A 45,160-nucleotide genomic window follows, 5' to 3' on the forward strand; every position below is an offset into this window, starting at 1 on the left:
AGCGGCGACCGGCGTCGACTTGATTTCGGTTGGTTCGCTGACCCACAGCGCTTCGATCCTGGACATCGGGATGGATGTGCCGGTCGATAGCAACTGCAGCAGGCGTCTGAACTGATGGCGCGGACATGAACCGGTTCTTCCCGGCAAACCCGGTCGCAACCCGGCCAGCGCCAAGCCTTCGAGGCGCATGCAAGCGACCGTACGCTGCGGGCGATGGGATGTGTTTGCGAGGGCGAAAGATGACAGATACTGAACGAACAGAAGGTCGTGACGAAGCACTTGGCTTTATCGTCTGCCGGCTCGATGAACTGCGCCAGGTGGCGGCTTCTCACAGGTTGGAATTTCTCGGTTATCTGCTGGACGTCGCCTTCACCGAATCCTGCGACGCGATCAGAAGAGAGCGTTCCTCCGCTCAAGGCAAAACAATGGATACGCCGGTCTGCGCCGATGACATGAGTTGAGCAGACGGGCGCAGCAGCTATAGCTGCTTGGTGAGCGGGAGAGCAGAAGCCCCCCATGTCGCGATCACCGCAGGGACGTACAAAACATCGACGCGAGTAGCCGAGTCGCGTGCTGTGGGAGGAAAAGATGCGCAAGATCATCGCGGGCAAGCTGCACGGCATCCACGTCACCGAGGCCAATCTCGACTACCACGGCTCGATCACGCTCGACCCCGAGCATTGCGAGGAGGCGGGCATCCTGCCGATGGAAGTCGTCGATATCTGGAATAAGAATTTCGGCGCAAGGATCTCGACCTACGTCATCCTCGGCGAACGCGGATCGCGCTACTGCATTCTCAATGGCGCCGCCGCCCGCACCTGCCAGCCAGGCGATCAGGTCATCATCTGCAATTCGGTCTATGTGCACGAGAGGGAGTTGACCGCGCTCAAGCCGCGTGTGCTGACGTTCGACAAGGACAATCGCGTCGTCGACCATCTGATCTATTCGGTCGAGCGCGATGCGGTCGGGGGATACAGCTTTTCGATACTCGACGTCGCTAATAAGCCGCTCTCTATACCCGCGCTTGTTGCCAAATCGAAATTTAGCCCGGCGGCCGATTTTCCGGATTGCCGACCGCCGAATACCCGCGAAGGGAAAGCGGAATGAACCCGCAGCTACATGTTGACTGGCGAGCCGATCAGCCCAGGCTGCCCGCAATGGAACCGGAAAGCGGAGCAGGCTATCTACGACCTGCCTTTCAGCGACCTGCTGTTCCGAGCCCAGGATCCATCGGCAGAATTTCGATCCCAACCGGGTGCAGTTGTCTCGCCTGCTCTCCATCAAGTGACATCGTCGTTGGCGACCAGGACGGCGTAGTTGCCTTCCCCCAAGCCATTGCTACCGAACTCCTTGCGACAGTTCGTGCCAGGAGAGTAGGAAGAAGATATCCTCCGCAGCATCCGCGAAGGAAGTTATAATGATGCTTATAGCAAGCCGGCCGTTTCCAGCCCTTGGGCTTTGGGGGCATTTATCATTTCAAACCAGCATCAGGGTTAGCGCGGCTTCAAACCAGCTGCGTAATAAACTGCGTAACACGCGGCGCGGAATTCAATGGAGTAGCCGCTAAATCGAAAGACGCTCTCTCCGCCATTTTCGGTTTGGAGCATCAAGCTCGGAGCCGCCAAATTCGAGAGCAGACAAGAGTTCTTCCCGTCGGAGGATCGGCGGTAGCGGACTTCGACTCGTCCCCCGAGGTCATGCCGCGATCGCCAAACGATCCTGTTTGTACGCCTAGGCCGTAATTCACCGCACTGTTCGACCCACCTCTCTTCCGGAGGTCGCCGTCACGATCTAGATCCTAATCGCTGCACAGAATTCCGGCCGCAAAGTCGCGGGCGCAGCAGGTGGGCGCGGTCATGAAAAGCGACTCCCTTTCCTACCCTCCTCGGGGTCTCTCACGCGAAGAAGCCGCCCGTTATATTGGCGTGGGCGTAACCAAGTTTGACCAAATGGTCGCCGACAGCCGCATGCCAAAGCCTAAGAAGGTTGACAGCCGTGTGATTTGGGATCGCCTGAAGCTCGAAGCTGCGTTTACCGAACTACCTGGAGACGATGAAGAGAATATCGTCGACTTCCTGTTGCAAGGGAATCATCGCAGGGAATAGATTCATTCTCCCATGACCGACAAATATCCCGGCCTTTCCTCCTACACCGATCGCCACGGAAAAATTCGCTGGCGCTATCGGACGAAGGAGCGTGTCGTTAGTCTGCCGGCCCCTAACCAACCCGGTTTCAAGGATGCCTACCAAGCAGCGGTCGAGGGCAGGAAAGTCCCCAAGGCCGCCGTCGTCCAAATGCCCGGAGCTGCCCTGCCCGGCACGTTTGGAGCCGCCTTTCAAAGGTTGAAGATCTCAGTCAAGTGGCTGGCGCTAGACGAGGCCAGCAAGCGCAAAAACTCGCGGCTGATCGAAGAATTTTTGGAACTGCGGGTGGTCCCGGATCACCCGCTTGTCTGGCGGAACGTACCGGTTAGGAACCTTCGACGCATCCATGTTGAAGAGCTTCTTGGCCGCTTCATCGCCACGCCTCACAAGGCCAAGCACCTGCTGGTGGGCATACGCAAGCTGGTCTATGTCGCGCTGCGGCAAGACTGGATTGAAATCGACCCCACAGCGGCCGTCGAATGGCGGCCCGCCTATGCCGGCTGGAAAGCATGGTCGCGTGAGGCCATGGCGCAATTCGAAAAGCGTTGGCAGCTCGGCACCGCAGCGCGCACCTGCTACGGATTGGCGCTTTGGCTCGGCAACCGCCGCGGCGACGTCGCGGGCCTGCGCTGGGATCAGAGAGTCACTCGTCGTGTGTTCATCGATGGCGTCGAGCGTCACTTCGATGGGTTTGATATCGTTCAGGCCAAGAACAAGGGACGAACTGGTGGCAAACGGCTTTTTGTGCCGATCACACCGATGCTGTCTGAGATCCTGGATGCGGCCCGCGGGCGCGGCGAGACCGTTCTGGTCAACGGCTACGGCGAGCCGTTCTCCGCCAAGTCGCTGACGGGAATGATGGCGCATTGGTGCAAGCTTGCCGGCCTGCCGAAGGGCCTGACCTTGCACGGGCTGAGGAAGTCGCTCGGCGTCTATCTCGCGGAGGCAGAGGCCTCGACCCGGCAGCTCATGGACGTGCTCGGCCACGATGACATCGACCATGCGGAGCTTTACTCACGCGAGGCATCGCAGGTTCGGCTGGCGGTGCAGGGGATGGACCGAGTCGTTCGCCTAGTAACCCGCAAGCCGATGCTTGGCGAACCTATTGGCGAACCTCGTGGCGAACCGCCCTATAAAGCATTGATAAATAACGATAATGGTGGGCCCGGAGGGACTCGAACCCCCAACCAAGCGGTTATGAGCCGCCGGCTCTAACCATTGAGCTACAGGCCCCACGCGGGCTGGCTTAGTGTTTTTCGCCGCCCGGCACAAGGCTTTCGAAAGCGCTGGCGGCAAATGCCAAAATCAGCTCATATTCGCTCCGTAAAGCGGCGTGCGCGCCCATCAAGCGCGTGAACTGGTCCGGGCTGCCCGCAACGCCGGGAATCGATGCCTTTTTCGAGCCGGGCAGAGGTGGTGGGATACCGGATCGCAGATTTCGAGGAGTTTTCATGACCAGATATCTTTTGCCTGTCGCGCTCGCTGCCGCGATCGCGTTTCCGGCGCTGGCAAGCGCCGCCGACACGCAGCCGCCTCCGCGCATTGTCGTCTCGGGCGAAGGCGAAGCGACTGTCGCGCCGGACATGGCGATCCTGACGCTCAGCGTCATGCGTGAGGCAAAGACCGCGCGCGCCGCGCTCGATGCCAACAATGATGCCATGGCGGCCGTGATCGCGGCGATGAAATCGGCCGGCATTGCCGATCGCGACCTGCAGACAGCCGGCATCCAGATCAATCCGCGCTACAATTACACCAACAAGGCGGACGGCAGCCAGGAAGCCGAGCTCGTTGCCTACCAGGTGACGAACACACTGTCGGTGCGCGTGCGCGACGTCGACAAGACCGGCGACATCCTCGACAAGGCGGTGTCGCTCGGGGTCAACCAGGGCGGCGGCATCGCCTTCACCAACGATGATCCGAAGGCCACCATCACCGAGGCGCGCAAGAAGGCGGTTGCCGACGCGCTCGCCAAGGCCAAGACGCTCGCCGCGGCCGCCGGCGTCAACCTTGGCAAGGTGATCGAGATCACCGACCAGAACGTCGCGCCGGCGCCGATGCCGCTAAACGCCAAGGCTTTCGATGCCGCCCGCGCCGCCGTGCCGGTGCAGGCCGGCGAGAATTCCTACACCGTCCAGGTGACCGTCACGTTCGAGCTGAAATAGCCCGCCCGCTTCTGCTAATCGGACAAAACTAAACCCCGGAGGACGACCCTCCGGGGTTTATCTGAGCCGCGCTTCAGCACTGGCCGAAGGGGCTCCACTACTCACAGGTGACCCTCAGCGAGTCCCTTCTACCAGCCTCGCAGAAGGTCAGCTGGTCCTGCAGAGGATCATGCCAAGCCGGTCCTCGCAGGCTCCAGAAAAGCCTCAGCGATAGATGATCGGGCAGCCACGCTCGTTGGCGAAGACCACCACCACGCGGTCGCCATACTGACGGCCGGCCACCTTCACCGTTCGGCGGCTGATGTCGACGATGCGAACGCGGTGCAGGCCCATACGCTCGGCCTTGTCGAGCGCGCGGTCCGGCGAGCAGCCGCGGCGGCGCCAGTCGCGATCGCGGCGGTAATAGCCATCATCGCCGGTGTAGACGCCGAAGCGCGGATCGTGATTGTTGCCGAAGCCGAGATAGAGGCTGTCCGCATGCGCCGCCGGGATGGCGCCGAGCGTGCCAAGCCCGACAAGGGCCGAAAGGGCTGCCGTCTTGATCTGGTTGAACATTGTCTCTCTCCTTGTTGTGGGCCTCTCGCCCTTGAACGGATGATTGGCGAACCAATGATTACAAAATGCCTTTTTGTGTCTGAACTTTGTGCGAACCGGCCGTTCATGTCCGGTTCATGTGGAAGAAACGCAAAACCCTCACCCGAATGCACTTCCAAATCTGACGCGGGGAACGCGTCACCGAGGCCCCAGTTCCCTCGAGTTTCAAGATGCGAAGCCGCCAGGCTTCGTCATCAAGATGCGAACCCGTCAGGGTTCGTCATCAAGTTGCGGACCCGTCAGGGTTCCTCATCAAGATGCGAACCCGTCAGGGTTCGTCATCAAGCACATAATCAAAATAGTCGTCCGGCTCGGCGAGATCCGTTTCCTTGGCCTTCACCCGGCCGCGGATCGAGATCCCGGCCTCATGCACGGTCTCCGCGCTTCCCGAAACCAGTTTGTGCCACCAGTAGAGGTCGTGTCCCTCGGCGATGAGCCGGTAGGCGCATGTCTTGGGCAGCCAGGTGATGGTGCGCACATTCTGCGGTGTCAGTCCGACGCAATCGGGCACGCGCGCCAGCCGGTTCGCATAATCCGAGCAAAGGCATTTTTCGGCGTCGAACAGCCGGCAGCCGACGCTCGTCCAATAGATTTCGCCGGTATCCTCGTCCTCGAGCTTGGACAGGCAGCATTTGCCGCAGCCGTCACAGAGTGATTCCCATTCGGCCGGCGTCATGGCCTCGAGCGTCTTGGTTTTCCAAAATGGCGCATTCATGCGGCTGGATTTGGCCCTCCGGGACCTGTCGGTCAAGCACTGCTGTCACAGTGACCCATTATCAACATTAGAAAAACACGAAATTGCCTTCAAAAGGCCGGCCGGGCATCCTTGGCTGACAACAATGCCCGGCGGAACCAATTGATGCTGTTGAAAGTTTGGGCAGGGATGGGACCCCAGTAGGAGAAAATCGATATGAAACGCCAACCACGGATTCTGGCAGGTACGGCAATCGGCCTGCTAATGGCATCCGCGCCGTTGGGCGCGTATCCGCTGCAGGCCGATCTCGGCCCTTCGCGGGGGACGCCGTTTATCCTAGCGCAGTCGAACTGCGCCGAAGGCCAATCGGCTGAGGAATGTGCGCAAGGCCAGCAGGGGCAAGCCGAGCAGCCGAGGAAAAAGAAGCGCGAGCAGCAGACGGAATCGGCGCCGGCCGAACAGTCCGCCGAGCCCGAGCAGAAGCCGCGCCGGAAGCGGCAGGACCAGCAGCAGTCCGGCCAGGCGGAAGAGGCGGCCCCGGCGGAGCAACAGCTCAAACCGCGCAAGAAACGCGATCAACAGCAGCAGATTGAGGCAGCCCCTGCCGATCAGGGCGGACCGGCTGCGACCGACGAGCAGCAACCGCGCAAGAAGAAGCGCCAGCAGCAGACCGAAACCGCTCCGGCCGAGCAGCCGGCCGAACAGGCCGCGCCGGCGAGCGACGAACAGCAGCCGCGCAGGAAGAAGCGCCAGCAGCAGCAAACCGAAACGGCGCCGGCAGAGCAGCCCGCCGAACAGGCGGCGCCGGCGAGCGACGAACAGCAGCCGCTCAGGAAGAAGCGCCAGCAGCAGCAAACCGAGACCGCACCGGCCGAGCAGCCTGCCGAACAGGCGGCGCCGGCCAACGACAACACGCCGCAGGACAAGCTGCGCAGGAAGAAGCGGGATCAGCAGCAAACCGAGACCGCCCCGGCCGAGCAGGCGCCGAAGACCGAAGCCCCTGCCGGCGAAGCGCAGCAGGCCGAGCCGATGCAGAACAAGCAGCAAGCAGCACCGGCAGAAGGCGAACAGCCTCTGGACAAGACCAAGCGTAGAAAGACGGTCGGCGAGCAGCCCGGCACCGGTCAGGCGGTGACGGGAGAGCAACCTTCGACCAAGCAGCCCTCCAGCGAAGGCCAGGCAACCACCCAGCCCGCTACCGGTGAGCAGCCGGCTGAAGGCGGCGCGAACGCTGGCGCCGCACAGGGCGAAGCCCCTGCCAACGCGAACGAGGCTCCCATTCTCGACAGCCAGAAGGATGTCGTTCGCAAGCGCAAGGGCCGCCAGCCGGCCGGCCAGAACGAGAATGGCCAGGCCGGTGTCGAGCAAGGCGGCAACCAGGCTGGACAGCAGGGCGGCAATCAGGCCGAGCAGCGGCCTGCCGCGGTCGATCAGGGGCCGCCGCCCACCGACGACAAGGCGGCCCAGCAGGCGATCAAGCCTGAGAAGCTTGTTCCGGTCACCGAGGAAAAGGGCAAGCGGATCGAGCTTACGCCCGAGCAGGTGGTCCGCGAGCGCCGCCGGCCCCAGGGCGCGGATGTGGTGAAGCAGTTCGGCGACCGCGTGATCCTCCAGTTCAACAACCAGACTTTCGTGGAAAGCAACGAGGCTCCTCGCATCACCCGTGGCGCCAGGGACGTCTATTACGAGGATCTGCCGCGCGGCCGCACCCGCGAGACCGTCGAGCGCGAGAATGGCGTCAAGATCGTCACCATCCGCAACCGCAATGGCGACATTGTCCAGCGTTCGCGCATCACGCCTGACGGGCGCGAATATGTGCTGAGCTATGTCGACGAGCGCTATTACCAGGATGTCGACGACTGGCGCGATCCAGGCGACGACCTGCCGCCGATGCGTCTCGACATATCGCGTCGGGACTACATCCTGGATTCGGAAGAAGTCGAGGATCCGGACGAGTATTACACCTTCCTCGAGCAGCCGCCGGTGGAGAGGGTGCAGCGTCTCTACTCGATCGACGAGGTCAAGCGCTCGGCCCGCGTGCGCGACATCGCCCGGCGTATCGACCTCGACACGCTCAACTTCGATTTCGGCTCGGCGACTCTTTCCGACACCGAAGTGCAGAAGCTCGAAGGCGTGGCCACCGCCATGGACAAACTTCTCAAGAAGAACCCGGCCGAGACCTTCCTGATCGAGGGCCACACCGACGCCGTCGGTACGCCTGACGCGAACCTCGCACTGTCGGATCGGCGCGCCGAGGCGGTCGCCGAAGCGTTGACCAACGCTTTCGGCGTCCCGGCCGAGAACCTCACGACACAGGGCTATGGCGAGGAATATCTCAAGGTGAATACGTCTAGCCCGAACCGCGAGAACCGTCGTGTCGCCATCCGCCGCATCACCTCGCTGGTGGCGCCTGTGGCGAGCAACGAGCAATGACTTCAAGGTCCTGAGCCGATTTTCGGAATCAGCGCGACAAGATTGGGCCCGTCCGGATCCGGACGGGCCTTTCTCTTGAAATTCAAGAAGAATTGTCCCGCTCATCCCGGCGTGCTCATTGAATCGCCGCATTGCGGCACCCAGATTCCAGTCAGGGCGTTCCCTGCCCTGTCCCGACTCCAGCGGGACACATGAGCCCCGCCGGCGCCCCTCTCCGGCGGGGCTTTATTAAGTCCACCTGCCCGAAATACGGCGGAACCCCACAGAGCAATTCCAGGAGAATGCGCAGCGGTTTTCGGAATTGCGTAGATCAGGGCGAAACCGCCCCGGAACATCTCAGGAAGCGTCTCGAACTCGCGTCGAATCCGTCGAAAGGCAGGAAGGGCGCCGCGGAATGAGGCGGCCGCGGGCTGTCAGTAGATCCTTCTGACCTTCGTCGGCGAGTTGGCGAACACTTCGTCCGGCACGAAGAAATCGCCGGCAAGCTGATCCGCCGCGCCTGGCGCATAGACCGAAAAGTCCGTGACGCCCTCGGCCCGCAGCACCTCTTCGTCGATGTAGAAATTGCCGGTCGCCTCGCGCGCCGGCCGCAGGAAGATCGCGCGCGCGGCATCGGCCATGATGTCGGGCGAGCGGCTCATCGCAGCCACCGTGGCGCCACCCAGGAGATTGCGCACGGCGGCCGTGTCGATGGTCGAGATCGGCCATAGCGAATTGACGGCGATGCCGTCTTTGGCGAACTCGGCGCTCATGCCGAGCGTGCACATCGACATGCCGAACTTGGCCATCGTGTAGGCGACGTGGTTCTTGAACCACTTGGCCTTCATGTCGAGCGGCGGCGCCAGATTCAGGATGTGAGGATTGTTTGCCAACTTCAGGTGTGGAATGCACATTTTGGACACCAGGAACGTGCCGCGCGTGTTGATCTGTTGCATCAGATCGTAGCGCCTCATGTCGGTCTCCAGCGTGCCGGTAAGCTGGATGGCGCTGGCATTGTTGACGCAGATGTCGATGCCGCCGAACCGCTCGACGGTCTTTGCCACCGCCTCGCCGACCTGAGCCTCGTCGCGGATGTCGCAAAGCACCGGCAGCGCCTTGCCGCCGGCCTGCTCGATTTCTTCGGCCGCGCTGTAGATCGTGCCCGGCAGCTTCGGATGCGGCTCGGCGGTTTTGGCTGCAATCGTCACATTGGCGCCGTCGCGCGCCGCACGCAACGCGATCGCCAACCCAATCCCGCGCGATCCGCCCGAGATGAACAGCGTCTTTCCCTTGAGCGACATGTCTCGGCTCCCTCTGCAACAGGGAGGCAACTTGCGCGGCGGGCAGCCGTGGCGCAAGGCCAAAGGCACCGGACCGAGGTTACGCAGCGTCGTGCTGAAAGGGTCTAGACCAGCACCAGCCCTTGCCGCATCGCGATGGCGATCGCATCGGTGCGGTTGGCGGCGCCGAGCTTGATCAGGATCGCGGCGACGTGGAATTTCGCCGTGTGGACGGAGATGTTGAGCCGCCGGGCGATTACCTTGTTGGGCGCGCCTTCCGCCAGCAGCGCCAGCACTTCAGCTTCGCGCGGCGACAACGCCGCGCGGGGCTGGTTGTCGTCGGGCGTCTCGTCCTCGGACACCCCCGCGTGGAACTCGCCATGTGCACCAAGATCTGACGGTCCTGCGCGGCTGATGCGATAGCCGGACGCCGCCAAGCGCAAGGCGGCGGCAATCAGCAGGCCGTCGGCGGACGCCGGCAGCGTCGCAAACACATTGCCGCCCGGCCTTTCATGGCTGGCGCGGCGCGAGAGCAGCACACATGGCGTTGCCGGGCTCACGGCCCGGCTTTCCGAAGCAGCCTCATCGACCAAGGCGACATCCGCCGTTTGACCCATGCCGCTCCCGGCGAGGATCGGCAGCAGGTCCTCGCTCGCCGCAAGCGCATCGACCAGTTGCTCGGCTCGCGCCGCGTCGCCGAGCGCGATCAGCACCGTCAGCCGGTTGCTTGCCGGCTCCGGTCGAGCAATCGTTTGTATCGCGCTGCTTGCCATCGGCCCTCTCAGCTCAGCGGCTTTTCGCCGATGGTGATCGAAACATCGCGCTCAGCGCCGCCACTCAAGATACCGAGCGTCACGGTGGTGCCGGCGCTGTCCGGCCCGAGCTTGCGGATCAGCTCGCGCGGCCCATGCACGGCCTCGCCATTCCAGGCGACGATGATGTCGCCGACATGCAGGCCGGCGGCTTTCGCCGGGCCGCTGTCGTCGAGGCTCATCACCATGGCGCCGTGGGTGGTGTCGCCGTAGCGGATCGGGTGCAGCCCGGCGCCGAGATAGCCGCGCGCGACATGTCCCTTCTGGCGCAGCGTCGCGACCGCCCGCTCGATCGTCTCGTAAGGCATGACCAGCGCCCGCCGGCGCGGCCCGAACAAGAGCATGCCGATCAGGCCGCCCTTGGCATCGAGCACCGGACCGCCCTCGAAGCGGCCGCCGGCGTTGATGGCCAGATTGATGCGCCGTTCGATCGCGCCGCCGCGCATCGAGCGCCAGGCGGACCCGACCTCGCCGACCGTGCCAAAGACCGCAAGTGCTGCCCCTTCGCTACTGCCGACGGCGATCGCCACATTGCCGGGGCGCACGGCAGCGGCCTCAGCCAGTTGCGGCAGACCGGCGGCGGCGGAAGCCGGCTTCAGCAGGGCAACGCCCGTCGAAGGATCGCGGCCGGCAAGCTCGGCCTTCACAGTTTCGCCCGAGGCCAGCGTCAGCTCGATCTCCTCTCCGGCTTCGACCACTTCCTCCGCGGTAACAAAGAAGCCGTCGCGCCAGTGGAAGGCGCTGGCGGTGCCGTGGTGATGCGTAGCGAAGCTTGCCAGCGCCGGCGCGGCGGCCGCCGCGACATCGGCAACGGCATCGGAAAAGGCACTGAGGTTGAAGTTGCTCATATCGATGATCTCCTGGGTTCTGTGACCCAGATATCGCTCCATGGCGCTGCCGCGGATACTCGCCTGACGGCTAGTCGAGTGCCTGACTGGCCATGTGGTCAGGTCGCGGCAATTGCTGCCGCTCCGCACATATAGGCATCGTTTGCGCCAGATCACACGGGAGCCCACCCATGGCCTTCGCCGTCGAAAAACTCCAATCCGATGACGCCTTGCTCGACGCCTACTCGGCGACGGTCGCTGACGCCGTCGATCGAATCGGACCGGCCGTGTGCCGCATCGAGCGCATTGGTGCCGGCGGCCATGGCTCGGGCTTCGTGATCGCTCAGGACGGGCTGGTCGTCACCAATTTCCACGTCGTCGGCGACGCCCGCGACGTTCGCGTCACGATGCCGGATGGCGCTTCGCGCGAGGGGCGCGTGCTTGGCCGCGACCCCGACACCGACATTGCGCTGGTGCGCGCCGACGGCAGCTTTGCCGACATCGCCCCGCTCGGCGATTCCAAGCGCCTCAGGCGCGGCCAGATCGCGATCGCCATCGGCAATCCGCTCGGCTTCGAATGGACCGTCACCGCCGGCGTCGTCTCGGCGCTCGGCCGCTCGATGCGCGCCTCGACCGGCAGGCTGATCGACGACGTCATTCAGACCGATGCCGCGCTCAACCCCGGCAATTCCGGCGGACCGCTGGTGTCGTCGGCCGGCGAAGTCATCGGCGTCAACACCGCCATGATCCACGGCGCGCAAGGCATTGCCTTCGCGGTCGCCTCCAACACCGCCAATTTCGTCATTTCCGAGATCATCCGCTTCGGCCGCGTGCGCCGCGCCTTCATCGGCGTCTCTGCCGATACGACCAACCTGCCGCGCCGTGCCGCACTTCTCTCGCAGGTCACGACCAACACGGCCGTGCGCCTGCGCAGTGTCGAGAAGAACGGCCCCGCCGCGAGGGCTGGCCTGAAGGAAGGCGACATCATCGCCGCTATCGACGGCCGACCGGTCACCGGCGTCGATGATCTCGTGCGCATGCTCGACGCCGAACGTATCGGTCGCGAGACGCTCTGCACCGTCGTGCGCCGCACCGGCGTCAGCCAGGTCGCCGTGACGCCGGTGGCGCGGACGAACTGAGACCCGCTGACTGGCCTAGCTCCCGGCCGCGCCATTGGCGTATTGCGCCAGGAATTCTTCGCTCGGCGCAATAGGCTTGATCACGTCGATCAGTACGCCGTTGGGATCCTTGGTGATGAAATGGCGCTGGCCGAAGGGCTCGTCGCGCAAGGTACGCAGGATCGGCAGGCCTGCGGCGACGATGCGCTCATAGACGGCGTCGGGATCGCGGACCTCGAAATTAATCAGCAGGCCGGACGTGCGTCCCCGGCCCTCCTCAGGGATCGTCTCATGGTCCCCGTCGACGATGCCGAGATTGACGCGGCGATCCTCGGCCGACTGCAGATGGACGTACCAGTCGCTGTCGAACAGCGCCTTGAAGCGGAAATGCTCGACATAAAAGGCGGCCGTGGCGGCGACGTCGCTGGTCATCAGCACCGGATAATAGCTGGTCGTCTTCATCTTTCTTTCTCCTGCCATCCGACATACAGTCTGTATGTAAATGCAAATAACATACAGGCTGTATGTATGCAACAAGAGTCTGGACACCGCTCCAACCGCGACCGCACCGAGGCGACGCGCGCCGATCTGATCCGCGCGGCGCGCAAACTGTTCACGGAAAAATCCTATGCGGAGACGGGCACGCCGGAGATCGTGGCCGCCGCCGGCGTGACGCGTGGGGCGCTCTATCATCATTTTGCCGACAAGCAGGCGTTGTTCGCCGCGGTCGTCGATCAGGAGGCAGCGACCGTCGCAGCGGAGATCGACCGCGCCTCCCCCGCCTCGCTCTCGGCCCGCGATGCCTTGATCGCCGGCTCCGACGCCTATCTCGCGGCGATGCGCGCGCCCGGCCGCACTCGGCTTTTGCTGCTCGATGGACCGGCCGTGCTTGGCCGCGCGGCGATGGACGAGATCGACAACCGCCACGGCAACCGCTCGCTGCGCGAAGGCCTGGCTGCAGCCATGCGCGCGCGCTCGATGGTCAAGCTGCCGGCCGAGGCGCTGACCGCCCTGCTGGCCGCCGCCTTCGATCGTGCGGCTTTGGCCATCGAGGCCGGCGCATCGGTCGAGGATTATCGCGCCGTGATGATCGCGCTCATGGACGGCTTGTCTCCGGCTCCTCCTCCGTCCAAACGCCCGGTTCCAGCTCGTTGAAGCAGCCGAGCTGCCGCTTGAACTCGTCGATGAGCCACGAAGCCGCCGGCTTGGGGCTGCGGTCGTTGCGGTGCATCGCGTACATCGGCGCACGCACCTCGCGATAAGGCTCGAGATCGAGCTCGACCAGCCGCCCGCTGGCGATGTCGTCGGCAATCAGCCAGCGCGGCAGCCCGCCCCAGCCGAGACCCTCACGCATCAGGGCGTGCTTGGTGCGCACATCGGTCAGCCGCCAGGTGCGATAGGCAAACACGCCATAGTCGCGGCCCCGCGTCCGCTCCGACTGGTCGGAGACGACAAGCTGGATGTGGTCGCGCAGATCTTCGATCGCAATTGGCGTCGGCAGTTTCGCCAGCGGATGGTCGGGTGCGGCAGCCGGCACCAGCGAGATGAAGCCGATGCGCAGCAGATTGACGTCCGCATCGCCTTGCAGGCCGCCAAAGCCGAGGTCCGACTGGCCGTTGACGACCTGATCGACGATCAGGCCGAGCGAACCGATATAGAGGCGCAGCATCACCGCCTGGAACTGGGCCTCGAAAGCCTTGAGCACCCGCACGAGCGCCGGCGAAGGCAGCGCCACGTCGACCGACAGGCTCACTTCCGCCTCCAGCCCTTGCCTATAGCCGTCGGCGCGCGAGCGGATGCGCTGCAGCACACCGATCATGCGCCGCGCGTCCTCCAGCATGGCCTTTCCGACATCGGTCAGCTGCGGCTCGCGCAGGCCTTCGCGCTCGAACAGTTTCAGGCCCAGTTGCGCTTCCAGGTTGGCGATGCCGTAGCTCACCACCGACTGCGCCCTGTTTAGTTTGCGCCCCGCGGCCGAGAAGCTGCCGGTGTCGGCCACCGCCACCAGGATCTGCAATTGGTCGAGCGTCGGATTTGGCTGCATGATCAATCCACATTCTCGATGGATACTATGCAAATAATACCAGTTTTCCGGATAGAGCGGCAACCCCATATTGGACGGGAAAGTCAATCCAACCCAAAGGGGACACCGCCATGTCCATACTGCTTGTTACCTCCAGCCCGCGCGGCGCCGCCTCGCACTCGACCCGCGTCGCCACCGATCTTGCTCAGAAGCTGGTCGCCGCCGATCCGTCCAACACACTTGTCGTGCGCGACTTGGTCGCCGATCCGCTGCCGCATATCGATCCTGACTATGCCACCGGCATCTACACCCCGGCCGAGGCACGCAGCCCGCGTCAGGCCGAGGTGGTCGGCGTATCCGATGCGGTGCTCGACGAGCTGTTCGCGGCTGACACGATTATCCTCGCCACCGGTTTCATCAACTTCAACATTTCCTCGACGTTGAAGTCGTGGATCGACCACGTCGCACGCTCGGGCAGGACTTTTGCTTATGGTGAGAATGGCCCGAAGGGCCTGGTCGCCGGCAAGAAGGTCTATATCGTGCTTGCTTCGGGCGGCATCTATTCCGAGGGTGCCGCGGTGCAGATGGATCACGCCATCCCCTACCTGCGCGGCGTGCTTGCCTTCCTGGGCATGACGGACGTCGAAGTGATCCGCGTCGAAGGCGTCGGCATGGGCGCCGACGCGGTTACCGCCGCGCTTGCCAAGGCGACCGCCAAGGTGGATGCGATCGCTGCCGCGGCTGCTAACGCGGACGGGATCGCCGTGGCCGCGTAATCATTGCCCTGAGAATGAAGATACCCTGAGAATGACAAGGCGGGCGCCGATTGGCGCCTGCCTTTCTTGCATGTTCGTCAAGCCGTCCCGATCTGGAACGACTGTTTCTTCCCGCTGGTGCTGATCACCTTCGACAATTTGAGGAAACTGCCCCAGGGCCTGACGGTGTTCGTCGGATTCACCGCCGACTAGCTGTTCACCGGGCTGACACTGGCGGCGCTGCCGATTACCCTGTTCTATGTCGTGCTGTCGAAGCGGTTCATTGCCGGCATCACCCAAGCGGTCGAACAGGACGCGGTCGAACAGGGCGCGGCCGAATAGCGAAGAGATCAGATCAGGGCATCAAAAAGTGGCAAGCCAGAACAAGATCATCATCACCTGCGCGGTCACAGGCTCGATCCACACGCCGTCAATGTCGCCGCACTTGCCGGTGACGGCCGAGGAGATCGCGACCGCCGCTATCGAGGCGGCCGAGGCGGGTGCCGCGATCGTCCACCTTCATGCCCGCAATCCGGTCGACGGACGCCCCGACCAGTCGACCGAGGCGTTCGCCCCTTTCCTGCAGGTCATCAAGCAGCGCTCCAACTGCGTCGTCAACATCACCACCGGTGGTGCGGCGACGATGAGCGTGGAGGAACGCGTCAGGCCCGCGAAAGTCTTCGCGCCCGAGGTCGCCTCGCTCAACATGGGCTCGATGAACTTCGCGCTGTTTCCGATGCTGGAGCGCTTCAAGACGTTCGAGCACGAGTGGGAACGGCCCTATCTCGAATCCTCGCGCGACCGGATCTTCCGCAACACTTTCGGCGATATCGAGCACATATTGCGCACCTGCGCCGACAACGGCACGCGCTTCGAGATCGAGTGCTACGACATCGGCCATCTGTATACCCTGGCGCATTTCGTCGAGCGCGGGCTGGCGAAGGCGCCGTTCTTCGTCCAGAGCGTGTTCGGCATCCTCGGCGGCATCGGCACGCATCCGGAGGACGTCGCCCATATGAAGCGCACGGCCGACCGGCTGTTCGGCAACGACTATCACTGGTCGGTGCTGGGCGCCGGCCGCCACCAACTGCCGATCGCCACGCAGGCGATCGCGCTGGGCGGCAATGTGCGGGTTGGCCTGGAGGACTCGTTATGGATCGGCAAGGGCAAGCTTGCCCGCTCGAGCGCCGAACAAGTAACGAAGGTCCGCCAGATCATCGAGGGCCTCGGCGCCTCCATCGCCACGCCCGACGAGGCGCGGCAGATCTTGCAGCTGAAGGGCGGCGACAAAGTCGCGTTCTGATCCCGACAAAAACGGACCCCGCGGCAACGCCTATCCAAACATCCGCTCGCCCTGCTCGTCGACGAGCTGGATGCCCTTCTTGATCGAGATGTCGACCGCATCGTCCAGCCCGGCGAAACGGTCGGCGCGGATGAAGCGGTGCTCCTTCATCACGCCGTCCACTTCCTTGGAGACGACGCCGCAGGTCTGGTACTGGCCGTCCGCCTTGTAGGGCGTGGCGCTGATCAGGAATCCCTTGTGCTCGACCTGCTTTGCCGGCTTCGCGGCTCCGGTGTCCGTCGCCTCATCACCGCCGCCGCCGAAAAGACGTTTCAGAAAAGACATAGCGCATCCTCCAACGGCAAATCGTCCTGCATCACATAGCGTGCCGCAGGACGATTTTCACTACAGCATGATCCCGAAAACTGTGCAGCGGTTTTCAGGCAGATCATGCTCACACAAAGATAAACGGGATGACTTTTGGAAGTCATCCCGTTTTGACGGTCATCGATCGAGCCAGCAATAGCTCCTTCATTGCCGGGGCGGCTCAGCGACGCGAGAGGGCTTCGAGCGCTGTGGCGGCGTCTTCCAGAATGCTGATCGCCTCGGCCTGCTTGTCCTCCGGCGCATCGACGATATCGCTGAGCGCGGCGCGCAACCGGTGGCGCAGCGCACGGAACCGGTCCCGCTTTTCGTGACGGCCGCGCCGGCCGCCGTCCTCGCCCTCGTCGTTCCAGCCGAACCAGTCGCGAGCCTTGGCCATCTTGCGGCCGAACCGCTCGAGATGGTCGAGCACGTGATCGATCATCTCGCGATTTTGCTCGAGATGCGCCCTGCCCGCCTCGGTGATCGAGAACACCTTCTTGTTGCCTTCGCTTGACGAGACGGCATAGCCGGCCTCTTCGAGAAAGGTCAGCGTCGGATAGACCACGCCCGGGCTCGGGCTGTAGATGCCGCTGGTGCGTTCCTCCAGCGCCTTGATGATGTCGTAGCCGTGCCGCGGCGCCTCGGCCAGAAGCGACAGCGTGATCAGCTTGAGATCGCCGTCGGCCAGCATGCGGCCGGCGCGGAACATGTCGCCCGGACCGCCGCGGCCGCCGCCGCGCATGCCCTGCCCGAAGGGACCAAAGCCGCCGCCGCGACCGCCGAAACGACCGGCCATGTGCATGAACATGCGCTGACCGAAATGGTTGTACCCGAAGGGACTATGCTTGTGCATGGATCGCTCCTTGAGTTCTATCTTACGATATATCTTAAGTAGGCGGCGGCCGTTAAGTCAAGATATATATCTTACGATGTATCTTCGTTGACGCCAAGCGAACCGCCAGGCGTCCGAAATGCGACGCCACGCGCTGCGAAAACCGGCTACCAGCGGCCTGTGCGGCGGTTCCAGGCGTAGAGAAGATCGGCCAAGCGATCATAGACAAAGCGCGTCAGCCGCAGCACGGCCGGATTGCCGAACAGGGTGGCCAGCCATCCCTCGCCAGGCGTGAGCCGCCAGACCGCGATCGCCACATCGGCACCGACCAGCAGCTTGCCCTCGGCATCGGTCGCATGCAGCCGACGGCGGACATCCTCGAGCGAGGCGCCGAAGGCTGAAAGCGCTTGCGGTTCGAAATTGATGTCGCGGAATTCGACGCGGCCGGACTTGACCGCTTCAATCAGCCGCCGTTTCTGGCGCTTGATGCCGGCATCGCAGACCGGGCAGCGCGTGTTGTACCAGACAGTCAGCAACGGTTCAGGCATCGCGCGACTATCGGCGACCGAGCGCGGCACCGCAACAGCATCGAGCCGGGCTGTTTCCGGCGCTCTACCCCAGCGAACTGATGATCTCGCGGTAGGCGAATTCCGGAAACGCCTTCATCGTCCGCGTCCTGACATTGCCGCCCGACGACAACATCAGCGCGAAGCGGGCAAGCACGGCATCGTCCGGCGCTTCGACAATGGCGACCATATCGCATTCGCCCATGGTCAGATAGAATGCCTTGAACGATCCGCCCATTTCACCGAGCAGCTTCTTGGCGGCATCGAGCCGCTTCGGCGACTCCCGTACGTTCTTGGCGCCCAATTCGGTCCAGTTGATAAGCACGATGTAGGTTGTCATGGCACACCTCCCACCGGGAGCCACGGAGCGCGACGCCTGGCAGTTGCGACCGGCGTCCGGGGCGGGCATCCGGCTTGTCGCCCACAAAATGCATCCGACCCTGAAATTATCCTCCTGTTGAGCAAGCCCGGCAAGGCGGCATAACAAATGACAGGAAATGAAAAAGGACGCCGAGGCGCCCTTTTTCGTATGTTGCGTTTCCGCTCAGCTGTCCAGGAAGCTTCTCAGCTTCCGCGAGCGGCTCGGGTGCTTGAGCTTGCGCAGCGCCTTGGCCTCGATCTGACGGATACGCTCGCGTGTCACCGAGAACTGCTGGCCGACCTCTTCCAGCGTGTGGTCGGTGTTCATTCCGATGCCGAAGCGCATGCGCAGAACACGCTCCTCGCGCGGGGTGAGCGAAGCCAGCACGCGCGTGGTCGTCTCGCGCAGATTGGCCTGGATCGCCGCGTCGATCGGCAGGATCGCCATCTTGTCCTCGATGAAGTCGCCGAGATGCGAATCCTCCTCGTCGCCGACCGGGGTTTCGAGCGAGATCGGCTCCTTGGCGATTTTCAGCACCTTGCGCACTTTTTCGAGCGGCATTGCGAGCTTCTCTGCCAGCTCTTCCGGCGTCGGCTCGCGGCCGATCTCATGCAGCATCTGGCGCGAGGTACGGACGATCTTGTTGATCGTCTCGATCATGTGCACCGGAATACGAATGGTGCGCGCCTGATCGGCGATCGAGCGGGTGATCGCCTGCCGGATCCACCATGTCGCGTAGGTCGAGAACTTGTAGCCGCGGCGATACTCGAATTTGTCGACTGCCTTCATCAGGCCGATATTGCCTTCCTGGATCAGGTCCAGGAACTGCAGGCCGCGATTGGTGTATTTCTTGGCGATGGAGATGACGAGCCGAAGGTTCGCTTCCACCATTTCCTTCTTGGCGATCGCGGCCTCGCGCTCGCCCTTCTGCACCTGGTTGACGATCCTGCGGAATTCCAGAATCGAGATCGCCGTCTCGGTGGCGAGGTTCTGGATCTCGGCGCGCAGTTCCTTGATCGCGTCCTTCTCGTTCTTGGTGAATTCCTTCCAGCCGCGCGAGGTGAGATTCGCAATCGAGCGGGTCCAGTTCGGATCGAGCTCCGAGCCCTGATACTCCTTGAGGAACTCCTCGCGGCGCACGCCGTAGCTTTCGGCGAGCCGAAGCAGCTTGCCCTCGTTCTGCACCAGGCGCTTGTTGATGTCGTAGAGCTGCTCGACCAGCGCCTCGATGCGCGCGGTATTGAGCGACAGCGACTTCACCGCCTTGATGAGCTGCTCCTTGAGCTCCTTCAGCCGGCGATCCTGGCTGGGCGAAAGCGTGCCGGCAGCCGCCAGCCGGTTCTCGACCTGCTGGTCCTGCAGCTTGCGAAGCTTCTTGTAAGTATCGGCGATGACGTCGAGCGTCTCCATCACCTGCGGGCGCAATTCCGCTTCCATCGCGGCCAGCGACAGGCTTGCCTCGTCCTCGTCGTCTTCCTCTTCTTCCAGCCCGCGCGTGTCGCCGCCGACATTGGTGATGTCGTCTTCTTCCTCGCGCGCCGCCGAGCGGCCGCGCGGCTTCTCTTCGGCCTTGGGCGCTTCCTCGACGCGTTCGACGACCGGCGCCTGCTTGGCCTCGGGGCCGGCATAGGTCGCCTCGAGGTCGATGATCTCGCGCAGCAGGATCTTCGATTCGTTTAGCTCGTCGCGCCAGATGATGATCGCCTGGAAGGTGAGCGGGCTCTCGCATAGGCCCGCGATCATCGTCTCGCGGCCGGCCTCGATGCGCTTGGCGATCGCGATTTCGCCCTCGCGCGACAGGAGCTCGACCGAGCCCATCTCGCGCAGATACATGCGCACCGGATCGTCGGTGCGGTCGGTCGGCTCTTTCTTGGTGGTCGTGGTGGCAACGGCGGTGCCGGTCTGCTCGGCAAGCTCGTTAGCGTCTTCCTCGGAGTCGGCGCCCGCGTCGCCGCCTTCCGCCTCCTCGCCCTGCTCGTCGTCCTCGACGACGTTGATGCCCATGTCGGACAGCATGGCCATCGTGTCCTCGATCTGCTCGGATGTCACTTCCTCCGAGGGCAGCACCGAGTTCAGTTCGTCCATGGTCACATAGCCGCGCTTCTTGGCGGCCTTGATCATCTTCTTGACAGCATCATCGGAAAGGTCGAGCAGCGGGCCATCGGTGGCGCCTTCACGTTCGGTCTCGACCTCTTCCTTTTCCTTTGTCGCCATTCTTTGTCGTCTCCAAGCGGCCGTAATCGAAGCCGCGTAAACTGCCGGACCGGTCAAACCGGATGCGCTCGCCCCAGAACGCTTCTTACCGGGCCAGTGACCGCATCATCTCTTTTGTTTGCTGCCTGTCGTTGCCCCAAAACCGGTTCCACTTTTGGGCGACATGCATTAAGTCCAGATTAACCCTGGTATCTGTGGCAGGCCTTTTGCCTGTCCAGTCGCCAGAACCTTACATCGCTCAAAATTTCCCACCGACGCCGGGCACGGTTAACGTTTCGAATCGTCCTGATTCCGCCAATCTGCCAGAAGGTCAAGCGCCTCTGGCATGATTCGCATGAAAAAAGCGAATCAATTGCCCGACTTAGAGGCGTCGAATCGACGCGCCTTGAGCATTTCCACTTCATTTCGGGCCGACCTGGGCCTAAGCGCGCCCAGCCCTGCCCGACGAAACGCCGAACCCTTCGATCAGCGCTTCCGTTGCCTGTACATCGTTGAATTGCGCTTGAATCTCGACGAGATGCCGGAAGTTTTCGTCCGACGGGTCTGCATCGAGCGCCGCCTGCGCCTGTTTCAGCTCCCTATGTAAGGTGCGCGCGCTACGCTGCAAGTGCAGCGCTTGGTTGAAGGCGTCCCGGGCATCGTCAAGTCCCGCGGTTTCGAGCGCCGGCCACTGCCGCGCCCGCTTGATCAACGCCACCGCGCGTTCCCAGATGTCGCCGCATCCGGCGCGCTCGATGGTGGCGATGACTGCGTCGCGGTCGTCGGCCGCGTCATGCGCCATCGCGTCGAGGATGGCTGCATGCAGCCGCCTGAGATCCGAATTGGCAAGATCGAGGAATTCGACATGCGCGAAATTCTCGTCGATCAGCGGCGGATGGTTGACCAGCGCCACGATGATCGTCGCCTCGCGTACCGACATGGCCTCGCCCGTGCGCTTGACCAGCGCCGAGCGGCCGAGGCTTTCGGTGATGGCGGTGCGCGCGCCCGCAGCGCTCCGGCCAAACGCCCCGCCAGGCGCCGAACCTCTGCCGCGCTCGCCTGGCCGGCCGTCCTGGCGTCCCCCGTGTAGGCCTTGCCGCGCGCCGCGCTGCGAGCCGAAGAAGCTTAGGACGCGCTCGCGCATCTCCTGCTGATAGTGGTAGCGCAGGCTTTCGTCGCGGATGCGGCCGGTAAGCTCGCGCAGCGTCTTCTCGAGCTCCGCCCGCCGCTCCGGCGTATCGAACACGCCGCCGGCCGTCTCGCGCATCCACAGAAGATCGGCGAGCGGCCGCGCTTCCGAAAGCACCGCGCGGAACGCGTCCGGCCCATCCGCTTTGACCAGATCGTCGGGGTCCTTGCCTTCGGGCAGCAGCGCGAAGCGTGCCGAGCGCCCGGGCTGGATCGCCGGCAGGGCGAGGTCGGCGGCGCGCCAGGCGGCCTTCAGCCCGGCCTGGTCGCCGTCGAAGCAAAGCACCGGCTCGCCGGCCATGCGCCACAAAAGCTCGAGCTGGTTTTCGGTAAGCGCCGTGCCGAGAGGCGCCACGGCATTCTCGAAGCCGGCCTGTGCCAGCGCGATCACGTCCATATAGCCTTCGACGGCGATCACCGTGCCGCCCTTGGCCACCGCTTTGCGGGCGCGGGCGAAATTGTAGAGCACGTTGCCCTTGTGGAAGAGCTCGGTCTCCGGCGAGTTCATGTATTTCGCCAAAGCGTCCGGCGCCAGCGCCCGACCGCCGAAGGCGATGATCCTGCCGCGCGAATCCGGGATCGGGAACATGATGCGGTCGCGGAACCAGTCATAGGAGACCGGGATGTCGTCGCCATGCCGGACCAGTCCGCAGGCTTCGATATCGGCCTTCGGCACCCCCTTGGCGGCGAGGTATTCCTTGAGCGCGTTGCGGCTGTCCGGCGCATAGCCGAGCCGGAAGGACTGCTGCGTCGCCGGCGTCAGACCGCGGTCGCGCAGATAGGCGCGGGCCTTGGCGCCTTCCGGTCCCTGCAGGCGCTCCTGGAAGAAGACCGTCGCCATCTCCATGACGTCGGTCAGGCTGGCGCGTTCCTTCTCGCGCTTTTCTTCTTGGGCGTCGCGCACCGGCACCGGCACGCCGGCCATCTCTGCGATCCTTTCGACCGCTTCGGGAAAGCTCATGCCGTCGAGCTCGGTCAGGAACTTGAAATGATCACCCGAGACCGAACAGCCGAAACAGTGATAGCGCCCCTTCTTGTCCTCGCAGTGGAACGACGGGCTCTTTTCGCCGTGAAACGGGCAGCACGCCCAATAATCGCCGCGCGATGCGTTGGACTTCTTCCTATCCCAGGAAACGCGTTGACCGATCACCGAAGAAATCGGCACGCGGTCGCGTATCTCGTCGAGGAAGGCGGGTGGAAAGCGCATCGGGAAAGGCTCGTTTACCCTCCATATAATCAAGCCGCTTGGGCGCGACGACTCGATAAGCCCGATCGTACCCGCTTTTCACAGACAAAAAGAAGGCGGCCGCGCGGCCGCCTTCCCGCCTTTCGGACCATTCCCCGCTCAGTGCGCGGCGATCGCGCCGAAGATGATACCGGAGACGATGCTGACCAAAAGGTAGTCGTTGCCGACGCGAATCCACTCCTGGCCGGGGCCGGGACGGCGCAGCCCATAACGGTGCCAGTCGCGAACCGCCTGATGGCGCTTCCAGCTGGAATACTTCTGCCCATTGCGCCAATGGCTGCGCTTCACCACGACCTTCTTCTTCACGACGCGCTTCTCGACATGCCGGCCCGGCTTCTGCCAGTCGACCTGTGTGTAGGTCGATTGCGTCTCGCTCGGCTGAACGAGCGGCGCCGCCTGGCCCGAAAAGGCCGAAGCGGTCAGCATCGCGGCGGTCACGGTGGAAAGTATGAGACGCTTCATGGTCAGTGCTCCTTGGTTGTCGATAGGCAGGGAGATATTCCGGCTGGCATGAACCGAAACTGAACACCCTGGTTACAATTCCGTAATGAATTCCGTTGGTTACGCAAGCAGCTTCACCAATTTACAGAAACCGGTTCAAGCCCAGGCTTCGCGTCGACGCGACATTTGCCGCCTGTCCGACCGCGATCTGCAACCAAAGCACCTTCTATCCATTTCCGACACAGGCCGTCGTGTGCCGAATGTCGGCCGAATCGGGTAAAATTTATTATCCGGCTAATGTAAACTGCTTTAGTCTCGACCTTCGAAATGCTTGCGATTCGCACCTTTTTCCGCTTCCTGGCCGCCTCGTTGCGAGGCTCGGCATGAGCGGATCCGTTGTCCTTCTGCACCTTGCCGGCGCAGTGGCGCTGATGCTGTTCGCCACCCGCATGGTAAAAACCGGTGTCGAGCGCGCCTATGGCGATGTGCTGCGTCACAGGCTGCGCGCCACCATGCGCAAGCCGCTGATGGCGGTGCTGGCCGGCTGTGGCCTCGCGATCGCGCTGCAGAGTTCAACCGCCGTCACGCTGCTGGTCGGCTCCTTCGCCGGCGCCGGCATCGTGTCGGGCGCCGCCGGGCAGCTTGCCGTGCGCGGCGCCGAGATCGGCTCGGCCTTGGTCGCGAAGCTTCTTACCTTTGATCTGTCGCTCGTGGTGCCGTTGTGCCTGGTCGCAGGAACCATCATGTTCATGGCCACCGAGCGCCGCGATTGGCGTCAGACCGGCCGCATCCTTGTCGGCATCGGCCTTCTGATCCTGTCGCTGGAGATGATCGGCCAAGCTTCCGAGCCGTTGCGCGACAGCCAGCTCATGCCGGTCATCATCGACTACTTCTCCGGCGATGCGATCAGCTCCTACCTGCTGGCGGCACTGATCACCTGGCTGTTCCAGTCGAGCATCGCGGCGGTCCTGCTCATGGCCACGCTCGCCGGCCGGGGTTTGATCACTCCGGAGCTCGGCGTCGTCCTGATCCTGGGCGTCAATCTCGGTTCCTCGATCATCGCGCCGATGCTCACCCGCTCGGCAGCGGCGGAAGTCCGCATCGTGCCGATCGGCAATCTTCTGATGCGCGGGCTTGGCTCGCTCGTGATGCTGATCCTGTTCATGATTTTCAGGCCGCACTTCTCCTTCCTCGGCACGACGGCCTCCGGCCAGATCGTCAACGCCCATATCCTGTTCAACGTGATCATCCTGCTTGCCGGGCTGCCGCTCGCCGGCCTCGTCTATCGCGCTTCGCAGAAGATCGTGGCGCTCGGTACTAAGCCCGAACCGGCGGCAGCGCTCGACGTGGTCGAACTGTCGGCGCTGAACGAGAGCGCGCTCGACACGCCAAGCCAGGCCTTGGCCAACGCCACGCGCGAGGTGGTCCGGGTCTGCGAGACGGTCGAGATCATGCTGAAGCGGATCATCGAGCTCTATGAAAGCGCCGACGCCGGCAAGATCAAGGCGCTGGCCGCGCTCGACGACCGGGTCGACCAGAAGCACGCCGCGATCAAGCTCTATCTGGCCAAGGTCACCAAGAACCCCCTGAGCGAGGACGAGGCGCTGCGCTGCCAGGAACTGATCGGCGCCTGCGTTAAGCTGGAGCAGGTCGGCGACATCATCGTGCGCAACATGCTTGTGCATGTCAGGAAGAAGCTGGAGCGCGGGCTGGAATTCACGCCCGAGGGCTGGCGCGAGCTTTGCGCTTTCCATGCCTCGGTTCTGGCCAATGCGCGGCTTGCCTTCAACGTGCTGGTCTCGCGCGACCCGGAAACCGCCCGCCAGTTGGTGCTCGAGAAGGACCTGCTGCGCGAGCGCGAGAAAGAGACCAGCGCCAGCCACTTCGTGCGGCTGCGCGACGGGACAGCGAAAAGCGTCGAGACCAGTTCGATCCATCTCGACACCATCCGCGACCTCAAGCAGATCAATTCGCTGCTCGCCTCCATGGCCTACCCGGTGCTGGAGGAGCGCGGGCTGCTCGGCGGCTCGCGGCTGAAGGCGAGCTAGCATCGCTGAAGGCGAGCTAGCATCGACCGACCGGCCCGCACACAATTAGCCTTCGTTCAATCCTCGCATCCGTCGGCTAGGTGACGGTGAGATTGATGACGGCTCCGACTGAGCGCCCGTACGGCACGAAGAGGGCCAGTCGAGACCACTGCCCAACCCGGTCAAGAAAACCTAAAGCGGCATCGACAATTTCTGCATTGCCCGTAGCGTCCATCCGTGATTTGAGGCCAGCTCATTCAGGATCACTGTCCGCGCCATGCTGCCCCTCATTGCCCTGTTCATTGCCGCCTTCGCTTTCGGCACGACTGAATTCGTCATCGCCGGCGTGCTGCCGGAGGTAGCGCAGGGTCTGAGTGTTTCCGTGCCCACCGCCGGCTATCTCGTCTCCGGCTATGCCTGCGGCATCGCCGTTGGTGGTCCGCTCCTGGCGCTCGCAACCAGCAGGGTCTCGCGAAAGTCGCTGCTCATCGCCCTGACCATTGCCTTCACTCTTGGCCAGGCCGCTTGCGCGCTGGCGCCCGATTTCACCTCGATGCTTCTCCTGCGCATTGCCACTGCAGTGGCGCATGGCTGCTATTTCGGCGTCGCCATGGTGGTCGCGGTCGGCCTGGTGCGCGAGGACCAGCGCGGCCGGGCGGTCGCGGTCATCCTCTCTGGATTGACCGTCTCCAACGTTATCGGCGTTCCGGCCGGCACCGCGATCGGCGGTCTCTGGGGCTGGCGGGCGACCTTCTGGGTGATGTGCGCGCTGGGCGTCGTGGCGATCGTTGCCATGCTTGCGCTGCTGCCCCGCACGGCAGGCGCCGCCAACCGGCCCGCCGGCCTCGCGCGCGAGGTGCGCGTGTTGGGGCGCCAGCAGGTCTGGACCTCGCTCATCCTGATGCTGATGTTGATGATCGGCCAGTTCGGCCTCTTCACCTACATCACGCCGACGCTGCTCGAAGTCACCGGCCTCCACGAAAGCCTGATCCCGCTTGTGCTGCTGCTCAACGGCGTCGGCGCGACGATCGGCGTTCTCTTGGGCGGCAAGCTTGCCGACTGGAAGCTGATGCCGTCGCTGATCGCCATGCTTTTCCTGCAGGCGGTAATGCTTGGCGTCATCTATGCGGTCGGTCCCTACCCGGTGCCGATGATCGTCGCGATCGTCATATGGGGCGGCCTCAACTTCGCCATCGGCGCGCCGATCCAGACCCGGATCCTGGCCTGGACGGCAGACGCCTCGAACCTTGCCTCGTCGCTGATTCCCTCGGGCTTCAATGTCGGCATCGCGCTCGCTGCCTCGCTGGGCGCTGCGATGCTCAATGCCGGTCTTGGCTATCGCAGCCTGCCGGTCGCCGGCGCGCTTGCCATGCTGGTGGCCCTGGCGGTCGCGCTTGCCTCGCAGGCTTGGGAATGGCGCAGCCGGGCGACGCCGCCGTTGCCGGCTGCGGCGGAATAGAGCCTTGGCGTGCCGCTCTGCCGCCTCAGACGTGAGGACGCAAGGAGCCAGAGCCGCCCGACAGGATCGACACCAAACTGTGAAGCCCCTCCTCCAGCCTTTCGTGGCTGGATGCGGCACCCAACGCCAGCCGCAAGCCATCAGCGGCACTGGGCACGACGGAGAACTCTTCCGCCGGGCTGAGGGCCAATCCGCGACGGCGTGCGATCTCGGCGATATCCGATGAACGCAATCGCGCATCCAGCGGATACCAAAGATGCAGGCTTGATTCCGTCGAGGCGAAACCGGCCGGCAGGATCTTGCGCGCGATCGTCTGCCTGGCCTCTGCTTCGGCACGCACCGCGGCGGTGATCTCGCCGGCCAGGCCGCTTCGCACCCACTCGCAGGCGAGCCCCGTCATCAGCGGCGGCGCCATCATGGTGGTGCCCCGGATTGTCGCCGCGATCCGCTCGACGGATTTCACGTCAGGCGCCGCCAGGAACGCCGTGCGCAGAAATGGCGAGATGCATTTCGCCAATGTAGCCACATGGAATGTCCGCTCCGGCGCCAGGCTGAGGAAGGCTGGCGGTGAAGTGGTCTGCAGTGGACTGTAGGGATCGTCCTCGACGATCACCAGGCCAAGCCTGCCCGCCATCCGAACCAGGTCCCGGCGCCGGCCCGCCGGCATGGTGAGCGTGGTCGGATTGTGAAGTGTCGCGTTGAGATAGAGAACGCGGGCGCCGTATCGTCGCGCCGCTTCCTCCAGATAGTCGGGGCGCATGCCGTCATCGTCGCGGCCCGCCCCAGCCAGCTTTCGCCCCGTGGCCTGCGCCAGCTCGATCAGGCCGGGATAGGTCAGCGCGTCCGTGAGGATCGTATCGCCCTCGCGGGTTTGCGACAGAAGGACGGCGGCGAGCAGCGCCTGCGCCCCCGAACCAACAGCAACGCGCTCGACAGGCAACCTGTCGCCGGCTGTGGCAAGCCAAAACGAGCCAGCGGCGCGTTCGGCGGGAGAACCCGGGCCGGGATGGTAGGAAAGCAGTGCTTCGGCGCTGGAACGTTTGAGCAGTCCCTCGATGCCACTCCGGATCAATGCCGGCAGGCTGAGGCCCGAAGGCGCCGGCGGAATGTTCATGCTCAGATCGAGGATCGGCTCTTCCGGCTCGCCGGGGGTGACGAAGGTGCCGCGACCGGTCGTTGCATCGATCAGGTTCCTGCGGCGGGCTTCGGTGAACGCCCGGGTGACCGTGGTCAGATCCACGCCAAGGAAGCGGGCAAGCTCTCGCTGCGGCGGCAGCCTGTCCCCCGGTTGCAGCCGCCCGATCGAGCGGGCAGCCGCAAGCGCCTCGACGATCTTGAGATAGAGCGGTCGTGAGTCTTCCGCCAAGGGAGAAAGCCAGCTGAGGTCCCCTTCACTGTTCATGCCACCGGTATCCATACATTTTGTCGCATTGTATGCATACAATAATCATATTAGTATGTATGCGTGACCTCAAGGCCGATCGAATGCATGCGAGGTCCTGGAGTGATGACCATGCACGACGCGCACTATCCCCACCTCGAACCCTGGCGGGTCGGCATCCGCGGGCGATGCCCGCGTTGCGGAGAGGGCCGGCTGTTCGACGGATTTCTGAAGCTGGCGCCGAAATGCGAAGTCTGCGGGCTCAACTATTCTTTTGCCGATCCGGCCGACGGACCCGCCTTCTTCGTCATCTGCTTTGCCTGCGTGCCCTCCGTCCTGTTCGCCGTCTGGGCGCAGGTGACGTTCGAGCCATCCATGTGGTTCCACGCCTTCGTTTCGGTGCCGATCATCCTTGCGACCTGCATTCCGCCGCTCAGGCCGCTGAAAGGCTGGCTTGTCGCGAGCCAGTTCTACTACAAGGCCGCAGAAGGAAGACTGGCCAGGCCCGGCGAATAAGGTTCTCAAGTTCGCTTGCCTTGAGACCTAAAGGTCGATCCGGTACTTGAGGCTCTCCGCGCCACCATAGGCGGCGACTTTGGCGAACCGCCCGACGAGAATGCCGCCATTGGCGAGCACCACCTTCTGGGATGCAAGATTGTCGAGATCCGTGGTGATCTCGACATAGTCGAGACCGACCGCCCTTGCCTCGTGAAGCATCAGCCGCAGCGCTTCGGTGGCATAGCCGCGCCCCTTCTTCCATGGCATCACGGCATAGCCGATGTGGCCGAGCACGTGCGGCGGCAGCGCCGACGTGCCCTTCTGCCAGCGAAGCCCGATCGAGCCGGCGGCCTCGCCGTCCCAGATCCAGCGCCGGAAGCCCGGCAGACGCGGCACTGTCGTGCCGTCCGGCAGCGCAATCGGCGACCCTTTCGCCTCGGGGTCGTCCAGGTCGGCGAGAAATGCCACCGGATCTTCTTCAATGGCCTCGAGCTGCTCGCGCGTAGCCTCCAGCAGCCGCACATTGTCCGGCGACCAGCCGCGCTCCAGCGCCGCCTTGTAGGATGGCAGATGCTCGAGCGCTGGTTTGACGAGTTCGACCATGAAGCCGTGTCCTTTGCGAGATCGGCAGGCATAGCCCCGGTCAGGATCGCCCTCAAGCTGACTGAAAGCGGATTTCGCCCTTGTTGAGGAAGCACATCTTGTCGAAGAGCGATAAATCGAGTGGGTTCGGCAGCCGGACATCGTCAAGGTCGGGAAAAGGCTTCCTGGACGCATCGTATGACCGGTCGACCTGGGAGATGAAGACCAGCACCAGCCCGCGTTCCCGGGCAAATGATCTTAAGGCGCGTATCTGGACCATGAGCTCGGGATCTTCGCGCTTCTGGTCGAGCAGTTGCAGATAGTCGATCACCGCCAGCGTGCCGCGCGGCGCCGACCCCAACGCCTCGATGATGTAGGCGGCGCTGATGGCGTCGGAATTGTCGAACTCGAACAGATGGTCGAAAACGGCAGGGTCGACGCCGATGTCGCGGAACCGGTCGAGGATATCGGCATGCATGTATTCCAGGGTGAAGAATACGGCGCGACTGCCCTGCTTCATGGCCGCCACGGCGAGTTCGAGGCTCATCAGCGTCTTGCCCTGACCCGGCCGGGCCGCAACGAGGACCATGTCGCCGGGTATCAGTTGCGCCAGCAGCCTCCCGGCGGGTGCGGCCTCGGCGGCTTTCGCCGCAAGCAGGCTCCAGCTGCCAAAGCCTTCCTTGAAGGCCATGCGGTCAAGCGCCTCATGAAGGGGAACATTTTCCTTGCGCGACAGCAACCTCGCCTGGCGCTTCAGATGATAGACGGGTGCGGAAAGCCGCATCAAAAAACCTCCTATTGCGAGCAGTCTTCGCAATCCCTCCTTATGCCGATGCTCGAACAGTCGGTTTAGCGATCGAATGCCCTGCATGAACAATGCTTTCCCAACGGAGGGAGGAGGCGTGGGCGCGCCGGAATCAGATAGTAGCCAACTTCTTGCCTGTCGAAAATCGCAGATGCGCCAGCTTCGGCAGATCGCACTAGACACAAGAAGTGTTTCGCCCATCGGCGCTATGCTCTTATGATTGGCGCAGGTGATTCACCACAAGCGATACCAGTTCGAGGGGGGATTAATCCGGTGCGGTTGATATCTGTTCCGCTTGGTGCCGCCGTCCTCTTCGTCCTCGCCGCTCTGACGGCATCGGTCGGCTCGTTCGCGGCGTTGCGCCCATCGAACATTCCGGACTGGCTGCAGCGCCATGTCGGCGACAACGAAGGTCAGATCTCGCAGGTCGTGCTGGAGCGGGCGCGCGCCCTTTACCAGAAGAAGGTCAGTGAAGGTTCGGTCAGCAACCCCTGCTACTTCGCCATGGATGCAACGCGGCCCGGCGACCTGGGCAACAGTGTGCTTGGCCAACGCTACTATATCATCTGCGAGGCCAAGCAGCTCTTTCGAGCGGTTTCTTCGGGCCATGGCGGCGGTCGCAATCTCAAAGGCGTTGCCGATTTCTCCAATGGCAGGCGTTGCGCGAAAAACTTCGGCAACGCGGTGGACTCGGAGCTGACGGCAGGCGGAGCCTACATGACCGCCGAGACCAAGACGTCCTTCAAGGGCTATTATCGCGTCGGTGCGCAGAACGCGGTGTTCATGCGTACCTTCATCCAGTTCGATGGCGAAGGCGAAGCGGCGAACGCCAGGCAGCGCGTGATCGGCGGCCATCCGGCAGCCTTGCTCAGGGGCATGTGCCTGCGGAAAGATCCGAACAGCTCCTACGCCGACCATGACGGCTTCGTCCCGTTCGGCAAGCTGGTGAATTATGCCGGCGGCCGCAGCAATGGCTGCACCAGCTGGTCGCCGGCCGATGCCGAGCAGATCATCCCGTTGGTGAAGAACAACCCGACCACGCTCTACATCTATCCTGAATCGCGCGACATCGCCGCTGTGGCGCGCGCAAAGGCCGCCGGCCAAGCGCTGTCGGCTGCGGGCGTCTATTGGAACGCATCCTGCCTGAAGGAAATCGGCTCTCCGAAGTTCTGGCCGAAGAAGACCCTCGAGCCGATAATCGCGCTGTACAAGAAAGACCATCCGGCACCGCCGCCGCAGCCGGTGCCGATCTGCAAGAACTGAGCCGGTCTTCTACTGGAGCAGCCCCTTGATTATGGCGCTCGCCTTGGCGAAATCCATCTGGCCGGCATATTTCTGCTTCAGCGCGCCGATCACCTTGCCCATGTCCTTCTGGCTGGCGGCACCCGTCGCCGCGATCGCCTCGCGCGCCGCCGCCGTGATCGCCACATCGTCGAGCTGTGCCGGCAGGAACTCGCGGATGATCTCCATCTCGCCGCGCTCCTGCGCCGCCAGTTCCGGCCGCTTGCCGTCCTCGAAGGCTTTGGCCGATTCTTCGCGCTGCTTCACCATCTTGGAAAGGATCTGCAGGATCTCTTCCTCGCTCGCCGCCGGCTTGCCCGCGCCGCGATTGGCGATGTCGCGGTCGTGGATGGCGGCCTGGATCAGCCTGAGCGTCGGCAGCCGATGCTTGTCCTGCGCCTTCATCGCGCTCTTCATGGATTCGGCGATTTTCTCGCGCATGATGCTTCTCCTTCGATCGCGGCGGACAATAGCTTCGCCGGACGCTCAAGGCAAATCGCCGCAAACCATTGATTTTGCTCGGCTAAACAAATCGATTCCGCTCGGAGGAAGCGTCATTGACCGCTTTGGCGCTATCCCCTATGTACTGAGCCTCGCATGAACTGAAACTTTGGTTGCGCGCAGGCTCGCGAATTCGCCGCCGCGCGTCGTTTGCTGCGCGGATCGTCCCTCCAACGGAATGGTCCGGAAGCAGCCTCTAGGAGTGCCGCCATGGCCACGACCGCCCCTTGGGCCACCGAAAAGCCGACCGCCCTTCTGGTGCTCGCCGACGGCACGGTGATCGAAGGCCGCGGCCTCGGCGCCACCGGATCGGCGGTCGCCGAAGTCTGCTTCAACACCGCCCTGACCGGGTACGAGGAGATCCTTACCGACCCCTCCTATGCCGGCCAGATCGTCACCTTCACCTTCCCGCATATCGGCAATGTCGGCACCAACAGCGAGGATATCGAGGATTTGCATCCGGCTGCCCGCGCGGGCGCCGTCGGCGCGATCTTCAAGGCCAATGTCACCGACCCCTCCAATTACCGGGCAGCCGGGCATCTCGATCAATGGCTGAAGAGGCGCGGCATCGTCGCGCTTTCGGGGATCGACACTCGCGCTCTCACCGTGCTGATCCGCGAGAAAGGCATGCCCAATGCCGTCATCGCCCATGCACCGGATGGCGTTTTCGACCTCGACGACCTGAAGCGGCGCGCCGCCGCCTGGTCGGGCCTTATCGGGCTGGACCTCGCCAAGGAGGTCACCTCGGGTCAATCCTCGGTCTGGCGCGAGACGCCCTGGGCCTGGAACAAAGGCTTCGGCGAGCAGGACGAGCCGTCGCTGCATGTCGTGGCCATCGACTATGGCGTCAAGCGAAACATCCTGCGCCTGCTCGCGGGCCTCGGCGCCAAGGTCACCGTCGTGCCGGCCAAGACCGGCGCGGAAGAGATCCTAGCCATACAGCCGGACGGCATCTTCCTGTCCAATGGCCCCGGCGATCCGGAAGCGACGGGCGAATATGCCGTGCCGGTCATCCAGAACCTGCTGAAAACCGATCTCCCGGTGTTCGGCATCTGTCTCGGCCACCAGATGCTGGCGCTGGCGCTCGGCGGCAAGACCGAGAAGATGCATCAGGGCCATCACGGCGCCAACCATCCGGTCAAGGACCACACAACCGGCAAGGTCGAGATCGTCTCGATGAACCATGGCTTCGCCGTCGACGCCGACTCGCTGCCCGAAGGCGTCGAGGAAACCCATGTCTCGCTGTTCGACGGCTCGAATTGCGGCATCGCGCTGACCGGCCGGCCGGTGTTCTCGGTCCAGCACCATCCCGAGGCCTCGCCCGGCCCGCAGGATTCGCACTATCTCTTCCGCCGCTTCGTCAATCTCATCCGCGAGCGGCGCGGCGAGGAAGCGCTGGCAGAACGTTGACACGCCCTGTGTGTTAGCTATAATATCGCCGAAATAAAAATAAGAGCGGCGATATCCGGTGAAGACTATCATCCTCTCGGCGGCCGCGGCTCGTGATCTCGACAATCTACCCGCTGACGTTCGGAACCAAGTATCCGAGGGCTTGGTAGATTACGCGATAAGCGGTCGAGGAGATGTAAAGCGCTTGGCTGGCAGAGATGGCTACAGGCTGCGGATCGGTCGCTACCGAGTTATATTCGACGAGGATCGCGCTACTATCCTAGCTATCTACATAGGAAAACGCGAGACAACAACCTACAGCAGGTCATAACGGGACAAGTGTCATGAATGCCCCGCAAATCATCAAAACCTCAACCGGCGAGGAATTGGTCGTGATCCCCAAGGCGGATTACGAGGCGTTGCTGCATGCCGCCGAGGAGGCTCTCGAAGATGCTGCGGATGTCGCCATCTATGACGAGCGAAAAGCCGACCTCAAAACCGAAAGGACGCTACCGGCGGACGTGACCATGGATGTCTTGCGCGGCTCCAGTCGACTAAAGGCGCTGCGCAACTGGCGAAAGCTCACCCAAGCCGAACTGGCTGCGGCGATCGGTGTCAGCCAGGGTTTCCTATCGGACCTCGAATCCAATCGCCGTAAGCCGTCTGAGCAGACCAGCGCAATGCTGGCGAAGGCGCTCGATATCCCCGGAGAATGGATCGAGCCTTAGTCGTTCTCAGGCCGCGTCGGTCGCCGCTTCCTGCGCGTGCATGCGCTCGACCTCCTTCGGTGTCGGCTTGGCCACCTTCGTCACGAAGACGATCACCGCCAATGTGAGGAAAACCGCGCCGAGCACATAGGGCGCGCCGCCGAACTCAACCGGCGCGCTTGGGCCGGTGAACCAGGAAAAGATCGCCGTATAAAGCAGCGGCGTGATGATCGAGGTGATCGAGAAGATCGAGGTCATCGCGCCCTGCAATTCGCCTTGCGCCGAAGGCGGCACCTTGGCGGCCGCAAGGCTCCTCAATGGCGGGTCGGCGAGCGCTTCCAGGCAGCCGGCGACGATCACCGCGTAGATCATCCAGCCCTGCGTCGCAAACGCGTAGCCGAAGGCGCTGAGCGCGGTGAAGGTAAGGCCGATCGCCGCCGTCCTCCACTCGCCGAGCTTCGGGATGACACGCGGCAGCACCGTCGCCATGACGATCGCGCCGCATAGGCCGAAGGCGCCGAGCGAGAAGCCGATCTGCTGCTCATTCCAGCCATAACGGTAGCTTGAAACGAAGGACCAGACCGCCGGATACATCATGTGGCCGAGCGTCATCAGGAAGAAGACCAGCCCGATCCAGCCAATGCCGGGATAGTTGCGCATCTGGATCAGCGTGCCGACCGGATTGGCGCGTTTCCATTCGAAGCGGCGTCGATGCTGCTCGTCCAGCGTCTCCGGCAGCAAGAACATCGCGATGAGGAAGTTCAGGAAGGCGAGCCCGGCGGCGAAGTAGAACGGCACGCGCGGCCCGAATGTGCCGAGCAGTCCGCCGAGCACCGGGCCGATGACGAATCCGACGCCGAAGGCAATGCCGAGCAGGCCGAAATTCTTGGCCCTGTTCTCGTCGTTCGAGATGTCGGCGATGAAGGCCGACGTCGTCGAATAGCTGGCGCCCGAAATGCCGGCGAGCACGCGTCCGATGAACAGCATCGGATAGGACCAGGCGATGGCGCAGATCAGATTGTCGATGGAGAAGGTGAGCACCGAGGCAAGCAGGATCGGCCGCCGCCCGAAACGGTCGCTTAAGCCGCCGATGACAGGCGCGAAGAAGAACTGCATCGCCGCATAGACGAAGAACAGCCAGCCGCCCTCGATAGCCGCCTCGCTTACGCCGGCGCCGGTCAGCTCCTGCAGATAGGCCGGCAGCACCGGCATGATGATGCCGAAGCCGATGACGTCGAGCAGCAGCGTCGTGAAAACGAGCGCAAGGCCCCGCTTGGCGGTCTTGGGGTCGATCATGGTGACAAGCTCCTCGGCCGCCTTGGACGGGAGGCTCTTATAGGCGAGCCAGCCGGCCGGAACAATAAGCGAACGACCGCAACTGCCTCATCCTGACATCAGTTCCCGGCAGCCCGCCGCGGTGCCGCAGCCCTGCGTCGCTGTTCAGACCGGATTGTTGAACGTATCGCAGTCCGAAAGCTTGCCGCTCTTGTAGCCGCGCGCCAGCCAGGTCTGCCGCTGCGCCGACGTGCCGTGGTTGAAGCTTTCCGGAACCACATAGCCTTGCATTTTTTTCTGCAGCGTGTCGTCGCCGATCTGCTTGGCGGCATTCAGCGCGCTTTCCATGTCGCCCTGCTCCAGAATGCCCTTCTGCGCGGTATAGTGCGCCCAGACACCGGCGAAGCAGTCTGCCTGAAGCTCGACCCGGACCGACATCTGATTGGCCTCAGCCTCGCCCATGCCCTGCCGCATCTGGTTGAATTTCGACATGATGCCGGTGAGGTTCTGCACGTGATGGCCGACCTCATGCGCGATCACGTAGGCGCGGGCGAATTCACCCGAGGCGCCGAACTGCTGGTCGAGCTGCTGGAAGAAGGTCATGTCGAGATAGACCTTGTGATCGCCCGGGCAATAGAACGGTCCCGCCGCCGAAGAGGCAAAGCCGCAAGCCGACCGGATCTGGCTGCTGAACAGCACCAGTTTCGGGTCCTCGTAGGTGAGGCCATTGGCCTTGAAGATACCGCTCCATGTGTCCTCGGTCTCGGCGAGCACGGTCGCCACGAACTGTTTCATCTCGTCCGAGGCGGGCGCGCCGCTGTCCGGCGAACTGCTGTCTTCGGTAATCTGGCCGCCGCCGCCCGGCACAAGGCCACCACCTTCACCCAGGATCTGCGATGGATCGAAGCCGAAATACCATCCGGCGAGAACCACCAGAATGACGAAGATGATGCTGCCGCCGCCGCCCGCTCGCCCCCCGATCGGAACGCGGAACTGCCGCGGACCGCCACCGCCGAACCCGCCGCCGCTGTCGCTGCGCTCGTCCTCGATATTGTCGCTCTGACGGCGGCCTCTCCAAAGCATGGCAACTTCCTCGCAATGCAGATGTTCTGGAAGGTCCGGCCTAAGACCGCCCCCTTCAGACAATTATCGCAACGGTCACGCCGAGTCACAGCATTTTTGCTGACCAAAAGACCGCGCGTCCGGCTCCAGATGGGAGGAGAATTCAGAGCTTTTGTTTCGACCGGTTTCGGCCTCGGTCTTTGCGCTCGTCACGAGCCGCCGCCTGTCTCAACCCGTTGGCCGCTTGCTAGCCCTTCGTGGTCCGTGCCTGTTCAACGCCCGTCGCTTCCTCCCTTCCACGCGATCATCGCGCAACGTCAGGAGCAACGTGCGTACCGTTCGGCGGTTCCAGCGACTCGTCGGTCGGGAAGTTTAACGCTGGCGGGGCTCAGCGTGTCGTCATCGCCCTGCGAAATGCATCCAGCGTCTCGGCGCTGACATGGTGCTCGATGCCCTCGGCATCGATCCGTGCCGTCTCGGCGCTGACACCGAGCGAGCGCAGGAAGGCTTCGACAGTCTCGTGACGGATGCGGCTCTCCTGCGCCACCTTGCGACCGGCGTCCGTGAGAAACACCCCGCGATAGGGTTTCCTGGACACCAGCCCATCGGCGCAGAGCCGTGTCAGCATTTTTGCCACGGTGGGTTGCGCGACGCCAAGCCTGGCCGCGATATCGACCTGACGGGCCTCGTTTCCGTCCTCGATCAGATCGGCGATCAGCTCGACATAGTCCTCGACAAGCGCGCTGCGGCGCGCTTCGCGGGTCTGCCTGAACCCTTCCGAATGGATTTCGGCATCAGGAAGCGGCTTTTCGCGTCGAACTGGTCTGTTCCTCAGAGCCAATACGCGCTCCTTCATGGCTGAATCGGCTCCGCACTCATAGCACGGACCGTAGTGCTCTGGCCGTTTATTTGCATTCCCGGGTCGGCGCAACCCGGCGTTTGCTGCTGCACGCGGCGCCTGTCGGCTTGCATCACAAGAGCTTGAACAATGAAGTATAGCCTGTTGCATAATGTTCAGCCTTAGCATACATAGTGGCGATCCTCGATACCCTTCCAGCGGACCCCCCGATGTCAGAAGCAGTGTCCCGTCCCTCGTGGCAATTTGCCCGCTCCGATGAGACTGAGCAGCCCAGTCTGCGCGAGGTCAATGCCTCGATCAGGGTGCCCGACACCGGTCTCTGGTTCCGCCGCCTGTTCGCCTTCATGGGTCCCGGCTATATGGTCTCGGTCGGCTATATGGACCCGGGCAACTGGGCGACAGACCTCGCCGGCGGCGCCCAGTTCGGCTACACGCTGCTTTTCATCATCATGCTGTCGAACCTGATGGCGATCCTGTTGCAGGCCCTGGCCGCCCGCCTCGGCATCGCCACCGGCCGCGACCTCGCGCAGGCCTGCCGCGCCTATTATCCGCGTCCGGTAAATTTCCTGCTCTGGATCGCCTGCGAACTGGCGATCATCGCCTGCGACCTCGCCGAGGTGATCGGCACGGCGATTGCGCTGCAGCTCCTGTTCGGCATTCCGCTGATCGGCGGCGCCGTGCTCACCGCACTCGACGCCTTCCTTGTGCTGCTGCTCATGAACAGGGGCTTCCGTTATCTCGAGGCGTTCGTCGTCGCGCTCCTGATCATCATCTTTGGCTGCTTCGCCATCCAGATCTTCGTCGCCGCCCCGCCCGCAGGCACAATCCTGCATTCGATGTTCGTGCCGTCGTCCCAGATCGTCACCAACCCGACGATGCTCTACATCGCCATCGGCATCATCGGCGCCACCGTGATGCCGCACAATCTCTACCTGCACTCCTCGATCGTGCAGACCCGCGCCTATGAGCGCACCGATGCAGGCAAGCGCGATGCCATCAAGTGGGCGACCACGGATTCGACCATCGTGCTGATCCTGGCACTGTTCGTCAACGCGTCCATCCTGATCGTCGCGGCAGTGGCCTTCCACGGCACCGGGCACCAGGATGTCGCCGAGATCGGTCAGGCTTTCGAATTGCTGTCGCCGCTGTTGGGCTTGAGCATTGCCTCGATCCTGTTCGCGGTCGCGCTGCTCGCCTCCGGGCTCAACTCGACGGTCACCGCCACGCTTGCCGGCCAGATCGTGATGGAAGGCTTCCTGCGTCTGCGCATTCCGCAATGGGCGCGCCGCCTGCTGACGCGCGGCCTTGCCATCGTCCCCGTCGTGATCGTCACCGCGCTCTACGGCGAAAAGGGCACGGCCCAGCTCCTGGTCTTCAGCCAGGTCATCCTGTCGATGCAGTTGCCCTTCGCCGTTGTGCCGCTGGTGCAGTTCGTCTCGGATAAGAAGAAGATGGGCAGTTTCGTCATCTCGCGCGGCGTCGCCGCACTCGCCTGGGTAGTCGCGGCGATCATCCTGGTGCTCAACTTCAAGCTGCTCTTCGACACTTTTGCCGGCTGAGTTCGAGCCGCGACATCCCGGCCGGCCGCGCTATCTTCTGAAAGCATGACCGTTTCGGACGACGCCCGAAAATTCTACGCCAAACTGATGGCCGCGCATGCGCGCTCCGCCGATCCCCGCATCGAGGAGGCGTTCGCCTCCGTGCCGCGCGAGGCCTTTCTCGGCCCTGGACCTTGGACAGTCTTTGCCGGCGACGGAGCGTTCAAAACCCCGACTGCCGATCCAAGCTACATCTACCAGAACGTGCTGGTGGTGCTCGATGCCGACAAGGGCATCAACAACGGCGAACCGGTTCTGCACGCCATGTGGATCGGCAAGGTCGAACCGAAACCCGGCGAAGCCGTCACCCATATCGGCGCCGGTACCGGCTACTATACCGCGCTGCTGGCAAGGCTGGTCGAGCCCGGCGGCAGCGTCACCGCCTTCGAGATCGAAGCGGATCTCGCCGCGCAAGCCAAGGTGAACCTCGCGGCCTATGGCAATGTCGAGGTCGTTGCCGGCGACGCTGTCGCCGGCCCGCTGCCGCCCTCCGACATCATCTATGTCAATGCTGCCGTCATTGCCCCGCCCCCTGCGTGGCTGAGGGCGCTCAGGCCCGGCGGCCGGCTGATCTTCCCCTGGCGGCCGGCGCAGCGTATCGGCCTCGCCGTGCTGGTCACCCGCATGCAGGCGGGGTTCGCCTGCCGGCCCTTCATGGGTTCCTGGTTCATCCCTTGCGTCGGCGCCTCCCTCGCCGGCCCGGACGCAAGAGTGCCAACCCGCGAACGCGCCAGCCGCACGCGCTCGATCTGGCTGAGTGAGGACAAGGCGCCCGATCGAACCGCCACTGCCGTGTTCGGCGATGTCTGGTTCTCGTCCCGCGCCATGCGCGCCGACAGCGAACGATAGAAATCTGCGGGAGTCTGTGTCGGAACGCAGGCTCGTCGCCCGTCCTTAGGCCGAAATCCGGCCGCGACGGCGCGGATCACGAAAAGGGAGAAGACAGATGCGCAAGATCATCGCCGCCACATTCGTCAGCCTCGACGGCGTCATGCAGGCTCCGGGCGGCCCGGAAGAAGACCCGGTCGGCGGCTTTCAATTCGGCGGCTGGACCTTCCATTACTTTGACGAGGTGGCGGGGGAGGCAATGGACGAATTGTTCTCCAAGCCCTTCGCCCTGCTGCTCGGCCGCAGAACCTATGACATCTTCGCCGCGTATTGGCCGTATCAGAAAGATCCGATAGCAGATGCCTTCAACCCGGCGACCAAATATGTCGCGACGCATCGGCCGGATAGCCTGACCTGGCAGAACACGCAGCCGCTTGGACCAGATGTCGTTGCCAGGCTCAGACAGCTCAAGCAGGAAGACGGACCCGATCTGCTCATCCAGGGTTCGGGCAATCTGATCCAGACCCTGCTCGCCAATGGGCTGATCGACGAGATCCGGTTGATGATCTTCCCGCTGTTGCTGGGCAAGGGCAAGCGGCTGTTCGGCGATGACGCGATGCCCGCCGCCTTCAAGCTCATCAAGTCGCAAACCACCAGCACGGGTGTCATCATGGCGACCTATGAACGTGGCGGCGACGTCAAGACCGGATCTTTTGCGACAGAGCAGCCTTCCGAAGCCGAGCTCGAACGGCGCAAGAACTGGAAGTAGCGCCAAGGTTCCTCGCCCCCAAACCGGGGGCGAGGAACGAAAAGTGTCGCTCACGCTGCCTGGCGATGCCGCACCAGACCCTCGCGGATATGAGTGGCGAATGCCTCTGCCGTCGGCGTGACCGCATGCTTCGGCAGGTGCAGGTTGACGGAAAAATTCGGCAGCGCCGGTAAGTCGGCGGACAGGATGTCGAGGTCGGCCGGAACCGTCGAGGCGAGCCAGGTGGTCACCGCAAGGTCCGACCGTACCGTTGCGGTCGTTGCGTCGATGTTGCCGTTCTCGAACACGGTGCGCCAATCGAGCCCATGCGTGCCGAGCGCCGCCAGCACCGCCGGACGGAAGGCGCAGGTATCCGCGACCATGGAGACCGGCAAAGGCCGCTTCAGGCGCGCGGAGCCGCCTTTGGCGCCGACCCACACCAGCCGGTCGACCAGTAGGCACTCGCCGGCCGTCGGACCGGCCCGCTCCTCGATGACGGCAAGGTCGATCGTCCCTGCCGCCAGCGCCGCCGCGAGTTCCGGCGAAGAGGCGCAGACCAGCAAAATCTCCACCTGCGGATAGGCTTCGGCGTAGGTTTTCAAAACAGGTTGCAGCAATGTGCCGACAAGATCGTAGGGCACGCCGATCCGCACCCCGCCGGCGACCGCCTTGCCGCTTATCTCCGCCAGGATCTCGTCATTGAGCCGCAAGAGACGCCGGCCCTTGTCGAGCAGCCGTTCGCCCGAACGCGTCAGTCTCAAGCCGCGGCGGTCGCGCTCGAACAACATCTGGCCAAGGATCTCCTCCAGCCGCTTGATCTGCTGGCTGACGGCGCCCTGGGTCAGATTGAGGGCGTTGGCCGCGGCCGTCATGCTGGCTTTGTCGGCCGTCGTCACGAAGGTGCGGACAAGTGTGGTGTCGAGATCGCGGAACATCGCTGCATTATAATCACTAATGCAGACCATATCCAACATTGCATTTACTGATAGCGCCCAGCGCCTAACATGCAGGCTCCTTCCACCGTGGAGGCTTTGGATGTCCGAAACCATCATCCCCCTTGTCCTGTTCGCGTTGATCTCGACCTCGACGCCCGGCATCGCCACGACGCTGTCGACGGCATCCGGGGCGCAGTTCGGCTTTCGCCGATCGGTGCCGCTGATGGCCGGCAGCGCCGCGGGACTGGCGTCGGTAGCGGCGGCGGGTGCTGCCGGCCTGGCCGGGCTGATCGCCGCCGTCCCCTCGCTCCAGCTTGCGATGAAGATCGCCGGCTCGCTCTATCTGATCTGGCTGGCGATCAGGATCGGCCGCAGCGGCCCGCCCAAGCTCGACGTGAGCATGGCCAGGCCGAACAGCTTCTTCGCGGCGCCGGCATTCAGTGGATGAATCCCAAGGGTTGGGCAATGGGCCTGGGTGCGGCCGCTTCCTTCGCGGCGCTTGCCGACGGCCCCTTGCAGTTGGCATTGCTGCTCGGCGCCGTGTTCGGCCTTGCCGCGGCCGTCTCGCTGTCGCTCTGGTGCGTAGCCGGCACGCTGCTGGCACGTTTGCTCCGAACCGAGCGGCAATGGCGCGCGCTCAACATCGTGCTTGGCCTGCTGCTGGCCGCCTCCATCCTGCAGATGTGGCGGCCAGCCTGAGGCCGGCAAGTCCTTCAGGTTTGCGAAGTCTATTCCGCCGGCATGGCGACCGGGCGAGTGAGCGCGCGACCCGCGAGCACCACACCCAGCCCGCCGATCGGGAATACCGCCGCGACCAGCCCGAGATCGGCCGGCGCGCCGAAACGCAGCACCGCACCGCCGACCACCGCGCCGAGCGCGACGCCGAAATAGAGCGCCGAGGCGTTGAGCGAGAGCACGATCGGGGCGGCATCAGGCGCTATTTTGATGATCCGGCTCGCCTGCGCCGGCGGGAAGGCCCAGCCGACGATGCCCCACGGCACCATCATGCCCATCAGCGCCGGCCCGGCGATCGAATGCGGCAGGAAGGTCGGGATCAGCGACAAGGTGACGAGCATCGCTGCGCTCAGCCCCAGCGACCAGCAAACCGTGCGCGCCGCGCCGAAACGGTCCGCCGCCTGGCCGCCGGCGATGTTGCCGATGACGGCGCCAACGCCGAAGGCGAGCAGCATGCCGGGAAGCGCCAGCGGACTCAGCCCGCCGCCCTCGATCGCCAGAGGCGCGATGAAGGCAAAGACGGTGAAGGCGCCGACCAGCGCCAGCACGGTTGTGACCAGGATCGGCAACACGCCGGGACGGACCGCCGCCGCGAGCCGCGCCTTGAGCGGCAGCCTGGTGCCGACAATGCCGCGCGGCAGCCGCCACCACAGGATCGCCCCGGCAAGCGCGCCGAGGCCGGCAATGGCGAAGAAGGTGCCGCGCCAGCCGGCAATCGCCGCCACCAGCGCGCCGAGCGGCGCGCCGACCGCGACCGCCACCGTGGTGCCGCCGACCACGACCGCGATGGCGCGGGCCCTGTGATGGTCGTCGACCAGCGCCACGGCGGTGCCTTGCGCGGTTGCCGCGAACAGGCCGGACGATAGCGCCATGACGATGCGTGCTAGGAGCAGCAATTCGAATGACGAGCTTAGCGCCGCGACGATATTGCCGATGACGAAGAACACCAGCGTCCACAGGATGACGCGCCGCCGGTCCCACTCGCCGGTCAGCGTCGCCAGGATCGGCGCGCCGATCGCATAGGCGAGCGCGAAAGCGGTGATCAGCGAGCCGGCGAGCGGAACGGAGATGCCGGCATCCGCGGCGATATCGGGAAGAAGGCTGGAGATGACGAAGCCTTCGGTCGAGATCGCAAACGATCCGAGCGCAAGCCAGAAGATCCGCTTGTCCATGGGATATCCTTTGTTCAAAAGTTATTGAACAATTGGACCTGAAGGGGCATGATGTCAACGGAGCTCGGGCAAATTAGCCGAACCCTGCTGACAGCCCTGTGTCAGGACGGCGTAGAAACCGGGAAGCTGTGTAACCAAGCAAGAAGCGGAGACGCGTTGAAGTTCGTTCCGTTTGCGCTTAATTCTCAGCCATGACCTTGCCCCATCCGACCGCCGATCAGATCAGCCTGCCGATCGTGCTTGCCGTGCTCGGCGACCCGACCCGGCTGGCCATCGTGCGCTTTCTGGCCAGCAAGGAAGGCGTGCCGATGAACTGCGGCAAGTTCCTCGACCTCGCCTCCAAGACCAACCTCAGCTACCACCTCGCCAAGCTGCGCGAGGCGGGCGTGACGCGCACCGAAGCGGTCGGCACCAGCCGGCTGATCACCCTGCGCCGCGACGACCTCGACAAGCGCTTCCCCGGCCTGCTCGACAGCGTGATCGCGGCCGCCGGCGAGGACAAGGCGCTTCCAGCGGTCGGCACCGCCGACGCCGAGATCGACGCCTGATGCGCATTGCGCTTCTGGCCGATATCCATGGCAAGGTGCTGGCGTCGGCTGCCCCGCCTATTCCGACAATATGCAGCCGGCGCATGTCTCCGAGCAGGGCAGCCGGCATGCGCGCTACGGCATCGTCGAGCTGGATGCCTCCGGCCGCTGCGAGGCGATCGCCATCGCCTACGACCATGAAGCTGCCGCAAAGCAGGCCGAAGCAGCGGGACGGCCGGAATGGGCGCACGCGCCGCGGACCGGATTTACAAAGATTGAGCGCAGCTCATATCTAGATTGAGCGAAGCTCATATTCAGGATTGAGCCCAGCTCATATCCAGGGTTGAACGAAGTTCATATTTGATTGAGCGGAAACGCCAGGATTGCAGTGCATTTAAGCATGAAGCGCAAAGTCACGCTCCGATCGACATTGCTGATCGCCGCACCTTTGCTGCTGGCCGCCGTGCCGGCTTTGGCCCAGGACGCGCCAGCCACGATCATTTCGATCATCGGCGGCCTCGCCCCGGACGATCTCCTCAACATCCGCACCACCGCCTCCCCGGATGGAAAGATCGCGGCGCGCCTGCCCAACGGCGCAGCCGTGAAGAACTACGGCTGCAAAACCGTCAAAAACTATCCCTGGTGCAAGGTCGAGGACACGCAGGACGCGCACATCACTGGATGGGCGCCGGCCCGCTATCTCAGCCCGAACAACCCGGCCCCGGCGCCCGAGGATGCAGCCGTGCCGGCAACTGACGCCGGCCCGCCACAGGAAGCGAACGCGCCCGAGCCCTCTGAAGAACCGCAGCCGGACATCGCCGCGCGCCTGGGCCGCAGCGAGCCGGCCGCTCCGCCATCCGCGGCCGATATCAGCGCGATCGCCATGCAGGACGCTTACGCCCTCGCCTTCGCCGCCTCGGCAATCACGGAGTCCGACACCCCTGCCCCAGACGCCGCCGGCGGCATCCCCTGCGCGCGCCGGATCGGCCAGCCGATGACCCGCTGCCAGATCAGCGTCGCACATGAGGCCGGCGACAGCGTCGTGACCGTGACCTGGCCGGACGGCGGCACGCGCATCATCCACTTCCATGACGGCAAGCCGGCCGGCTCGGACTCCTCCGACGAATTCCGCTTCACCCGCGAAGGCAGCTTGAACATGATCCGCATCGGCGTTTCGGAGCGCTTTGAGATCACGGATCAGCTGGCCCTGGGGAATTGACAGGCTGAAGACGCCGGCGGGACAGCGCCCCCCCTCTGTCCTGCCGGACATCTCCCCCACTTGGGGGGACATCGGCTGTTTTGGCGCCTCGCTTTTTCTTCACCGTCGAAAATTGGCGAAAGCAGTCGTGACGTCCAATCTCCCCCCTCGAGGCAGGGGAATCGCAGATAAGTTGATTGGCTATTGCCAAGCCGCAAAAGAAGGATTCTTGAGAGGCTTTCTCGTAGCAGAGGAGGCCCGAGTGCGGCTTGTTTTGTCGATCCTGCAAGCAGTTCG

At 63.7% G+C, this 45,160-nt stretch carries 48 protein-coding genes, 1 tRNA gene and 3 pseudogenes (1 of these 52 cut by a window edge); 26 read left to right on the top strand and 26 right to left on the bottom strand.

Translation table 11 applies throughout. The annotated features are described in order from the left end of the window. The 6 genes and pseudogenes from nadC to CK221_RS30895 form a co-directional block, all read left to right on the top strand. Window positions 1–115 carry the 3' end of a carboxylating nicotinate-nucleotide diphosphorylase gene (gene nadC, locus CK221_RS25320; protein ID WP_095779686.1) on the top strand. 767 nt of this gene lie to the left of the window's left edge, so the window shows 115 of its 882 coding nt (coding positions 768–882); its start codon lies beyond the left edge, outside the window; it ends in the stop codon at window positions 113–115. 124 nt (window positions 116–239) lie between these two features. Beyond that, entirely contained in the window at window positions 240–461 is a 222-nt protein-coding gene (locus tag CK221_RS25325) for a hypothetical protein (RefSeq protein ID WP_095779687.1), read from the top strand. Window positions 462–588: 127 nt separating this feature from the next. After that, complete coding sequence (panD, locus tag CK221_RS25330) at window positions 589–1,107, top strand: aspartate 1-decarboxylase (protein WP_095779719.1); 519 nt, start codon at window positions 589–591, stop codon at window positions 1,105–1,107. A 12-nt stretch (window positions 1,108–1,119) separates the two neighbouring features. Beyond that, window positions 1,120–1,285: pseudogene (locus tag CK221_RS30890) on the top strand (biotin synthase); the annotation flags it as partial. A 571-nt stretch (window positions 1,286–1,856) separates the two neighbouring features. After that, window positions 1,857–2,105 (top strand): hypothetical protein, encoded by a 249-nt coding sequence (locus CK221_RS25345; RefSeq protein ID WP_095779720.1) that lies wholly within the window; start codon window positions 1,857–1,859, stop codon window positions 2,103–2,105. Between the two features lie 564 nt (window positions 2,106–2,669). After that, window positions 2,670–3,110 (top strand): annotated as a pseudogene (locus CK221_RS30895) (tyrosine-type recombinase/integrase); the annotation flags it as partial. Window positions 3,111–3,301: 191 nt separating this feature from the next. On the opposite strand, the gene CK221_RS25355 reads toward CK221_RS30895, so the two are convergent. Then, a tRNA-Ile gene (locus CK221_RS25355) sits at window positions 3,302–3,377 on the bottom strand. 13 nt (window positions 3,378–3,390) lie between these two features. Further along, complete coding sequence (locus tag CK221_RS29985) at window positions 3,391–3,597, bottom strand: hypothetical protein (RefSeq protein WP_143749102.1); 207 nt, start codon at window positions 3,595–3,597, stop codon at window positions 3,391–3,393. On the opposite strand from CK221_RS29985, the gene CK221_RS25360 reads away from it, so the two are divergent. After that, window positions 3,596–4,306, top strand: coding sequence for an SIMPL domain-containing protein (locus tag CK221_RS25360; RefSeq protein ID WP_095779688.1), 711 nt, complete (start codon window positions 3,596–3,598; stop codon window positions 4,304–4,306). The two genes, CK221_RS29985 and CK221_RS25360, sit on opposite strands and share 2 nt — an antisense overlap. Window positions 4,307–4,510: 204 nt before the next feature. Here the strand turns inward: CK221_RS25360 and CK221_RS25365 are convergent, their stop codons facing one another. The 3 genes from CK221_RS25365 to CK221_RS30900 form a co-directional block, all read right to left on the bottom strand. Further along, the gene (locus CK221_RS25365) at window positions 4,511–4,861 is read right to left on the bottom strand and encodes a hypothetical protein (protein WP_095779689.1); all 351 of its coding nucleotides are present in this window, start codon (window positions 4,859–4,861) and stop codon (window positions 4,511–4,513) included. A gap of 307 nt (window positions 4,862–5,168) precedes the next feature. Further along, window positions 5,169–5,615, bottom strand: a complete 447-nt coding sequence (locus tag CK221_RS25370) for a YcgN family cysteine cluster protein (protein ID WP_066994651.1) — start codon at window positions 5,613–5,615, stop codon at window positions 5,169–5,171. A gap of 315 nt (window positions 5,616–5,930) precedes the next feature. Beyond that, entirely contained in the window at window positions 5,931–6,641 is a 711-nt protein-coding gene (locus CK221_RS30900; RefSeq protein WP_245299583.1) for a hypothetical protein, read from the bottom strand. Between CK221_RS30900 and CK221_RS30905 the strand changes: the two genes are divergently transcribed. Beyond that, on the top strand, window positions 6,624–8,027 hold the full coding sequence (locus CK221_RS30905) for an OmpA family protein (protein ID WP_245299582.1): 1,404 nt from the start codon (window positions 6,624–6,626) through the stop codon (window positions 8,025–8,027). The two genes, CK221_RS30900 and CK221_RS30905, sit on opposite strands and share 18 nt — an antisense overlap. A gap of 413 nt (window positions 8,028–8,440) precedes the next feature. On the opposite strand, the gene CK221_RS25380 is transcribed toward CK221_RS30905, so the two are convergent. The 3 genes from CK221_RS25380 to CK221_RS25390 all read right to left on the bottom strand — a co-directional run bounded on the left by CK221_RS25380 (window position 8,441) and on the right by CK221_RS25390 (window position 10,946). After that, window positions 8,441–9,307 (bottom strand): NAD(P)-dependent oxidoreductase, encoded by an 867-nt coding sequence (locus tag CK221_RS25380; RefSeq protein ID WP_095779690.1) that lies wholly within the window; start codon window positions 9,305–9,307, stop codon window positions 8,441–8,443. 104 nt (window positions 9,308–9,411) lie between these two features. After that, window positions 9,412–10,059, bottom strand: coding sequence for a LuxR C-terminal-related transcriptional regulator (locus tag CK221_RS25385; protein ID WP_095779691.1), 648 nt, complete (start codon window positions 10,057–10,059; stop codon window positions 9,412–9,414). Between the two features lie 8 nt (window positions 10,060–10,067). Then, window positions 10,068–10,946, bottom strand: coding sequence for a S1C family serine protease (locus CK221_RS25390; RefSeq protein WP_095779721.1), 879 nt, complete (start codon window positions 10,944–10,946; stop codon window positions 10,068–10,070). Between the two features lie 170 nt (window positions 10,947–11,116). Between CK221_RS25390 and CK221_RS25395 the strand changes: the two genes are divergently transcribed. Further along, window positions 11,117–12,064 carry a trypsin-like peptidase domain-containing protein gene (locus CK221_RS25395; RefSeq protein WP_095779692.1) on the top strand — a complete coding sequence of 316 codons (948 nt, stop codon included), beginning with the start codon at window positions 11,117–11,119 and terminating at the stop codon, window positions 12,062–12,064. Between the two features lie 15 nt (window positions 12,065–12,079). On the opposite strand, the gene CK221_RS25400 is transcribed toward CK221_RS25395, so the two are convergent. Continuing rightward, window positions 12,080–12,505 (bottom strand): VOC family protein, encoded by a 426-nt coding sequence (locus CK221_RS25400; RefSeq protein WP_095779722.1) that lies wholly within the window; start codon window positions 12,503–12,505, stop codon window positions 12,080–12,082. Between the two features lie 66 nt (window positions 12,506–12,571). Between CK221_RS25400 and CK221_RS25405 the strand changes: the two genes are divergently transcribed. Beyond that, a complete protein-coding gene (locus CK221_RS25405) occupies window positions 12,572–13,198 on the top strand; it encodes a TetR/AcrR family transcriptional regulator (protein WP_095779693.1) in 627 nt (208 codons plus the stop codon). Here CK221_RS25405 and CK221_RS25410 read toward each other — a convergent pair. Then, a complete protein-coding gene (locus CK221_RS25410; protein ID WP_095779694.1) occupies window positions 13,140–14,087 on the bottom strand; it encodes a LysR family transcriptional regulator in 948 nt (315 codons plus the stop codon). The two genes, CK221_RS25405 and CK221_RS25410, sit on opposite strands and share 59 nt — an antisense overlap. Before the next feature lie 110 nt (window positions 14,088–14,197). Between CK221_RS25410 and CK221_RS25415 the strand changes: the two genes are divergently transcribed. From CK221_RS25415 to CK221_RS25425, 3 genes are all read left to right on the top strand, one after another. Continuing rightward, the gene (locus tag CK221_RS25415) at window positions 14,198–14,842 is read left to right on the top strand and encodes an FMN-dependent NADH-azoreductase (RefSeq protein ID WP_066994627.1); all 645 of its coding nucleotides are present in this window, start codon (window positions 14,198–14,200) and stop codon (window positions 14,840–14,842) included. Between the two features lie 66 nt (window positions 14,843–14,908). Next, the gene (locus tag CK221_RS31130) at window positions 14,909–15,034 is read left to right on the top strand and encodes a hypothetical protein (protein ID WP_280940543.1); all 126 of its coding nucleotides are present in this window, start codon (window positions 14,909–14,911) and stop codon (window positions 15,032–15,034) included. Window positions 15,035–15,191: 157 nt separating this feature from the next. Beyond that, window positions 15,192–16,124: a 3-keto-5-aminohexanoate cleavage protein gene (locus tag CK221_RS25425; RefSeq protein WP_095779695.1), complete on the top strand. Its 933-nt coding sequence runs from the start codon at window positions 15,192–15,194 to the stop codon at window positions 16,122–16,124. Between the two features lie 30 nt (window positions 16,125–16,154). Here the strand turns inward: CK221_RS25425 and CK221_RS25430 are convergent, their stop codons facing one another. From CK221_RS25430 to CK221_RS25460, 7 genes are all read right to left on the bottom strand, one after another. Next, a complete protein-coding gene (locus CK221_RS25430) occupies window positions 16,155–16,448 on the bottom strand; it encodes an HlyU family transcriptional regulator (protein ID WP_095779696.1) in 294 nt (97 codons plus the stop codon). A gap of 202 nt (window positions 16,449–16,650) precedes the next feature. Further along, window positions 16,651–17,322: a PadR family transcriptional regulator gene (locus CK221_RS25435; protein WP_095779697.1), complete on the bottom strand. Its 672-nt coding sequence runs from the start codon at window positions 17,320–17,322 to the stop codon at window positions 16,651–16,653. Window positions 17,323–17,468: 146 nt separating this feature from the next. Then, window positions 17,469–17,849, bottom strand: coding sequence for a DCC1-like thiol-disulfide oxidoreductase family protein (locus CK221_RS25440; protein ID WP_179295202.1), 381 nt, complete (start codon window positions 17,847–17,849; stop codon window positions 17,469–17,471). Between the two features lie 64 nt (window positions 17,850–17,913). Then, a complete protein-coding gene (locus CK221_RS25445; protein WP_066994615.1) occupies window positions 17,914–18,207 on the bottom strand; it encodes a GYD domain-containing protein in 294 nt (97 codons plus the stop codon). Between the two features lie 204 nt (window positions 18,208–18,411). Next, on the bottom strand, window positions 18,412–20,442 hold the full coding sequence (gene rpoD, locus CK221_RS25450) for an RNA polymerase sigma factor RpoD (RefSeq protein WP_066994612.1): 2,031 nt from the start codon (window positions 20,440–20,442) through the stop codon (window positions 18,412–18,414). 421 nt (window positions 20,443–20,863) lie between these two features. Continuing rightward, entirely contained in the window at window positions 20,864–22,816 is a 1,953-nt protein-coding gene (gene dnaG, locus CK221_RS25455; protein ID WP_095779698.1) for a DNA primase, read from the bottom strand. Window positions 22,817–22,954: 138 nt separating this feature from the next. Then, the gene (locus tag CK221_RS25460) at window positions 22,955–23,317 is read right to left on the bottom strand and encodes an RcnB family protein (protein ID WP_066994606.1); all 363 of its coding nucleotides are present in this window, start codon (window positions 23,315–23,317) and stop codon (window positions 22,955–22,957) included. A gap of 362 nt (window positions 23,318–23,679) precedes the next feature. On the opposite strand from CK221_RS25460, the gene CK221_RS25465 reads away from it, so the two are divergent. Together CK221_RS25465 and CK221_RS25470 are read left to right on the top strand one after the other, a co-directional pair. After that, window positions 23,680–25,344, top strand: coding sequence for a Na/Pi cotransporter family protein (locus CK221_RS25465; protein WP_095779699.1), 1,665 nt, complete (start codon window positions 23,680–23,682; stop codon window positions 25,342–25,344). Window positions 25,345–25,600: 256 nt separating this feature from the next. Next, on the top strand, window positions 25,601–26,782 hold the full coding sequence (locus CK221_RS25470) for an MFS transporter (RefSeq protein WP_095779700.1): 1,182 nt from the start codon (window positions 25,601–25,603) through the stop codon (window positions 26,780–26,782). A gap of 25 nt (window positions 26,783–26,807) precedes the next feature. Here CK221_RS25470 and CK221_RS25475 read toward each other — a convergent pair whose 3' ends face one another. Further along, on the bottom strand, window positions 26,808–28,184 hold the full coding sequence (locus CK221_RS25475; RefSeq protein WP_179295203.1) for a PLP-dependent aminotransferase family protein: 1,377 nt from the start codon (window positions 28,182–28,184) through the stop codon (window positions 26,808–26,810). Window positions 28,185–28,295: 111 nt separating this feature from the next. On the opposite strand from CK221_RS25475, the gene CK221_RS25480 reads away from it, so the two are divergent. Continuing rightward, on the top strand, window positions 28,296–28,679 hold the full coding sequence (locus tag CK221_RS25480; protein ID WP_170950368.1) for a DUF983 domain-containing protein: 384 nt from the start codon (window positions 28,296–28,298) through the stop codon (window positions 28,677–28,679). 27 nt (window positions 28,680–28,706) lie between these two features. Here the strand turns inward: CK221_RS25480 and CK221_RS25485 are convergent, their stop codons facing one another. Then, window positions 28,707–29,264, bottom strand: coding sequence for a GNAT family N-acetyltransferase (locus CK221_RS25485; protein WP_066994598.1), 558 nt, complete (start codon window positions 29,262–29,264; stop codon window positions 28,707–28,709). 52 nt (window positions 29,265–29,316) lie between these two features. Next, window positions 29,317–30,027, bottom strand: coding sequence for a DNA helicase (locus CK221_RS25490; RefSeq protein ID WP_066994597.1), 711 nt, complete (start codon window positions 30,025–30,027; stop codon window positions 29,317–29,319). Between the two features lie 294 nt (window positions 30,028–30,321). On the opposite strand from CK221_RS25490, the gene CK221_RS25495 reads away from it, so the two are divergent. Beyond that, the gene (locus CK221_RS25495; protein ID WP_095779702.1) at window positions 30,322–31,311 is read left to right on the top strand and encodes a hypothetical protein; all 990 of its coding nucleotides are present in this window, start codon (window positions 30,322–30,324) and stop codon (window positions 31,309–31,311) included. 9 nt (window positions 31,312–31,320) lie between these two features. Here the strand turns inward: CK221_RS25495 and CK221_RS25500 are convergent, their stop codons facing one another. Beyond that, window positions 31,321–31,770 (bottom strand): GatB/YqeY domain-containing protein, encoded by a 450-nt coding sequence (locus tag CK221_RS25500; protein WP_095779703.1) that lies wholly within the window; start codon window positions 31,768–31,770, stop codon window positions 31,321–31,323. Window positions 31,771–32,040: 270 nt separating this feature from the next. Here CK221_RS25500 and carA point away from each other — a divergent pair, with 270 nt between their 5' ends. After that, the gene (gene carA, locus CK221_RS25505; protein WP_066994593.1) at window positions 32,041–33,240 is read left to right on the top strand and encodes a glutamine-hydrolyzing carbamoyl-phosphate synthase small subunit; all 1,200 of its coding nucleotides are present in this window, start codon (window positions 32,041–32,043) and stop codon (window positions 33,238–33,240) included. Between the two features lie 323 nt (window positions 33,241–33,563). Continuing rightward, window positions 33,564–33,947 carry a helix-turn-helix transcriptional regulator gene (locus CK221_RS25515; protein ID WP_066994590.1) on the top strand — a complete coding sequence of 128 codons (384 nt, stop codon included), beginning with the start codon at window positions 33,564–33,566 and terminating at the stop codon, window positions 33,945–33,947. Between the two features lie 6 nt (window positions 33,948–33,953). On the opposite strand, the gene CK221_RS25520 is transcribed toward CK221_RS25515, so the two are convergent. The 3 genes from CK221_RS25520 to mntR all read right to left on the bottom strand — a co-directional run bounded on the left by CK221_RS25520 (window position 33,954) and on the right by mntR (window position 37,104). After that, complete coding sequence (locus CK221_RS25520) at window positions 33,954–35,222, bottom strand: TCR/Tet family MFS transporter (RefSeq protein WP_095779705.1); 1,269 nt, start codon at window positions 35,220–35,222, stop codon at window positions 33,954–33,956. A 144-nt stretch (window positions 35,223–35,366) separates the two neighbouring features. Continuing rightward, a complete protein-coding gene (locus CK221_RS25525) occupies window positions 35,367–36,284 on the bottom strand; it encodes a neutral zinc metallopeptidase (RefSeq protein ID WP_067326758.1) in 918 nt (305 codons plus the stop codon). A gap of 367 nt (window positions 36,285–36,651) precedes the next feature. Continuing rightward, window positions 36,652–37,104: a manganese-binding transcriptional regulator MntR gene (gene mntR / locus CK221_RS25530; RefSeq protein ID WP_066994948.1), complete on the bottom strand. Its 453-nt coding sequence runs from the start codon at window positions 37,102–37,104 to the stop codon at window positions 36,652–36,654. 227 nt (window positions 37,105–37,331) lie between these two features. Between mntR and CK221_RS25535 the strand changes: the two genes are divergently transcribed. From CK221_RS25535 to CK221_RS25545, 3 genes are all read left to right on the top strand, one after another. Next, entirely contained in the window at window positions 37,332–38,681 is a 1,350-nt protein-coding gene (locus CK221_RS25535; RefSeq protein ID WP_095779706.1) for an Nramp family divalent metal transporter, read from the top strand. A gap of 45 nt (window positions 38,682–38,726) precedes the next feature. Then, entirely contained in the window at window positions 38,727–39,569 is an 843-nt protein-coding gene (locus tag CK221_RS25540) for a protein-L-isoaspartate O-methyltransferase (protein WP_095779707.1), read from the top strand. A gap of 97 nt (window positions 39,570–39,666) precedes the next feature. Beyond that, on the top strand, window positions 39,667–40,317 hold the full coding sequence (locus CK221_RS25545; RefSeq protein ID WP_095779708.1) for a dihydrofolate reductase family protein: 651 nt from the start codon (window positions 39,667–39,669) through the stop codon (window positions 40,315–40,317). Between the two features lie 50 nt (window positions 40,318–40,367). Here CK221_RS25545 and CK221_RS25550 read toward each other — a convergent pair whose 3' ends face one another. After that, window positions 40,368–41,231, bottom strand: coding sequence for a LysR substrate-binding domain-containing protein (locus CK221_RS25550; protein WP_095779709.1), 864 nt, complete (start codon window positions 41,229–41,231; stop codon window positions 40,368–40,370). 100 nt (window positions 41,232–41,331) lie between these two features. Here CK221_RS25550 and CK221_RS25555 point away from each other — a divergent pair. Continuing rightward, window positions 41,332–41,930, top strand: a pseudogene (locus CK221_RS25555) (LysE family translocator). Window positions 41,931–41,959: 29 nt separating this feature from the next. Here CK221_RS25555 and CK221_RS25560 read toward each other — a convergent pair. Continuing rightward, window positions 41,960–43,138 carry an MFS transporter gene (locus CK221_RS25560; protein ID WP_095779710.1) on the bottom strand — a complete coding sequence of 393 codons (1,179 nt, stop codon included), beginning with the start codon at window positions 43,136–43,138 and terminating at the stop codon, window positions 41,960–41,962. 191 nt (window positions 43,139–43,329) lie between these two features. Here CK221_RS25560 and CK221_RS25565 point away from each other — a divergent pair, with 191 nt between their 5' ends. From CK221_RS25565 to CK221_RS25575, 3 genes are all read left to right on the top strand, one after another. After that, entirely contained in the window at window positions 43,330–43,686 is a 357-nt protein-coding gene (locus CK221_RS25565; RefSeq protein ID WP_066994564.1) for a helix-turn-helix transcriptional regulator, read from the top strand. A gap of 70 nt (window positions 43,687–43,756) precedes the next feature. Next, window positions 43,757–43,966, top strand: a complete 210-nt coding sequence (locus CK221_RS25570) for a hypothetical protein (RefSeq protein WP_245430745.1) — start codon at window positions 43,757–43,759, stop codon at window positions 43,964–43,966. Between the two features lie 99 nt (window positions 43,967–44,065). Beyond that, entirely contained in the window at window positions 44,066–44,884 is an 819-nt protein-coding gene (locus tag CK221_RS25575) for an SH3 domain-containing protein (protein ID WP_095779711.1), read from the top strand. The last annotated feature ends 276 nt before the right edge of the window (window positions 44,885–45,160 follow it).

The sequence above is a fragment of the Mesorhizobium sp. WSM3868 genome (assembly GCF_002294785.1).
In the GTDB taxonomy this organism is placed as follows: domain Bacteria; phylum Pseudomonadota; class Alphaproteobacteria; order Rhizobiales; family Rhizobiaceae; genus Mesorhizobium.

What these genes read in the sequence shown, in the direction of transcription:
- CK221_RS25360 (WP_095779688.1), top strand. Translation starts at nt 3,596, where the DNA reads ATGACCAGATATCTTTTGCCTGTCGCGCTCGCTGCCGCGATCGCGTTT.
- carA (WP_066994593.1), top strand. Translation starts at nt 32,041, where the DNA reads ATGGCCACGACCGCCCCTTGGGCCACCGAAAAGCCGACCGCCCTTCTG.
- CK221_RS25560 (WP_095779710.1), bottom strand. Translation starts at nt 43,138, where the DNA reads ATGGACAAGCGGATCTTCTGGCTTGCGCTCGGATCGTTTGCGATCTCG.
- CK221_RS25345 (WP_095779720.1), top strand. Translation starts at nt 1,857, where the DNA reads ATGAAAAGCGACTCCCTTTCCTACCCTCCTCGGGGTCTCTCACGCGAA.
- CK221_RS25370 (WP_066994651.1), bottom strand. Translation starts at nt 5,615, where the DNA reads ATGAATGCGCCATTTTGGAAAACCAAGACGCTCGAGGCCATGACGCCG.
- CK221_RS25325 (WP_095779687.1), top strand. Translation starts at nt 240, where the DNA reads ATGACAGATACTGAACGAACAGAAGGTCGTGACGAAGCACTTGGCTTT.
- rpoD (WP_066994612.1), bottom strand. Translation starts at nt 20,442, where the DNA reads ATGGCGACAAAGGAAAAGGAAGAGGTCGAGACCGAACGTGAAGGCGCC.
- CK221_RS25385 (WP_095779691.1), bottom strand. Translation starts at nt 10,059, where the DNA reads ATGGCAAGCAGCGCGATACAAACGATTGCTCGACCGGAGCCGGCAAGC.
- CK221_RS25540 (WP_095779707.1), top strand. Translation starts at nt 38,727, where the DNA reads ATGACCGTTTCGGACGACGCCCGAAAATTCTACGCCAAACTGATGGCC.
- CK221_RS25395 (WP_095779692.1), top strand. Translation starts at nt 11,117, where the DNA reads ATGGCCTTCGCCGTCGAAAAACTCCAATCCGATGACGCCTTGCTCGAC.
- CK221_RS25525 (WP_067326758.1), bottom strand. Translation starts at nt 36,284, where the DNA reads ATGCTTTGGAGAGGCCGCCGTCAGAGCGACAATATCGAGGACGAGCGC.
- CK221_RS25435 (WP_095779697.1), bottom strand. Translation starts at nt 17,322, where the DNA reads ATGCACAAGCATAGTCCCTTCGGGTACAACCATTTCGGTCAGCGCATG.
- CK221_RS25390 (WP_095779721.1), bottom strand. Translation starts at nt 10,946, where the DNA reads ATGAGCAACTTCAACCTCAGTGCCTTTTCCGATGCCGTTGCCGATGTC.
- CK221_RS25490 (WP_066994597.1), bottom strand. Translation starts at nt 30,027, where the DNA reads ATGCGGCTTTCCGCACCCGTCTATCATCTGAAGCGCCAGGCGAGGTTG.
- CK221_RS25430 (WP_095779696.1), bottom strand. Translation starts at nt 16,448, where the DNA reads ATGTCTTTTCTGAAACGTCTTTTCGGCGGCGGCGGTGATGAGGCGACG.
- CK221_RS25405 (WP_095779693.1), top strand. Translation starts at nt 12,572, where the DNA reads ATGCAACAAGAGTCTGGACACCGCTCCAACCGCGACCGCACCGAGGCG.
- CK221_RS25365 (WP_095779689.1), bottom strand. Translation starts at nt 4,861, where the DNA reads ATGTTCAACCAGATCAAGACGGCAGCCCTTTCGGCCCTTGTCGGGCTT.
- dnaG (WP_095779698.1), bottom strand. Translation starts at nt 22,816, where the DNA reads ATGCGCTTTCCACCCGCCTTCCTCGACGAGATACGCGACCGCGTGCCG.
- CK221_RS30905 (WP_245299582.1), top strand. Translation starts at nt 6,624, where the DNA reads ATGCAGAACAAGCAGCAAGCAGCACCGGCAGAAGGCGAACAGCCTCTG.
- CK221_RS25460 (WP_066994606.1), bottom strand. Translation starts at nt 23,317, where the DNA reads ATGAAGCGTCTCATACTTTCCACCGTGACCGCCGCGATGCTGACCGCT.
- CK221_RS25415 (WP_066994627.1), top strand. Translation starts at nt 14,198, where the DNA reads ATGTCCATACTGCTTGTTACCTCCAGCCCGCGCGGCGCCGCCTCGCAC.
- panD (WP_095779719.1), top strand. Translation starts at nt 589, where the DNA reads ATGCGCAAGATCATCGCGGGCAAGCTGCACGGCATCCACGTCACCGAG.
- CK221_RS25480 (WP_170950368.1), top strand. Translation starts at nt 28,296, where the DNA reads ATGCACGACGCGCACTATCCCCACCTCGAACCCTGGCGGGTCGGCATC.
- CK221_RS25575 (WP_095779711.1), top strand. Translation starts at nt 44,066, where the DNA reads ATGAAGCGCAAAGTCACGCTCCGATCGACATTGCTGATCGCCGCACCT.
- CK221_RS25485 (WP_066994598.1), bottom strand. Translation starts at nt 29,264, where the DNA reads ATGGTCGAACTCGTCAAACCAGCGCTCGAGCATCTGCCATCCTACAAG.
- CK221_RS25550 (WP_095779709.1), bottom strand. Translation starts at nt 41,231, where the DNA reads ATGTTCCGCGATCTCGACACCACACTTGTCCGCACCTTCGTGACGACG.
- CK221_RS25410 (WP_095779694.1), bottom strand. Translation starts at nt 14,087, where the DNA reads ATGCAGCCAAATCCGACGCTCGACCAATTGCAGATCCTGGTGGCGGTG.
- CK221_RS25400 (WP_095779722.1), bottom strand. Translation starts at nt 12,505, where the DNA reads ATGAAGACGACCAGCTATTATCCGGTGCTGATGACCAGCGACGTCGCC.
- CK221_RS25445 (WP_066994615.1), bottom strand. Translation starts at nt 18,207, where the DNA reads ATGACAACCTACATCGTGCTTATCAACTGGACCGAATTGGGCGCCAAG.
- CK221_RS25475 (WP_179295203.1), bottom strand. Translation starts at nt 28,184, where the DNA reads ATGAACAGTGAAGGGGACCTCAGCTGGCTTTCTCCCTTGGCGGAAGAC.
- CK221_RS25515 (WP_066994590.1), top strand. Translation starts at nt 33,564, where the DNA reads ATGAATGCCCCGCAAATCATCAAAACCTCAACCGGCGAGGAATTGGTC.
- CK221_RS25565 (WP_066994564.1), top strand. Translation starts at nt 43,330, where the DNA reads ATGACCTTGCCCCATCCGACCGCCGATCAGATCAGCCTGCCGATCGTG.
- CK221_RS25520 (WP_095779705.1), bottom strand. Translation starts at nt 35,222, where the DNA reads ATGATCGACCCCAAGACCGCCAAGCGGGGCCTTGCGCTCGTTTTCACG.
- CK221_RS25470 (WP_095779700.1), top strand. Translation starts at nt 25,601, where the DNA reads ATGCTGCCCCTCATTGCCCTGTTCATTGCCGCCTTCGCTTTCGGCACG.
- CK221_RS25500 (WP_095779703.1), bottom strand. Translation starts at nt 31,770, where the DNA reads ATGCGCGAGAAAATCGCCGAATCCATGAAGAGCGCGATGAAGGCGCAG.
- CK221_RS25545 (WP_095779708.1), top strand. Translation starts at nt 39,667, where the DNA reads ATGCGCAAGATCATCGCCGCCACATTCGTCAGCCTCGACGGCGTCATG.
- CK221_RS29985 (WP_143749102.1), bottom strand. Translation starts at nt 3,597, where the DNA reads ATGAAAACTCCTCGAAATCTGCGATCCGGTATCCCACCACCTCTGCCC.
- CK221_RS25380 (WP_095779690.1), bottom strand. Translation starts at nt 9,307, where the DNA reads ATGTCGCTCAAGGGAAAGACGCTGTTCATCTCGGGCGGATCGCGCGGG.
- CK221_RS25465 (WP_095779699.1), top strand. Translation starts at nt 23,680, where the DNA reads ATGAGCGGATCCGTTGTCCTTCTGCACCTTGCCGGCGCAGTGGCGCTG.
- CK221_RS25570 (WP_245430745.1), top strand. Translation starts at nt 43,757, where the DNA reads ATGCAGCCGGCGCATGTCTCCGAGCAGGGCAGCCGGCATGCGCGCTAC.
- CK221_RS25535 (WP_095779706.1), top strand. Translation starts at nt 37,332, where the DNA reads ATGTCAGAAGCAGTGTCCCGTCCCTCGTGGCAATTTGCCCGCTCCGAT.
- CK221_RS25440 (WP_179295202.1), bottom strand. Translation starts at nt 17,849, where the DNA reads ATGCCTGAACCGTTGCTGACTGTCTGGTACAACACGCGCTGCCCGGTC.